The sequence below is a fragment of the Campylobacter sp. W0014 genome, from assembly GCF_020135975.1.
Taxonomy (GTDB): domain Bacteria; phylum Campylobacterota; class Campylobacteria; order Campylobacterales; family Campylobacteraceae; genus Campylobacter_D.
Genome location: NZ_JACHTR010000013.1, coordinates 1 through 43563, shown reverse-complemented (window position 1 = coordinate 43563; position 43563 = coordinate 1). Strand labels below are relative to the sequence as shown.

General features: G+C 28.5%; 40 protein-coding genes and 3 pseudogenes. 17 read left to right on the top strand and 26 right to left on the bottom strand.

The features are described from left to right. Nucleotides 1-78: 78 nt before the first annotated feature. Entirely contained in the window at nucleotides 79-1278 is a 1200-nt protein-coding gene (gene metK / locus H2277_RS05595) for a methionine adenosyltransferase (RefSeq protein ID WP_337201371.1), read from the bottom strand. Nucleotides 1279-1449: 171 nt separating this feature from the next. Between metK and H2277_RS05590 the strand changes: the two genes are divergently transcribed. The 12 genes from H2277_RS05590 to aat are packed head-to-tail and all read left to right on the top strand — an operon-like array spanning nucleotide 1450 to nucleotide 12433. Beyond that, the gene (locus H2277_RS05590; RefSeq protein ID WP_337201369.1) at nucleotides 1450-2331 is read left to right on the top strand and encodes an aspartate carbamoyltransferase catalytic subunit; all 882 of its coding nucleotides are present in this window, start codon (nucleotides 1450-1452) and stop codon (nucleotides 2329-2331) included. Nucleotides 2332-2340: 9 nt separating this feature from the next. Then, entirely contained in the window at nucleotides 2341-4053 is a 1713-nt protein-coding gene (locus H2277_RS05585; protein WP_337201368.1) for a M3 family oligoendopeptidase, read from the top strand. Continuing rightward, a complete protein-coding gene (locus tag H2277_RS05580) occupies nucleotides 4053-4490 on the top strand; it encodes a hypothetical protein (RefSeq protein ID WP_337201367.1) in 438 nt (145 codons plus the stop codon). The genes H2277_RS05585 and H2277_RS05580 overlap by 1 nt, the downstream gene beginning before the upstream one ends. Next, the gene (locus H2277_RS05575; protein WP_337201366.1) at nucleotides 4487-6529 is read left to right on the top strand and encodes a UvrD-helicase domain-containing protein; all 2043 of its coding nucleotides are present in this window, start codon (nucleotides 4487-4489) and stop codon (nucleotides 6527-6529) included. The genes H2277_RS05580 and H2277_RS05575 overlap by 4 nt, the downstream gene beginning before the upstream one ends. After that, on the top strand, nucleotides 6526-7344 hold the full coding sequence (truB, locus tag H2277_RS05570) for a tRNA pseudouridine(55) synthase TruB (RefSeq protein ID WP_337201364.1): 819 nt from the start codon (nucleotides 6526-6528) through the stop codon (nucleotides 7342-7344). The genes H2277_RS05575 and truB overlap by 4 nt, the downstream gene beginning before the upstream one ends. Then, a complete protein-coding gene (gene csrA, locus H2277_RS05565; protein WP_337201363.1) occupies nucleotides 7338-7565 on the top strand; it encodes a carbon storage regulator CsrA in 228 nt (75 codons plus the stop codon). Before truB ends, csrA begins: the two co-directional genes overlap by 7 nt. Next, nucleotides 7562-8326 carry a 4-(cytidine 5'-diphospho)-2-C-methyl-D-erythritol kinase gene (locus tag H2277_RS05560; protein WP_337201362.1) on the top strand — a complete coding sequence of 255 codons (765 nt, stop codon included), beginning with the start codon at nucleotides 7562-7564 and terminating at the stop codon, nucleotides 8324-8326. The genes csrA and H2277_RS05560 overlap by 4 nt, the downstream gene beginning before the upstream one ends. Next, a complete protein-coding gene (gene smpB, locus H2277_RS05555) occupies nucleotides 8323-8790 on the top strand; it encodes an SsrA-binding protein SmpB (RefSeq protein ID WP_337201361.1) in 468 nt (155 codons plus the stop codon). The genes H2277_RS05560 and smpB overlap by 4 nt, the downstream gene beginning before the upstream one ends. Next, on the top strand, nucleotides 8787-9392 hold the full coding sequence (locus H2277_RS05550; RefSeq protein WP_337201360.1) for a TlpA family protein disulfide reductase: 606 nt from the start codon (nucleotides 8787-8789) through the stop codon (nucleotides 9390-9392). Before smpB ends, H2277_RS05550 begins: the two co-directional genes overlap by 4 nt. Further along, a complete protein-coding gene (locus tag H2277_RS05545; protein WP_337201359.1) occupies nucleotides 9392-9682 on the top strand; it encodes an ATP-dependent Clp protease adaptor ClpS in 291 nt (96 codons plus the stop codon). Before H2277_RS05550 ends, H2277_RS05545 begins: the two co-directional genes overlap by 1 nt. Next, nucleotides 9679-11799: an AAA family ATPase gene (locus tag H2277_RS05540; protein ID WP_337201358.1), complete on the top strand. Its 2121-nt coding sequence runs from the start codon at nucleotides 9679-9681 to the stop codon at nucleotides 11797-11799. Before H2277_RS05545 ends, H2277_RS05540 begins: the two co-directional genes overlap by 4 nt. Further along, nucleotides 11774-12433: a leucyl/phenylalanyl-tRNA--protein transferase gene (gene aat / locus H2277_RS05535; protein ID WP_337201357.1), complete on the top strand. Its 660-nt coding sequence runs from the start codon at nucleotides 11774-11776 to the stop codon at nucleotides 12431-12433. The genes H2277_RS05540 and aat overlap by 26 nt, the downstream gene beginning before the upstream one ends. Here aat and H2277_RS05530 read toward each other — a convergent pair. Both H2277_RS05530 and H2277_RS05525 read right to left on the bottom strand, forming a co-directional pair. Then, nucleotides 12424-13062, bottom strand: coding sequence for a MarC family protein (locus tag H2277_RS05530; RefSeq protein ID WP_337201356.1), 639 nt, complete (start codon nucleotides 13060-13062; stop codon nucleotides 12424-12426). The two genes, aat and H2277_RS05530, sit on opposite strands and share 10 nt — an antisense overlap. A 2-nt stretch (nucleotides 13063-13064) precedes the next feature. Continuing rightward, nucleotides 13065-13418 (bottom strand): methionine-R-sulfoxide reductase, encoded by a 354-nt coding sequence (locus tag H2277_RS05525; protein ID WP_337201355.1) that lies wholly within the window; start codon nucleotides 13416-13418, stop codon nucleotides 13065-13067. Between the two features lie 83 nt (nucleotides 13419-13501). Between H2277_RS05525 and H2277_RS05520 the strand changes: the two genes are divergently transcribed. Beyond that, nucleotides 13502-14299 carry a ferritin-like domain-containing protein gene (locus H2277_RS05520; protein ID WP_337201354.1) on the top strand — a complete coding sequence of 266 codons (798 nt, stop codon included), beginning with the start codon at nucleotides 13502-13504 and terminating at the stop codon, nucleotides 14297-14299. Here the strand turns inward: H2277_RS05520 and pssA are convergent. The 19 genes and pseudogenes from pssA to H2277_RS05430 form a co-directional block, all read right to left on the bottom strand. After that, on the bottom strand, nucleotides 14296-15018 hold the full coding sequence (gene pssA, locus H2277_RS05515; protein ID WP_337201353.1) for a CDP-diacylglycerol--serine O-phosphatidyltransferase: 723 nt from the start codon (nucleotides 15016-15018) through the stop codon (nucleotides 14296-14298). The genes H2277_RS05520 and pssA overlap by 4 nt on opposite strands. A gap of 10 nt (nucleotides 15019-15028) precedes the next feature. Further along, nucleotides 15029-15643 (bottom strand): phosphatidylserine decarboxylase, encoded by a 615-nt coding sequence (locus tag H2277_RS05510; protein ID WP_407928560.1) that lies wholly within the window; start codon nucleotides 15641-15643, stop codon nucleotides 15029-15031. Next, on the bottom strand, nucleotides 15640-17568 hold the full coding sequence (gene ftsH, locus H2277_RS05505) for an ATP-dependent zinc metalloprotease FtsH (protein WP_337201351.1): 1929 nt from the start codon (nucleotides 17566-17568) through the stop codon (nucleotides 15640-15642). The genes H2277_RS05510 and ftsH overlap by 4 nt, the downstream gene beginning before the upstream one ends. Nucleotides 17569-17577: 9 nt before the next feature. Then, nucleotides 17578-18411, bottom strand: a complete 834-nt coding sequence (locus tag H2277_RS05500) for a 50S ribosomal protein L11 methyltransferase (RefSeq protein ID WP_337201350.1) — start codon at nucleotides 18409-18411, stop codon at nucleotides 17578-17580. A 26-nt stretch (nucleotides 18412-18437) separates the two neighbouring features. Continuing rightward, entirely contained in the window at nucleotides 18438-18830 is a 393-nt protein-coding gene (locus H2277_RS05495; protein WP_337201349.1) for a chemotaxis response regulator CheY, read from the bottom strand. A gap of 86 nt (nucleotides 18831-18916) precedes the next feature. Continuing rightward, nucleotides 18917-19807 (bottom strand): PDC sensor domain-containing protein, encoded by an 891-nt coding sequence (locus tag H2277_RS05490; RefSeq protein WP_337201348.1) that lies wholly within the window; start codon nucleotides 19805-19807, stop codon nucleotides 18917-18919. A 2-nt stretch (nucleotides 19808-19809) separates the two neighbouring features. After that, nucleotides 19810-21579, bottom strand: coding sequence for a UDP-N-acetylglucosamine 4,6-dehydratase (configuration-retaining) (gene pglF, locus H2277_RS05485; protein WP_337201347.1), 1770 nt, complete (start codon nucleotides 21577-21579; stop codon nucleotides 19810-19812). Nucleotide 21580: 1 nt separating this feature from the next. Further along, a complete protein-coding gene (gene pglE / locus H2277_RS05480; RefSeq protein WP_337201346.1) occupies nucleotides 21581-22741 on the bottom strand; it encodes a UDP-N-acetylbacillosamine transaminase in 1161 nt (386 codons plus the stop codon). Between the two features lie 591 nt (nucleotides 22742-23332). After that, complete coding sequence (locus H2277_RS05475; RefSeq protein ID WP_337201344.1) at nucleotides 23333-23920, bottom strand: acetyltransferase; 588 nt, start codon at nucleotides 23918-23920, stop codon at nucleotides 23333-23335. Next, entirely contained in the window at nucleotides 23907-24509 is a 603-nt protein-coding gene (gene pglC, locus H2277_RS05470) for an undecaprenyl phosphate N,N'-diacetylbacillosamine 1-phosphate transferase (RefSeq protein ID WP_337201343.1), read from the bottom strand. The genes H2277_RS05475 and pglC overlap by 14 nt, the downstream gene beginning before the upstream one ends. Next, nucleotides 24502-25632, bottom strand: a complete 1131-nt coding sequence (locus H2277_RS05465; protein WP_337201342.1) for a glycosyltransferase family 4 protein — start codon at nucleotides 25630-25632, stop codon at nucleotides 24502-24504. The genes pglC and H2277_RS05465 overlap by 8 nt, the downstream gene beginning before the upstream one ends. 11 nt (nucleotides 25633-25643) lie before the next feature. Beyond that, a pseudogene (locus H2277_RS09305) lies at nucleotides 25644-26531 on the bottom strand (peptide-binding protein); the annotation flags it as partial. Nucleotides 26532-26573: 42 nt separating this feature from the next. Further along, a pseudogene (locus tag H2277_RS09300) lies at nucleotides 26574-27785 on the bottom strand (STT3 domain-containing protein); the annotation flags it as partial. 3 nt (nucleotides 27786-27788) lie between these two features. Continuing rightward, nucleotides 27789-28886 carry a glycosyltransferase gene (locus H2277_RS05455; protein ID WP_337201340.1) on the bottom strand — a complete coding sequence of 366 codons (1098 nt, stop codon included), beginning with the start codon at nucleotides 28884-28886 and terminating at the stop codon, nucleotides 27789-27791. After that, nucleotides 28874-29803: a glycosyltransferase family 2 protein gene (locus H2277_RS05450; RefSeq protein ID WP_337201339.1), complete on the bottom strand. Its 930-nt coding sequence runs from the start codon at nucleotides 29801-29803 to the stop codon at nucleotides 28874-28876. The genes H2277_RS05455 and H2277_RS05450 overlap by 13 nt, the downstream gene beginning before the upstream one ends. Next, complete coding sequence (locus tag H2277_RS05445; protein WP_337201338.1) at nucleotides 29796-30872, bottom strand: glycosyltransferase; 1077 nt, start codon at nucleotides 30870-30872, stop codon at nucleotides 29796-29798. Before H2277_RS05445 ends, H2277_RS05450 begins: the two co-directional genes overlap by 8 nt. Next, complete coding sequence (locus H2277_RS05440; protein WP_337201337.1) at nucleotides 30873-32567, bottom strand: ABC transporter ATP-binding protein; 1695 nt, start codon at nucleotides 32565-32567, stop codon at nucleotides 30873-30875. Then, nucleotides 32561-33547 carry a UDP-glucose 4-epimerase GalE gene (gene galE / locus H2277_RS05435; RefSeq protein WP_337201336.1) on the bottom strand — a complete coding sequence of 329 codons (987 nt, stop codon included), beginning with the start codon at nucleotides 33545-33547 and terminating at the stop codon, nucleotides 32561-32563. The genes H2277_RS05440 and galE overlap by 7 nt, the downstream gene beginning before the upstream one ends. Nucleotides 33548-33608: 61 nt before the next feature. After that, nucleotides 33609-34400: a 3'-5' exonuclease gene (locus tag H2277_RS05430; protein WP_337201335.1), complete on the bottom strand. Its 792-nt coding sequence runs from the start codon at nucleotides 34398-34400 to the stop codon at nucleotides 33609-33611. Between the two features lie 65 nt (nucleotides 34401-34465). Here H2277_RS05430 and waaC point away from each other — a divergent pair, with 65 nt between their 5' ends. The 4 genes from waaC to H2277_RS05410 are packed head-to-tail and all read left to right on the top strand — an operon-like array spanning nucleotide 34466 to nucleotide 38974. Continuing rightward, nucleotides 34466-35494 (top strand): lipopolysaccharide heptosyltransferase I, encoded by a 1029-nt coding sequence (waaC, locus tag H2277_RS05425; protein ID WP_337201334.1) that lies wholly within the window; start codon nucleotides 34466-34468, stop codon nucleotides 35492-35494. Beyond that, a complete protein-coding gene (locus tag H2277_RS05420; protein ID WP_337201333.1) occupies nucleotides 35484-36371 on the top strand; it encodes a lipid A biosynthesis lauroyl acyltransferase in 888 nt (295 codons plus the stop codon). Before waaC ends, H2277_RS05420 begins: the two co-directional genes overlap by 11 nt. Then, the gene (locus H2277_RS05415; protein WP_337201332.1) at nucleotides 36371-37921 is read left to right on the top strand and encodes a glycosyltransferase; all 1551 of its coding nucleotides are present in this window, start codon (nucleotides 36371-36373) and stop codon (nucleotides 37919-37921) included. Before H2277_RS05420 ends, H2277_RS05415 begins: the two co-directional genes overlap by 1 nt. Next, a complete protein-coding gene (locus H2277_RS05410) occupies nucleotides 37922-38974 on the top strand; it encodes a glycosyltransferase family 4 protein (RefSeq protein WP_337201331.1) in 1053 nt (350 codons plus the stop codon). Here H2277_RS05410 and H2277_RS05405 read toward each other — a convergent pair. The 4 genes and pseudogenes from H2277_RS05405 to H2277_RS05390 all read right to left on the bottom strand — a co-directional run. Further along, a complete protein-coding gene (locus H2277_RS05405; protein WP_337201330.1) occupies nucleotides 38963-40192 on the bottom strand; it encodes a glycosyltransferase family 8 protein in 1230 nt (409 codons plus the stop codon). The two genes, H2277_RS05410 and H2277_RS05405, sit on opposite strands and share 12 nt — an antisense overlap. Continuing rightward, the gene (locus H2277_RS05400; RefSeq protein ID WP_337201329.1) at nucleotides 40180-41133 is read right to left on the bottom strand and encodes a glycosyltransferase family 2 protein; all 954 of its coding nucleotides are present in this window, start codon (nucleotides 41131-41133) and stop codon (nucleotides 40180-40182) included. Before H2277_RS05400 ends, H2277_RS05405 begins: the two co-directional genes overlap by 13 nt. Nucleotides 41134-41360: 227 nt before the next feature. Then, nucleotides 41361-42395: a glycosyltransferase family 2 protein gene (locus H2277_RS05395; RefSeq protein ID WP_337201328.1), complete on the bottom strand. Its 1035-nt coding sequence runs from the start codon at nucleotides 42393-42395 to the stop codon at nucleotides 41361-41363. Between the two features lie 19 nt (nucleotides 42396-42414). Further along, nucleotides 42415-43563: pseudogene (locus H2277_RS05390) on the bottom strand (hypothetical protein); the annotation flags it as partial.

The window sequence follows — 43563 nt, the reverse complement described above, 5'->3', positions numbered from 1 at the left end:
GTAATGTGTAAATTTTATAAAAGAAATATTGTAAAAATTTGGTTAAAAATAGGCCAATAAAAGCCCTTTTTAGGACTTTTATTTTTTTAGTTTTTTAAATTGCTCCAATGCATCTAGTTTTTCCCAAGGATAATCCTTTTGACCAACTTGTCCTCTAGCTGCAACATCAGCATATAAAAAAGTTTCTTTACTTGGCTTATCTAAACCAAATTTATCGCGTATCCAATTAGGAGTCAAAGAGAAATTTTCCATTACAAAATCACTTAAAACCTCATCACTCACACTTGTATTAGTCCCCATGCAATCCACGCTTACAGAAGTTGGTCTTGCAACACCTATAGCATAACTTAATTGAACGATGCATTTTTTCGCAAGTTTAGCTGCTACAATATTTTTAGCAAGCCATCTACCTGCATAAAGTCCGCTACGATCAACCTTAGTATAATCTTTACTTGATTGCGCACCTCCACCGATTGGAGAATACCCACCAAAACTATCCACAATAAGCTTTCTTCCCGTTAAGCCACTATCATGCAATGAAGAGTGATTAACATATTTTCCAGTAGGATTGATTAAAATTCTTGTTTTTTCTGGATTAAAAAGTTCTTTTGGCAAATTCGTATCTAAAATAAGTTTCATCACCAAAGATCTTAAATCTTCAATCTTCATGCTTTCCACGCAAGGAGCTGAAACAACTATGGTATGAATACTTTTAGGCATGCAATTTTCAAAATTCTCTTTTGTATCATAATCAATAGTCACTTGAGTTTTAATATCCACTCCTAGTTCATGTGGATGTGCTTTTGCATAAGCATAAACCTTATCACAAAGCATTCTTGCGTAAGAAATGGCTGCAGGCATATATTCATCGGCTTCACAACTTGCAAAACCAAACATTATACCCTGATCTCCAGCTCCAGTTTCCCCATCTTCTTGATCAACGCCTTGATTGATATCGGGGCTTTGTTCATTTAAAAATACCATAACATCAATTTCATCAGGATGTAAGCATTGTTCTTTACTAAAATGCCCTGCTCCATCATAACCAATATTTTTCAAAACATCTTTAACTAAATTATCGTAATCAGATTTACTGAGTTTGTGATTTGATTTGACCTCTCCTCCAATCACAATCTTATTCCCTGCGACAAAAACCTCACTCGCCACCCTTGAATTTTTGTCATTTTTCAAGAGTATATCCACTATTGTATCAGCGATTATATCAGCGCATTTATCAGGATGACCCGCGCTTACAACTTCAGAAGTGAATAGATACATAAAAAAATCCTTTAATTTAAAATAAAACGAATTATAATTATAACCAAAAATGAATTTACACTGTATTAATTAATAAAAATTTACAAATATTAAGAAAAATTTCGATAAAATCAAAAATATTTTTTAGCTTTAAAAATTTTAAAATTTTTGTTGATTTTTAGCGAGGCAAACATGAGACATCTTATCACAACAAAAGATTTTAGCAACAGTGAAATTATGGAGCTTTTTAAAGAAGCTAAAGAATTTTTAGATGAAAAACCTAGAGATTTTCTTAAAGAAAAAAGCATTACGACTATTTTTTTTGAAAACTCTACTAGAACCCTTTCATCTTTCGAAAGTGCAGCTAGAAGATTAGGAGCAAGGGTTTTACGCTTGGATGTTTCAAGATCGAGTTCAAGTAAAGGTGAAACACTTTATGATACTGCTGCAAATTTAGACGCTATGAGTCCAAATGCTATTATTGTAAGACATGCAAATTCTGGAGTACCTCATATTTTATCTTCATGTGTCCATTGTCCCGTTGTTAATGGTGGAGATGGAAAACATGCTCATCCTACTCAAGCTTTGCTTGATTTATTTACCATTTATGAACATTTTCAAGGAGATATTGAAAATAAAAGAATTTTAATAGTGGGAGATATAAAAAATTCTCGCGTTGCCTCTTCAAATATTGAACTTTTAAGTCGCTTTGGTATAAAAATTACCCTAGTAGCTCCGCCACATTTTATGCCAAATACATCCTTGCCAAAATCTTATCATTTAAACGAAGAATTAATCGAAAACGCAGACATTATCATGAGTTTAAGAACTCAAGTTGAAAGACATGAAAAGATAGTTTATGCATCTCTAAAAGATTATGCTAATGATTTTTGCATCAACCCTAAGCTTATAAAAGATAAAAAACTCATTTTACTTCACCCAGGTCCTGTAAATAGAAATATTGATATCAGCGATGAAGTTATGAAAGATCAAAGAGCTTTGATTTTAAAGCAAGTAAAAAATGGTGTTGCAATTAGAATGGCTATTTTAAAAAAACTAATTTTAGAAAACTAAGGAAAAATAATGACTCAATGGGATCTTAGTATACTTTTTCAAAATGAAAAAGAATTAGAAAATTACACATCTTGCTGCATTAATGAAACAGAATTATTTAAAAAAAACTATGAAAACAAGTTAGAATCACTCACAGCACAACATTTTTTAAACGCTCTTAAAGAATATGAAAATTTAAATTTAAAACTTTCCAAAATAATGACCTATGCTTATTTATGTTTTGCAAAAGACACTTCTAGGGGTTCTTTTTATGCTAAATACGAGCAAGAATGTCAAAGAGCAGAGGAAAATTTATTATTTTTCGAACTTGAATTTTGCACAATTAGCGAAAATAAAACTCAAGAATTTATAACATTTTGCCAAGATTATCATTTTTATCTTACAAATTTAATCAAAAATAAAAAATATAATTTAAGTCAAGAAGAAGAACGGGTGATGCTTTATATGTCTAATACTGGAGCAAGTGCCTTTGGTCGTCTTTTTGATGAGAGCATGAGTTCTTTAAAAATATCTTTTGAGGAACAAGAATTAAGCGAAGAAGAAATTTTAAGCAAACTCTATGATCATGATAGAAAAACCAGAAAAAAAGCAGCAAAAAAATTTACAAAAGCTTTAAATAAAAACATAAATTTGCTTACTTTTATTCTTAATATGGTAAAAACTGAACTGAGAAATATTTGCACTTTACGTGGTTATGAAGATTCAGAAACACCAAGACATCTAAAAAATCAAATTTCTAAACAAAGTGTCGATTCTCTTATAAAAATAACTCAAAAAAATTTCTCACTTGTAGAACGTTTTTATAAAAAGAAAAAACAAATCTTAGGGTATGATACTTTAAAAGATTATGATCGTTATGCTCCAATCGGAAAAGAGACCAATTTTAGCTTTGAAGAAAGTAAAAAAATCATCTTAGAAGCTTTTTATGATTTCTCACCTATTTTTGGAGATATAGCAAAAGAAGCCTTTAAAAAAGGGTGGATTGATGTTTTTCCTCAAGATAAAAAACAAGGAGGAGCTTTTTCTCACTCCGCTACTCCAGATTCTCATCCTTTTATTTTGTTAAATTATACCAACAAAAGAAGGGATCTTTTTACACTTGCTCACGAGCTAGGACATACTATTCATCAAAAATTATCCTATAATGTATCTTTTTTAAATCAAGATACCCCACTAACAACAGCCGAAACGGCTTCAGTATTTGCAGAAATGCTGGTTTTTGATTATGTTAAAAATAAATTAAAAAAAGAAGAACTCATCGCTCTTTATGCTGCAAAAATCGAAGATATTTTTGCCACACTTTATAGGCAAATTAATTTCACTTGCTTTGAAAGACGCATCCATAATCACAAGCACGAATTAAGCAATGAAGAAATTTCTAAAATTTGGATGGAAGAATCCCAAAAAATGTTTAAAGAAAGCGTTGATTTAACCAAAAATTATGCACTTTGGTGGAGCTATATCCCACATTTTATCCACACTCCATTTTATTGTTATGCTTATGCATACGCACAACTTTTAGTGCTTGCATTTTATGGACTTTACAAAAGAAAAGAAAAACAAAATTTTAAAGAGCTTTATATCAAAATGCTTTCCTTAGGAGGAAGCGTTAGCCCTAAAGAACTTGTATCAATGTTTGGTTTTGATATAGAAAATGAAAATTTTTGGGAAATTGGTATGGCTGAAATTAAACAAATGATCGATGAATTTATGGAGTTGTGATGCTAGAAACTATTTTAAAAAATGAAAATTTTATCAATTTAATGCAAGATAATTGTTTTCGCATTATACAAAATTTAATCCAAAATAACATAGAATTTTCAATAGTTGCCAATACTCAATTTATAGATTTTAATCCTGTTTTACCGCCTGAATTAGATGTTAAAAAAAATCCTTATGCACTTTTTGTTTTGGGTGGTTATACTTTTAGCTCTATAGAATTAGAAAAAGAATACATGCAATTTCACGCTGGATTTGGCCCTAATGATTTTGACAGCTATGTTAAAGTTGATCTTGGAGCCATCACTCAAATTCAAGTTGAAAATAGCGTTATCTTTGTTAATTTTAGCCTTTATAAGCGTAAAAATAAGCAGAATTTGCAAAATTCTAAAAACATTTTTCTACAAAACCCAAATAATTTAGATCTTTTAAAAAAATGAACTTATTTGAAGGTTTAAATTCTAGCCAGATAGAAGCAGCTTCACATATTGATGGAGCTATGCTTATTTTAGCAGGTGCTGGTAGCGGCAAAACAAAAACCATTACAACTCGCCTAGCCTACCTTATAAAAGAAGTAGGAATTCCAGCCTCAAATACCCTCACTCTAACCTTTACCAACAAAGCAGCAAGCGTGATGAGAACAAGAGCTTTGGCTTTAATCAATAATCATGCCAATCCACTCCTATGCACTTTTCATAAATTTGGACTTATGTTTTTAAGAATGCATATTGAAAAACTTAACCGAAAAAATGATTTTATTGTTATAGATAACGATGATGCAAAAAAAATTTTAAAAGAAATGGTTGATGATTCCAAAGAAAATATCTCTACTGTTTTACATTTTATCTCCACTTGTAAAAATATCGCTAAAAATCCTGACGAAATTTTAAAAGATTTAAAAACAATAGAAAATTCAGATAAAACTTATGTGAAATATTATCAAAAATATCAAAATTATCTTTTAAAATACAATTTTGTTGATTTTGATGATTTATTACTTTTACCCTATCAAATTTTGGAAAATGATTTAGAATTTGCCAAAACTCAAAGCAATATTTATCAATACATCACCGTTGATGAATATCAAGACACCAATACTTTACAGTATAACATTTTAAAAAAACTTTGCAGCTCTCATGAAAATATTTGTGTTGTGGGTGATGATGATCAAAGTATTTATGGATGGAGGGGTGCTAAAATAGAAAATATTCTAAATTTTCAAAGCCAATTTAATAATGTCAAATTAGTAAAATTAGAACAAAATTATCGCTCTGTAGGATCGATTTTAAATGCTGCAAATATCTTAATTGAACACAATAAAAAAAGATTGGGCAAAACTTTAGTTTGCACTAAAGATCACGGAGAAGAAATAAAACTTCTTTATAGTAATGATGAAAAAAAAGAAAGCAATAGTATCTGTGAAAAAATCAAAGAATTGCTTAGCAACAATACCCCTGCAAATGAAATCGCTGTTTTGTTTCGAGTTAATGCGCTCTCACGTGCTATCGAAGAAGCTTTTATGCGTGAAAAAATCGCCTATAAATTACTTAGCGGTATGCGTTTTTACGAAAGATTGGAAATTAAAGATTTAATCGCTTATTTACGCTTTCTTGCTAATACTAATGATGATTTTTCATTAAAACGCATTATCAATCGTCCAAAAAGAGGTATAGGAGAAAGCAGTGTTAAAAAATTTGAAGAATATGCTAAAAAAGAAAAAATTTCTCTTTTTGAAGCACTATGTAATCCCAATATTATCAGCTCAAAAAAAACAAATCGTGAAATACAAAAATTTATCCACATTATCCATGAATTATTAGAATGTAAAAATTTAAAACAACTCATTGATCAATTTGAAGAAAAAATTAAATTGAAAGATTTTTATAAAGAGCAAATCGATGCAGAAGATAGAGTTGCTAATATTTGCGAATTTTATGCCAATCTTCATGATAAAATCAAACAAGATGGAGATCTTAAATTAAATGATTTTTTAAATGAAATTTCACTTTTAAGCGATCAAGACAATTTGGATGGTAATTGTGTTTATATTATGAGCATCCATGCAAGCAAAGGCTTAGAATTTGACCATGTTTTTATCATAGGCCTTGAAGAAGGTTTTTTTCCGGTAGATAATTCAGACATAGAAGAAGAAAGACGGCTTGCTTATGTTGCCATAACAAGAGCAAAAAAACAACTTCATTTAAGCGTTTCAAACTCAAGATTTTATCGTGGATCAAGAACTAAGCTTTTTCCTAGTAGATTTTTAGAAGAAAGCAAACTTAGCCAAAATAAATCTTCTTATTTTATTCCTCAAAAAAATACATCAAATTATCAAAAAGGAGATTTGGTAAAACATAAAATTTTTGGCATAGGAAGAATTACAAGTGTTATTAAAAACGGTAAAGAAGAAAGGTTAAAAATCAATTTTGGTGGCATAGAACGCACCATTTTATCAAGTTTTGTAGAAGGTGTAGTGTGAATAGAATTTTTGCTGCATTTAAACCCGCAGAAATAAGCTCTAATCATTTTTTAAACCAACTCAAGAAAAAATACAATAATAAAAAAGCGGGATATTCTGGAACTTTAGATCCTTTTGCTAAAGGTGTTTTAATTGTCGCTTTTGGGCAATACACTAAACTTTTTCAATTTTTAAAAAAAACTCCAAAAATTTATCGGGCAACCCTATGGTTTGGTGTAAAATCTTTAAGTCTTGATAATAAAAACATACAAGAAATAAAGACTTCAAAACCTTTTAATTTATCAACTCTTGAAAAAATCAGCAAAGAGCTTTTAGGCTTGATTGATTACTTCCCGCCTCAATTTAGCGCTAAAAAAATTGAAGGAAAAAGGGCCTATGAATTTGCAAAAAAAGGAGAAAATGTCGCGTTAAAATCTTGCATAATGGAGATTTTTTCTTGCAAAATTTTACATTATAATCATCCTTTTTTGAGCATAGAAATCAGTGTTAGCGAAGGATCTTATATTAGATCTTATTGTGAAATTTTTGCTAAAAAATTAGGCATCAATGCCACTTTAAGTTCATTAGAACGCATAAAAGAAGGAAAATTTGTCTATAATAACGAAAAAAAAGTTAATGTGTTGGAATATCTTGATTTAAAACCTAATTTCATTTGTGATCTAAGCAAACTTGAAAACGGCTCTAAGCTAAGTTTGAGTGATCTTAAATATCAAGATAGCGGAAATTACTATATAGAAAGTGAAAAATATTTTAGCATTATTAATATTAATGAAAATAAGGTAAAATATCTTTTAAATAAGGTTGAAAAATGTTAATATTATCAAGAAAAGAAAATGAAAGTATTATTATCGGTGAAGGCATAGAAATTAAAGTAGTTCAAACCGGAAAAGGCTATGCAAAAATAGGTATCGATGCTCCAAAATCATTAATGATTTTAAGAAAAGAATTGATGACCCAAATTAAAGATGAAAACTTACATTCTGTAGTGCAAAATGATATCAGCTTAGATGATCTAAGTAAAAAACTAATCAAATGAAAGCATACGCCAAAGCAAATATTTTCTTAAAACTTACAGGATTAGATACTAGAGGATACCATCTTTTAAGCTCTCGCTTTATCTTACTTAAAGATCTTTATGATGAGCTTTATTTAAGTGATGAAAAGACTCAAGAAGATTTTGAAATCATCAGTGATTTTCACTGTGAAAACAATATCATCAAAAAAGCTTATCATTTATTATGCGACTATGGCTATAAAAAACAGCTTGAAGAATTATTTAAAAATAAAAGCTTAAAACTTATAAAAAATATACCAACAGGTGCGGGACTTGGTGGCGGAAGTAGCGATTGCGCGAGTTTTTTAATTTTAATGAATGAAACTTTAAATTTAAAGCTATCCACTCAAGAATTGATCAATCTAAGCACAAAACTAGGGAGCGATATTGCCTTTTTTCTAAGCGGATTTTACTCTGCAAATGTTAGCGGATGCGGAGAAATTATCAACTTTTTTGAAGATGAAATTCCAAATCTCAATTGGACTTTTCCACAAATTTTTTGTGATACGAGCAAGGTTTATACAGAATTTGATAAAAAAAGACACGATTTTAATCTCAATTTACAACAAGCTAAAATATATGAAAATTTAAGCACTAAAGAACTTCTTCAAAGCTATAAAAACTTGGAACTTAATGATTTATTTACCCCTTGTGTATCTTTATATCCTAAAATGTTGGACTATTTAGAAAATCAATATTTTTTAAGTGGAAGCGGAAGTAGTGTTTTTAAGGTTGATAAGTGAAAATTATCGCTAGAAATAAAAAAGCTTTATTTAACTATAGCATTATAGAACGTTTTGAGGTTGGTATTGTCCTTAAAGGTAGCGAAGTGGTGGCTTTGCGTGCTGGAAGGGCTAATCTAAAAGATTCTTTCGTTCGTATTATCAAAGGAGAGCTTTTTCTTTTAAATGCTCACATTGCTTTATTAAATACGACTCATGCTTTTTACAAACATGAAGAAAGAGGAGCTAGAAAGCTATTGATGCACAGAAAACAAATCGATAAGCTTTTTGGCAAAGTTAGCATTGAAGGATATACGCTCGTCGCACTAAATCTTTATTTTAACAATAAAAATAAAATCAAAGCAACCCTAGCCTTAGTTAAGGGTAAAAATTTGCACGATAAGCGTGAAACCTTAAAAAAGAAACAAGCTGATTTAGATGCTAGAATGGCTTTAAAAAATATCAACAAAGGGATGATTAAATGAAAAAAATTTTAACTCTGGTTTGCGCAAGTGTTATTTTTTTTCTCAGCGCTTGCTCTCACGAAGAAGATGTGAAAAATGATTATATGTTTGAAGAATATAAAAAGGGCAATGGAATCGTTTTAAAAAACATCAATGGTGGTGCCAATAAAACCCTTGTTCGAACCGATAAAGGATTTGTTGTTAAAGGAGAAGAAGATAAAGTTTTAATGATTGATTTTTTTGGCACTTTCTGCACTCCTTGCAAGGAAGAAGCTTTAAATCTTAGCAATCTTTGGAGAAATAATTCAGATAAACTTATTATCATCGGCTTAACACACTTTGAAGATGTTAGTGATGATGCTGTAAGAAAATTTGCTAATGACTATGGAGCTTATTATTTTTTAAGTAATAGCTCTCAAAATGATCGCATTATTGCTCAAATTTTAAAAGATATTAATTACCAAAGTATGGAGCAACTACCTTTTAAAGTTGTTATGAAAAATGGAATTTATCAAAATCTTAGCGATTATTGGAATAATAATACTCCTGTAAATTTTTATCTTGGAAAGATTCCAACTCAAATAATCCAAGATGATTTAAATAGAATTTATAAAGAAAAATAATGCCAAAAGTTAAAACTCTAGAACAAAGCAAACTCCAAGAACCTAAAATGTTTAAGGTTATATTGCTAAATGACGATATAACCACCATGGATTTTGTTATAGAAATTTTAATGAATATTTTTCATCATAATTTTGAAAATGCAAGCAAAATTATGTTAGAAGTTCATTTAAATGGTAGCGGAGTGTGCGGAATTTATACACAAGAAATAGCGCTTTCAAAACAAAAAAAAGTTTTTGAAGCCGCACAAATGGCAAATTTTCCTTTAAAAGTAAAAGTGGAAGAAGAATGAAATATCAAGAAAATTTACAAAAATATCTCGAACATGCTAGACATTTAAGCTTTATCAATAAGCACGAATTTACAACTTGTGAGCATTTGCTTTTTGCTCTAGTTAAATTAAGTGTGGATTTTAAAACTATTTTTAAAGAATGCACCGATAAAGACTTAGAAATTTTTGAAGAAGAACTTAAAAATTATATAGCAAAAAATAATGAAATATTAAATCAAGAAGTTGCACCTACTAATTCTATTATTTTGGATGAAATTTTAGCGGATAATTTTGCCGAAATGAAAATCGTTGATTTTTTGGAGAAAATCTTACACGATGAAAGAACAATATCAAATTATTTATTAAAAAAATACGATATCAATTTAGAAAAAATACAAGAATTAAGACAACACACACAAATAGAAATTTTAAATTCTTATACAAATAATCTAACACTTTTGGCAAAACAAGGGAAAATAGATCCTCTAATAGGTAGAAAATTTGAACTTGAAAGAATATTACAAATTTTATCTCGTCGCAAAAAAAATAATCCTATTTTGGTTGGCGAAGCTGGAGTTGGCAAAACAGCTATTATCGAAGGGCTTGCTCTTGCTATTGTTGAAAAAAAAGTTCCTAAAAAATTACAAAATGCTCAAATTTTTAGCTTAGATATGGCTGGATTGCTTTCTGGAACAAAATATCGCGGAGATTTTGAAAAGCGTATTAAAGAAATTCTAAATGAACTCGATAAAATACCTAACGCCATCTTATTCATTGATGAAATTCACACTATAGTTGGAACTGGAGCAACGGGAGAATCGCACGCTGATTTTTCAAATCTTTTAAAACCATCACTCAGCAACGGTGGTCTAAAATGTATAGGAGCCACTACCTATATGGAATATAAAAACACTTTTGATAAAAACAAGCCTTTAAGTCGTCGTTTTGCTAAAATCAATGTAGATGAACCAAGCCAAGAAGAAGCCTTTCAAATTTTACAAGGATTAAAAACAAAGTATGAAAAATTTCATCAAATAAAATTAAATGATGAAATTCTTAGACAAGCGGTTGCATGGGGTAAAAAATTTTTTAACGACAAATATTTACCAGATAGTGCTATAGATCTTATTGATGAACTTGGAGCCTCTTTTGCTTTAAATCCAAAAAATAAAAAAAATATCACGCTTAAAGATTTGGAGCTTGTCTTAGCTAAAATGACTCGACATCATAAAATGTTTGAATTTGATCATAATAAAGCTTTGGCTAACTTAAAGACAAATTTAAAAACAAAAATTTTTGGACAAGATGAGGTTATTGATAAGTTAGTATCTACATTAAAACAAAGTTTTGCTGGATTTAAAAACTCCAATTCTCCAAGAGGAATTTTTTTATTTACAGGATCTAGTGGAGTTGGGAAAACAGAGCTTTGCAAAACATTAGCAGAATTTTTAGGGCTTAATTTAGAACGCTTTGATATGAGTGAATACGCAGAAAAACACTCTCTTAGCAAACTTATAGGTTCACCTGCTGGTTATGTTGGTTATGAAGATGGTGGGCTTTTAAGCAATGCTATACGAAAAAATCCTTTTAGCTTAGTACTTTTTGATGAAATAGAAAAAGCTCATCCTGATTTAAGCAATACCTTTTTACAAATATTTGATAATGCCGAACTTACAGATAATAGCGGACTTAAAATAGATTTTAAAAATACCATTATCATAATGACATCAAATCTAGGCTTAAAAGAAAGTAATGAATTGGGATTTTTAAGTAAAAATGAATCAAAAAGTGATCGTGCTATAAAAGATTTTTTTGCTCCTGAATTTATTAATAGAATTGATAAAATATTACATTTTAATGATTTAAATGATGAGATATTATCAAAAATTGTACAAAAAGAATTAGATGAAATTTCTGTAAATTTAAAAAATATCAAAATTACTGCCGATGAAAAAACTAAAATTTATTTAGCTAAAAAAGCTTATAATAAAGAATTTGGCGTAAGATTACTTAAGCGCATTATCTGTGAAGAAATTGGAGAAAAAGTCAGCGATGAAATTCTTTTTGGCAAACTCAAACAAGGCGGAATAGTTAAAATCAGACTCAAAAAAAATGGACAACTTGAATTTATATTCTAAATTATTAAAAGCCCCTAAAGATGCACCTGTATTTTTAAGCACAAAATTAGAAGCAGATTTTATCCTAAAAGCTTATCATTTTGGGCTTTTTCCATGGACTAGCAATCCAGTTACTTGGTGGTGTCCTGACCCTAGATGTATACTAGAACCTAAAGAAATTCATGTACAAAAAAATATGAAAAAAATTTTAAATCTTTATGAAGTAAAACTCGATCACGATTTTTTAAAACTCATCACTTCTTGTAAAAACGCACGTTCTCAAAGCTGGATTGATGATGATTTTATCCAAACATACAATACTCTTTTTCAGTTAGGACACGTCCATACTTTAGAACTCTATGACCATGATGAATTTGTAGGAGGAATTTATGGATTAATTATAGGAAAAGTTTTTTTTGGGGAAAGCATGGTTAGCTTAAGAAAAAATGTTTCAAAAATCGCAATGATAAAACTTTGTGATCTATTATCACCTTATAATTTCATAATAGATTGTCAAATTTATAACAAACATTTAGAATTTATGGGTGCAAAAAATATTCCTAGAGAAAAATTTCTGAAAATTATCGAAAAAAAATGCCATCAAGAAAGTGGATTTGAAAATTTTAAAGATTTAAAAATTAAAATTTATAAATGAAAAATATCCTTTAGTCCTATTACGATCATTTTAAATCCCATAGCCGCAATAAACACTTGAGCAATACGAGAAAAAATATGTAAAATAAGTTTTCCAACTATTTTTTCTATGGTTGCCGCAAAATAAAATAAAATAAACATAAAAGCAAAAGCTATAATAATACCTCCAAGGGCTATATCAATCCCATAATCTCCAGAAATCACAACCACACTCGCCAAAGTACCAGGCCCAACAAGCATAGGAAAAGCCATAGGAATTAAACTTTGACGCAAAATTTCTTTATCATTCATTTCTTGATAAAAACTAAAATCTTTCATAATTATTTTCGTAGAAAAAAGCAAATTTTTAATCGCCATAATCATTAAAACCAATCCTCCAGAAACTCTTAATTCATCCATTGAAATGCGAAAAATATATTGCATAAGTAGAGGACCTAAAAACAAAAATACAAGCATGATGACAAGTGCCGTGTAAAGTATATATCTAAATAATTTTTTTCTAAGATTTATAGGCAATCCATCGCTCATAGATAAAAATTGCGTTAAATTTCCAAATGGATTTAAAATAGCAAGTAAAGTTATACTAGAAAAAAATATTAAATAAATTTCAGAACCTAAATTCAATAACACAATTAACCTTTCACAAATTCTAATGAAATTGAATTTACACAATGTCTAACATTTTTCTTGGTAAAACCTTCGCCTTCAAAAACATGTCCAAGATGAGCATTGCAATTTGAACATACTATTTCTGTACGCACCCCATCTTTATCTGGGATTCTTTTTATAGCTCCTAAGATTTCATCATCGAAGCTTGGCCAACCACATCCTGATTTAAATTTATCTTCTGATTTATAAAGCTTAGTTCCACATTGCTTGCAAAGATAAATCCCTTTCTCATAAAAATCATTATATTTTCCGCTAAAAGGAGCTTCAGTCCCTTTTAACAAAATAACTCTTTTTTCTTCTTTACTTAATGTTTTCATTATCATTTTTCCAATCTAAAAATTAAAATTATAACAAAATTTATTTTTTTAAAATATAATTAAAATAAAAATTTAGGATAAATATGCGTCAAGAATTCTTTTCTAATTTGGAAAAAATTTTATACGAACAAGATATTGAAGAAAAATTTAAACAATTTTCTAATTTTTATGATAATTTTAAAAGTCAAAAAATTATCTTTAATCACAATCAAAATAGTATTTTTAAAGAAAATATAAATTCTAATTTAAAGCTCATTCATCCAACAAGAATCAAACGCCCAAAATTTGTCAATTCTACCCATTCTTTGGCTAAAATGATCCACTCTATAGCACATATTGAATTTAGTGCTATCAATCTAGCTTTAGATGCAAGCTATCGTTTTAAAAATTTACCAGAACAATTTTATAAAGATTGGCTAGAGGTTGCTGAAGAAGAAATTAAACATTTTAATTTTTTAAATTCAGCATTAAAAGAACTTGGTTTTAAATATGGAGATTTTAGTGTACATGATAATTTAGAGGCTGCACTAAAAGCAACTCAAAATTCCTTAAATTTTAGAATGGGCGTAGTTCATCGAGGCTTAGAAGCAAAAGGGCTTGATGCAAATCCTTTTGTGGTTGCAAAACTTGAAAGTTCAAATCATCCTATAAAAAATTTATTAAAAGAAATTTTAGCCATCATTTTAAATGATGAAATTAATCACGTAAAAAAAGGGGATTATTGGTGGAAATTCTCAAACAAAGATCAATGCAATTTTTTAGATATTTGTAATTTATTTCATCAATTCTCCCTTGCTGGAAAAAAACTTAATATAGATGCAAGATTAAAAGCCGGATTTAGCAATAAAGAATGCGAAAACATTGCTAAATTTTATGCTTAACTTCTTTTAAATTTAGAATAAATAATCGTATAAAAAGCCCGTATAATCCCATAAAGAACATATAAACTCGCTAAAGTGATTAAACTCCTAAGAGGATAAAGATATAAAAATGAAAATATAATAATGAGTATAACTAATACTTTTAAGACACTCGACCGATTAAAATCCAATTTTTTAAAACTTGGATAACGTATATTGCTTACCATCAATAAACCTAAAATTGCTTGTAAAATCAAAAAAGCAATACCATAAGTTTTTAAAAAATCATAATGATAATAGCTATAGGTCCAAATAGAGCTAACAACAGCTGCTGTCGGTATAGGAAGGCCTATAAAAACAGAGGGTTCATAAGTTCCGGTTGTTACATTAAATCTTGCCAAACGTATCGCACCAAAAACCACAAAAAAGGCGGCGATCAAAGAACCGTATCTTCCATACTCAGAACCTATCACCATATAAAAAAGCATAGCAGGAGCAACGCCAAAAGCTACCAAATCCGCCAAAGAATCAAATTCGATTCCAAATTTTGAAGTGGTTTTTGTGAGCCTAGCCACTCTTCCATCAAGTCCATCACAAATTAAAGAAAAAATGATATAAATTAAAGCTTTATAGTAATTTCCTTGTATGGAGCTAATAATAGAAATAACACCTAAAAATATAGAGGCAGCGGTAAAAAGATTTGGCAAAATATAAACAAATTGCGGTTTATTGCTGTTCATAACAATCTCCTTAAATTAGATAACCCAATAAAGATCCAGATTTTATTTCATCTCCAAGTCCTACTTGCATACGCACATTTTTAGGAAGAATAAGTTTTATTTTTCCATTAATTAAAAAACCCAATCTATCTCCAACTTTTAAATTATTGGAAATATGATCGAGTTTTAATTTTCTTCCTAAATTTCCAGCATAAATTTCCAAAAATATTTTAGATGAATTGGTTATAGCGTTAATAGAAATTTTTTCTTTTAAAAAATTTAAATTTTGACATTTTTTATCTAAAAAAAGCCCGTATCTATATTTAATTTCATCAATATTCATTTCAAAAGGAGTATAAAAAGAACCTGCATTGCAAAAGGAATTAATAATGCTTACTTCTATACATTCTCCAAAATCTTTTCTAAAGGTATTTTCTATTTGGATGATTTTCCCATCTATAGGAGACAAAACTGCTTTTTTATCGTGACAAATTAAGATACGATTTGGATTTCTAAAAATAAATAAAAGTATTAATAAAATAAAAAAAAGCACAAAAGAAAAACTATTTAAGATCCAAAAAAATAAGATTAAAAATACAACTAAACCTATACTAAAATAGCCCTCTTTTGCGATATATTTCATTATTTTTCTTCTTTAATATTCTCTTCAGTCTCTTGCAAACGACTTGAAAGATTATTTTCATTTTCATAATTTTTAATAATCTCCCTCACCTTTGCACCTTCTATTGTTTCTTCTTCATAAAGCGCTGCAACCATAGTTTCAATAGCACCTTTATACACATTTAGCGTATCTTTAACATCTTTATAGCGTTCATCTAAGGTTTTTTTAACATATTCATCTAAAGATTCTGCCGTTTTTTCAGAATAATCTTTAATGGTTTGCCCACCACTTAAAAAAGTATTTCTTTGTTTTTCAAGCACCATCAAACCTGCAATTTCACTCATGCCATACATTGAAATCATCGCCTTTATGATATCCGTAGCTCTTTCTAAATCGTTACTTGCCCCTGTTGAAATTTCCCCTATAAATACTTCTTCAGCTGCTCTACCGCCTAAAAGCACATCAACTTCTGCAATGAGCTCATGTTTTTGCATCAAAAACTTATTTTCTTCTGGGGTATTGAGTGTATAACCTAAGGCTGCTAAACCTCTTGGAATAACAGATACTTTACTTACTTTTTTTGCACCTTTCGTAGTTTCAGCAATTAAAGCATGGCCACATTCATGATAAGTTACAATTTTTTTCTCTTTATCGCTAATACGACGCGATTTCTTTTCAAGTCCAGCTATAGCTCTTTCAACTGCTTCCACAAGATCATTTTGCTCTACATGTTTTTTAGAATCTCTTCCTGCTAATAGCGCAGCTTCATTGATAATATTAGCCAAATCAGCACCTGCAAGCCCCGCAGTTAATCTTGCTATATCTTCAACTTTTACTTCAGGAGAAATTTTAACATCTTTCATGTGAACCTTCAAAATATCACATCTGCCTTTAAAATCTGGCTTATCTACTAAAACTTGTCTATCAAATCTACCTGGTCTTAAAAGTGCAGCATCTAAAACCTCAGGGCGATTTGTAGCTGCTAGGACGATAACAGGAGAACTTTCCGTTCCAAAACCATCCATCTCTGCTAAAAGCTGATTCAAGGTTTGTTCTCTTTCATCATTTCCGCCCATCATACCGCTAGCTGCACGACTTTTTCCTATAGCGTCAATCTCATCGATAAATACAATAGCAGGAGCTTCTTTTTTTGCATTTTCAAACAAATCTCTTACACGAGATGCGCCAACACCTACAAACATTTCAATAAAAGAAGAACCCGAAACACTAAAAAATGGAACATCCGCTTCACCAGCAACTGCTTTTGCAAGTAAAGTTTTACCGGTTCCTGGAGGTCCAACAAGCAATAATCCTTTCGGAATTTTAGCTCCGAGTTTAATATACCTTTCAGGATATTTTAGAAAATCAACTATTTCCTTAACCTCCTCTTTAGCTTCTTCAACGCCTGCAACATCATTAAACTTTACTTTTGGTTTCTCAGAATTAACTAATTTTTTAGAACTTCCTATACCTAAAATAGATCCTCCCATGTTTTTTTGCATACGACTGGCTAAAAACATCCAAATTCCAAAAAATATAAATACAGGCAACACCCATGAAAACAATATATCTGTAAACCAATTTGTTTCAGAATAAGCTCCATAAGCGATATTTTTACTGTCAAGCAAACTCACAAGTTCTGGATCATTAACTTTTTTAGCACTATAAACTGTATTTTGCACACTTGATATAGCTTTTATCGTGGTTTGCCCTATGCTAACTTGATTAATCTGACCACCTTCTATTAACTTTTTAAGTTCAGAATAGGGAATATTTTTATGAGTTTCCCCACCATTTAACATTGCGCCAAACGAAGAATTTCCGTCAAACAATCCTTTAAAAATGACTATTATTACAATAGCAAAAACCGCGAAAATAAAAATAGGATTTTTATTAAAAAAACCGTTATTTTGCGGATTGCCTTTATTATTTGAAGAATTATTCATCATATTTCCTTTTTATTTTTTATATACAAAAGAGCACCATTCGTTGATTTTAATTTCATCAATAAGCTCTAAATCTTGAAATTTTTCTTTAATTCTTGTCTGATATTTGTCTAAAATTCCAGATAATATAAGTATAGCATTATCTTTTAAATGTTTTTTAATATCTTTTTCTAAAATCAAAATAACATCTGCAATAATATTAGCTACAATTAAATCATATTTATGCTTTGCCTGTTCAATAGAACCTTTCCATGAATTTTCAAAACAAACTTGATTGAGTTTTGCATTCTCTAAAGAACTATGGATAGCCAACTCATCAGTATCACAAATTTCAACCTTGCACCCTAATTTTGACATTATAATACCTAAAATTCCACTACCGCAACCTAAATCTAAAGATAAACCGTCCTTTTTTATAAATTTTTGCAAAAATTTTATACAAGCGTAAGTACTCTCATGGTGACCAGAACCAAAAGCTAAAGCAGGATTTATTTTGATGTTGATACAATCTTCTTTTTCTTTTTGCCAAGTGGTATGAATATAGATTTGATCAATTAAAATAGGTTTAATGTTTTTTTTATATTCCTCTATCCAATTTTTATTTTCTTTTTCTTTGATAATTTTATTGCAGAGAATCTCTTCTTTTGTATTAAATTTTTCTTTTAGTTTTTGAGCAAAAACCTCAAGAGCCCATGAGAGTTCTTCTAAACTCTCACTTGAGCGTATATAAATACCTTCATTTTTTTCTTCTATCGCTTCAATACCTAAATCAAAAACAAAATCAAAAAATAAATTTTTATATTGTTTATTTACTTTAAAAAACAATTCATAATAGATTTTTTGCATCATAGTGCCGTAAAAAAGGCTTTATTTTATTCAGCTGAAGCTCCATCAGAACCTGTTCCCAAAACGTCTTCTAGTTTTTCTTTTAATACCTGAGGTGTAAAAGGCTTGACAATATAATTGTTAACGCCAGCTTTTAAAGCGGTAATTACCTCTGCTTTGCCACCTTCTGTGGTTACCATAATAATTGGCATATCTTCATATTTTTTCTCAGCACGGACTTTTTTTACGAGCTCCAAACCATTCATTTCTGGCATATTCCAATCAGTTATTAAAACTTGAACATCTTCATTTTTAACAAGTAAATCCCAAGCTTCGGCTCCATGTTCAGCCTCAAGAACATCATTATGTCCAAGTCTTGTTAGGGTATTTTTAATAATCCTTCTCATAGTAGAACTGTCATCAACAACTAACAATTTCACAATTTGTCCTTTCAAAAATTTATTTTGCTTATTGATTTTTTTAATTTCATTAAACCTAGTAAAAGATAATTATAACATTTTTTTCCTTAATTATTCTTATATTTTACTGCAAATAAATATATACTGAGTCCTATTAAGAGAAGATTAATTCCTCCGATAAGATAAAATACATAAAGCATTTGCGATAAATCACTTGAAACAAGTTTAAAGACAAGCATTAAAGCTTCTATAGCTAAAGCTATAATAATAGATCCTAAAAATCTTACCATGGTCTTTTGAATTCCATTAACCTCTTTTTTTGTTTTTCCAAAAACTTCTTCTTCTATAATTGTTTTCGTTAAATCAAAAATAGCCAAAGCTAAAGTTATAGCAATAGTACTTTGAAAAATAATCTGTATTCCAACTTTTTCTTGAGGATGAAATAGACTAAACAAGCCTTTTTGAAACAAAAAACAAGTGATAATAAATAAAACCACAGCAAAACAAAAATAAATCACTCGACTAAAATAAGTAAAAATAGTTTCAAAATAGCCAGACTCTATCATTTTTAAAATATTTGCCAAGCTAATATCAATACAAACAACAAATAATAAATTACTGTTATTATCATAGATGGGCATTGAAGCAGTGACACATAACTCATTATTTAAAATTGAAGGATAAGGATCACTAAGAGTGCATCGTTTAAGATTAACAGCTCTATAAAAATAAGCCTTGGAACTCTTATCTTCTCCATCGCCTATTTCATATTCTTTTTTTAATGCAATGGCATTTCCAATTTGTCTTCCAGAAGTGTCAAGTATATATAAAGCATCAAAAACTGAAACATCGTGCTCAATTTTATCTAAAGCAGCACGTATACTTTCAAGACGAATATTAGGAAGTTTATTGGGTAAATTTCTTGTTAAAATATAAGTCATGTAGGCTCTAGCTTTATAACGATTATCCTCAAATCTTTGCATGTCTTTAATAAACATGTTTAATTACCTCCAGCATTATGCCTAAATTCAGGCACTATTTCTTTTAAAAGATTAATTATATTTTGATTTTGTTTAAGTCTCTCAATTTGTAAATTTAAAATATGTAAATTAATTTTTTCATTTTTTACCACAAAAATACTTTCATACTTTGTTTTAGCATCATTTTCATCGATTAAAAGTTCTTCAAAAAGCTTCTCCCCTTTTCTAAGTCCTACAATTTTAATTTCCAAATCAGGACGATTTGAAAGCAAAAGCATTTTTTTAGCTAAATCCATAATCTTAACAGGTTTTCCCATATCAAGCACAAAAAGTTCCCCACCTTTTGCAATAGCTCCAGCCTGCAAAACAAGTTGCACCGCTTCATTTACAAGCATAAAATAACGCACGATATCAGGATGAGTTAAAGTTAATGCTTCTCCATTTTCAATTTGAGCTTTAAATTTAGGAATCACACTTCCGCTTGATCCCAATACATTACCAAAACGCACACAAGCAACTTCAAAATCAGAACTCGAAGAGCTTAATGTATAAAGTTCGCAAACTCTTTTAGTACATCCCATGACACTTGTTGGACGTACAGCTTTATCTGTGCTAATCATTACAAATTTCTTAACACCATTAGCTTTAGCACAATCAGTTAAAATTTTTGTTCCTACTATATTATTAATTACAGCAGCATAAGGATTTTGCTCACAAAGTGGGACATGCTTATAAGCAGCGGCATGTAAAATCAATTCGGGTTGATATGTTTTTAATGCTTTATCAAGGGAATCTTGATCTAAAATGCTCATCATTAAAGGAGTGATTTTTTCTTTAAAATTTTGCAACTCCTCATTGATTTTATAAAGATTAAATTCACTATGATCAAGCATTATAAGATGTTTTGCGCCAAATTTAATACATTGTTTGCAAAGCTCACTTCCTATGGTACCGCCTGCCCCGCTTACCAAAACAACCTTATCTTTTAAAAATGCTGCTACAGCTCCATCATCTAAATCTTTTGGTTTTCTAGCTAAAAGATCTTCTATGCTGATATCCCTAGTTTTATTTTGAGTAAAAGAAAATATCTTAACATCTATAATTCCATAATTTATTAACTCTTCAAAAAGTTTTTTTAAAGATTCTTGCTCTAGTTTTAATGCAATAATAGCTGTTTTAACTCCATCGCGAACATATTCTTTGATTTTGCTTTTATCTTGAACAATAAATTTATCGCAATAAGTTCCTATAAGCTCTTTTCTCTCATCAATCACTCCAACAGGATAAAATCCTAAACTCCCCTCTCTTGCACCTTTTAACAAATGCAAAGCCTTAGAAGTTGCCCCTATAACAATACAAGGATTTTCTTGCTCGGCTTTGGAAGATTTAAAATCTACGAGCATTCTTTTACTGATCCTTAAAGTTCCTATAAACATATAAGATATAACAAAATCAATCCCTATAACACTTCTTGGAAAAGGATTAAAAAAATCACTAAAAAAATAAAAAATAATCAAAAAACAAAACTCAGCTAAAGCTAAAGCAAAAAAAATTTTTCTTGCCTCACTTAAAGAAAAAAATCTCCAAGCAACTTTATAAATTCTAAAAATAAATAAAAAAGCTATTTTTAAAAAAAGTAAAATAATTCCTGCTTTAAACATTCCTTGATAAAAAATATTTGCAATATCCCCACTAAAACGCAAAGAAAAAGCTAAGTATATAGAAAGAGAAAATAAAACAATATCAAAACATAAAAAAAAGATTAATCTTTTGCTTTTGTAAAAATCCATATCATTCCTTTATACTTTTAAGGATTAATTCTGAAATTTCTTTTACATCATTTTTTTTCATAGCTGTTCCACTTGGTAAGCAAATTCCTTTTTGAAAAAACAGCTCACTATTTCCATTGATATAAGCCTTACAATCTTTAAAAACTGCTTGAGTGTGCATAGCTTTCCAAAGAGGACGTGTTTCAATCTGCTCTTTTTTTAAATCATTTATTAGTTTAGAAATTTTTGGATGCAAAGGTATGTTTTTTTGAGAAATATTGATATTTTTTTCACAAGAATTAAGTTCTTTTGCATCAAAATCAATCAAAGCAGTACTTAGCCAACGATTACTTCTTGAATCTTTTAATTCATCTAAAAAAGTTAATTTATCTCCTAAAAATTCTTTATACCAATTATAAACTTCTCTTTTTTTAAGGACTCTTTGTTCTAAAACTTCCATTTGCGCTAAACCGATAGCACCTAAAACATTGCTCAATCTATAATTATACCCATAATCTAAATGTTCATAATGCAAACAATCTTCTCTTGCTTGAGTACTATAAAATCTTGCTTTTTCAACTTTTTCTTTATCTTTGCCAATAAGCATACCGCCACCTGAAGTTGTGATGATTTTATTACCATTATAAGAATAAGCTCCAAATTCCCCAAACGTTCCCAAAGCTTTTTCCTTATAAAAACTTCCCAAAGCTTCAGCGGCATCTTCGATTAAAATAATATTATTTTCACTACAAATTTGCATAATCTCATCCATCTTCGCAGAATTTCCATAAAGATGAGTTAAAATCAAAGCTTTTGGTTTCTTTTCGCATTCTTTAATAGCACGTTTTAAAAGATTTATATCAAGATTATAAGTTTCATCACAATCTATAAAAATAGGCTTTGCCTTAAGATAGCAAATAGGTGCCACCGAAGCTATAAAAGTAAAAGATGAGGCTAAAACTATATCATTTTGCTCTACTCCTGCAACTCTTAAAGCTAAATGTAAAGCCGCGGTAGCAGAATTAAGTGCCAATGCATTTTCACTCTTACTATATTCTTTAACGCTTTTTTCAAAACGATTTACAAATTCACCTAAAGGAGCAATATAATTACTCTTAAAAACTTCTTCAATATATTTTAATTCATTACCACTCATATGAGGAGGAGAAAGAAAAAATCTCATTTTTATCCTTTTTATAAAAGAGCTTTGTGTTATTACACATTGTATCTAAAATAATTTACCAAAAACCAAACATTAAAAATTCTTTTTGCAACTAAAATTTATTTTTACACTACTTTTAAAGTTTTTTAATCTTCTTTTTATATATACCTTTAAAATACATATTTTTTATATTTAGTTTTTATAATAAAGAGTTGGCGCTTCTTTTTTTGCAAAATAATCAAAATTTCACCGTTTCATAAATTTCTACATCTTCTCGTTTTACAAAATATATTAAAGAAAGATTAAATTTGATAATTATATAAATTCACCTTTGCAATTTGCACAGTATTTCTAAAATTTTTATTTTCCAATTCAAAGAAAAAATGAAGTTGATAAAAATCTCCAAAATTATACGAAATTGCTAAAAATATAACAATAGTAATATATTTTTTTACAAGTTTACTGGTATTAAAATTTAAATTCACTTTAAGACTAAAAGATTTTTATGTTTTAGAAAATTTTTCAAAGGGAAAATATAGCATTATAAGATAAATTTATAAGGATACATCCTAAAGATGAAAGATGTGCTAAATCATATTCTACAAATCTCATCTATATCCTTCTTGCAGGTACTCCTACAAAAACACCTTTTTCATTTTGACTTTTAATCAAAGCTGATCCTCCACCTAAAATACTATCATCAGCTAAGCTTAAATTTGGCAAAACACAAGAATTAATCCCTAAAAGACAATTTTTTCCTATTTTTACATTACCCGCACACTTAGCCCCAACACTAATGTGTGAGAATTCTCCAATTTCGCACTCATGTTCGATTACACTTGAGGTATTTAAAATAACTCCTTTTGAAATTTTTGCTTTTGCATTTACCACAACATAAGGCATGATTAAAATTCCAGCATCTTCTTGTATAGAAGCACTAGAACTAATGATCGCATTTGGATGAATAAGATTGACTATTTTAAAACCACTTTGGGAAACTTTTTCAAAGAATTCTTTTCTTAATTGATTATTTCCTATAGAGATAAAAAAATCATATTTTTCTAAATTTGGATCAAAAGGCTTTGCCTTAAAATCATCTAAAAAAATACATTCTTTATAACCTAAGCTCAAAGCGACATCTTTGCAGACCAATCCATGCCCACCTGCACCATAAATGTAAATTTTTTCAGTTCTTACCATTGAATTTCTCTGTAGTAACATGACCTTCTTTACTCACTCCGCTTCTTTTCAAAACTTTTAAAGCAGTTAAAAACATAATCTTTAAATCAAATAAAAAACAAAGATTTTCTACATAATAAACATCAAGCTCGAATTTTTTCTCCCAAGAAATAGCGTTTCTACCATTTACTTGCGCCCATCCTGTAATACCTGGACGCACATTATGGCGCAATTTTTGTTTTTCATTATAAAGAGGCAAATACTCTACCAATAAAGGGCGAGGTCCAACAAAACTCATATCGCCTTTTAAAACATTAAAAAGCTGCAAAAGCTCATCCAAACTTAAAGATCTTACAAGTTTTCCAAAAGCCTTTAAACGCTTTTCATCTGGCAAAAGCTCTCCTTTCTCATCTCTTTCATCACTCATCGTTTTAAATTTATAAATTTTAAAAATTTTTTCATTTAAACCTGGTCTATCTTGAGTAAAAATAACACTTCCTTGAGTTAGTTTTAAAAGCAAAGCCGTTATAAAAATAATTGGAGAAAACAATACAAGTAGAAATAAAGCTAAACAAAAATCAAAAATTCTCTTAAAAAAATGATTATACATTGCTAATTGCCCTTTTATAAATTGCCAAATAATGCTGCGCTATGGTATTTTCATCATATTTTAAAGCATCCTTAGCTGCATTTGCGCCTAAATTATCTCTTAATTTTTCATCGCTCAATAAAAGTTCAATCTTATCGCTTAAATCTTTAGCATTTCCTGTTTGAAACCAAAGTCCATCATAGGCATTTGAAATCGCCTCCACACATCCTTCACAATCACTTACCACAATAGCTTTTCCACAAGCCTTAGCCTCTAAAACACTCACAGGAAATCCTTCTTTATAGCTTGGCAAAACAAAAATATCACAATTTTGTAATAATTCTACTATATCATTTCTAGAACCCAAATAATGCACACAACCCGAATTTAAAAAATCCAAACTCGCACAAGAAGGATTATCATCCCTTCCACCTACTAAAATAAAATTAGCTTGTTCTTTTAGCAATCTTGCACTCTCATAAAATTCTTTAATTCCTTTATGCCATAAAGCTCTTGCTATCATTAAAATAATGGGTTTTTCACCGATACCAAAATTCTTCCAAAAAAATCTTTTTGACTCATGATTTATTTTTATAGGGAAAAATTTTTTAAGATTAATACCGACTGATTTAATGATGAAAATTTTTTCTTGCTTAAGTCCTAAATTTCTCATAAATAAAGCATTGCTTTCATTCACAAAGATAAAGCCATTAGCAAGCTTAAAAGAAATTTTATATAATAAATTAATATTCCATCTTATCATCTTACTTTTAAAATTATCATCGATGTAAAAAGAACCAAGACCTTCTACTAAGCCAAAAATATATTTAATTTTGGCTAATTTAGCAGCCATAATTCCAAAAGTATTGCTTTTATGTGCAGCACACTGAATAAGATCTAAATTTAAATTTTTTAATACCTTTTTCAAATGAAAGAAATTTTTAAAAACCACGAAAGGATTTAAACTAGACCTTGAAAAATCATAAATAACAAGATTTAAATCCAATTTTTGAAGTTTTTCTGTATATTCATCCTTTGGAACTATGATAAAAATTTCATGACCTTGTTTTTTTAAAGCTTTAATAATTGGCATTCTAAAATGATAAATACTTGCCCCTGCATGAGATAAAAAACCTATTTTCATATCAATAAAACCTAAATTTTTAATTTAAAAACTTTAACATCTTGTGTGTTAATTACCAAATCAAACAAGCTCTTATCATAATTTCCTAAAAAAAACATTTGTACAAAAGCACTATTAAACATAGTCTTATCCATTAATATAAATTGTATGTATGGAATTGGACTATTTTTAATATAAAAAAGATAATATTGTCCATTCGGATCAATTGGAATTTCTTTATAATCATTTTGCTGCACTGAATTTAACTCTATGAAGCTATGAATCATTGAAACATCATTATTGATTTTTAAACTTCTAAAATCATCGCTCAAAGCAATACCATTGCTTAAAATGATTTCTCCATTTTCCCTACCTAAAGGGTAAGCTGTACTGAAAACAAAAGGCTGATCTAATTTTCCGTTATTAAAATCAATTAAAGAAAAACTAGCAATTGTTGAAAAAATAGACGCCATCCTAAAAGGCATATATATATAAACATCCCTTGTTTTTGGAGTATCGATTTTAAAATCTGGCTTAGATAAAGAATATAAAAACAAATCAACATTGCTCTCATTATAATCTTTCATCATTGCCTGTAAAATATCTTTTCTCAAAAGACTATCATTAGGAGCATAAAAACTTTTTTCCGTATATTCAACGCTCAATCTTGCCATATTAGCCGCAGATCTTTGATCCTTGGTTAAAGCAAATGAAGGAAAGAAATTATCTTTTCCTAAATGTTTACCACCATCAACCAAGGTTTTAACATCACTATAATAACGAATAGGATAGCCATAATCCCACCAAGCCACAACGTAATCTTCCCTATTTGCAATCTTTTTTAATTGATCTAATTGTGTTGCTTCATTTTTAGAAAAAACTGTTGGTGCCCTATAAATATAAATATGAGACAAAGCTGGAGTTAAAGATAAAAAAACAAATAAAATGGCAATGAAATTCACTAGCTTTGCTTTATATTTTTTTAAATTCATCTCTCTTAAAAAATAAATCAAATAACCAAAACCAAAAGCTAAAATAGGAACAGCATAAATTGTAAAACGAAGTCCGCTTTTTAAAGCCAAAAAACCTAAAAGAAGTATAGGTAAACTTAAAATCATACTTCTATGCGAAATAATAAAAAGAATAAAACCGATTATAGAAAATAAAAATACAAATTCGCTGCCGCTGATTCTTTGCATAAAAATATTAAAATCAATACTTTCAACCTCTTGTATAGTTTGATTAACGTTAAAATACATAAAACCATGCGTTAAATTAACGCTTTCATCCGATCTAAAAATATAAAATTTAAGTTGATAGAGTATAGGATCTATTCCCCCGCTGATAATTAAAAAAATAAAAGTGAAAATTCCTAGTAAAATTAAAAATTTTATTTTAAAGTATTCGCTTTTAAGTGCATAAAAGCTAAACAATAAAACAATAATAGAACTTTGATAATACCAGGCAATATTAGGCAAAGTCATCAGCATCAAAATAATACTCATATAAAAAATAGTTTCTTTTCTATGAAAAATTAAAGAATATAACAAGAAAAATCCTATCAAACTAACATTTAAAGTATAGCTTGAAGGGTACCACCAAAGATAAACCCTAACAAAAAATGGCAAACATATCAAAGAAAATAGATCTTTTCTTAAAACTAGTCGTATCATCAAAAATAAAATAAAAAGCGGTAAAACAATGACAAGCATATCTGTGTCATAATATCCGGCCATAGTTCTATTATAATAACTATTAGCTATACTTGCTAATAATGCAGCTATAAAACCAGCAAGAGAACATTTGTATTCATTTGCAATCAAAATAATAGGCACAACAATCAATGAAGATAAAAAAACACTCAAGTATAAAATAATTGTTTCAAAACTAAAAGGAGTGATTTTATAAACCCAATAAGTAAGTGCTGACAAAGAAGCATCATAATATGATAAATCATTAGGCTGATGAAATCCTGCTATCATATCTCTTGCACCTTCTGCAAAAGCATAGCCATCGTTTGAAGTTATCATAAGTTGATTATTAAAAAAATACTCATTAAACTGACTCGCCCAAAAAACCCAATAAAATCTACAAGCTATACTAAAAATATAAGCACTTAAAATCATTAAAAATAAAATTATATAAGGGTTTTTAAAATATTCTTTTTTAAACATACACTATCCTGCTAAATATTCTAGAGCATTTCGCGCAATTTTAATTTTATCAAAATCAAGAGCTCTATTTTTGGCTTTATTTTTATAAGCCTGTCTTAAATTTTCATCCTCAATCATAGTTTTTAAACCTTGAAACATAGAATTTTCATTATCCACTTCCACTAACAATCCAAACTCATCATTTCCAAAAAGCTCTTTAGCTCCGCTTTTATGATCGGTACATACCACAGCACACCCACAGGCCAAACTTTCAATTAAAACATTAGAAAATCCTTCAAATACCGAAGCAAATGCAAAAAATTCGCATTTACTCATATATTTATAAGGATTATTATCAAAGCCTAAAAGCAAGACTTGATTTTTCAAGCCAAGCTCCTGTATCAAATTTTCTAATTCATTTTTTAAAATTCCCTCACCTAAAATAACAAGTTTTAAATTTGTTTTAAGTCTAGCATAAGCACGGATAAGCAAAGCGTGATTTTTTCCCGCATCCAATCTTCCAACGCTTAAAATAAATTTATCTTTTAAAGTAATTGCTTCTTGAGATTTTTTTTCTATATTTTCTAAATCTATAGCATTATATAAAATTTTACATTGTTCCTTTTGGATTTTAAAATTTTGAACTAGATCTTCTAAATTTCCTTTAGAATTTGGTAAAATCAAATCCGCCTTAGGATACAAACAAGAAATCAAAAATTTATTTGCCCAAGAATTAAAATTCTTTTTTTTATACATCACACTTGGAGTGGTACATTCATTGATAACAAGGCGAGTTTTATTACCAAAAATTCTTGCCATTAAAGCTATGTAATTTGGACGATTTAAGAATACAAATTCGGTATTTATATTTAGTTTTTTACATATTTTTTTATATTTTAAAGCCAAAAATGGAAGTTTGATAAATTTTAAAATCGCATTTTCGCTAGGCTTAGAATGTTCTAAAAAATGGATATTACATTTTGGTATCTCATAAGAAATTTTCTCATTCATTAAAATCAAATGCACTTCAAATTTAAGATTTAACATGGGAAGTAAAGTTGCTACAACCCTTTCAGCGCCACCACTTCCTAAGGAATAAATAAAAATTGCTAATTTTTGCATAAACTCGTCCGTATTTTAGATAATTTTTTAATCATATTACTTGGAATTATACTTAAAATGAGTAATATTAGAGCAGGTGTATTTATCTTCATACTTAAACTTTTAAATAAGCAATAATAAAGCTCTTTAAATTTACCTCCAAGTTTTGCATAATATGCCGCCATCTTATAATAACTTGCACACATATTTTTATAATCTTTATCGCCGGTTTGTTCTAACTCATTTTCTAAAATTCTAGCAAGTTCTAAATAACCAAGATAAACTCTAATAGCGTTTTTACTTGCCGCTAAAGTTACACTATCGCTTCTATTTAAGCGATAAATTCGAAAAGCTTGATGAATATAAAAAGTTTTTTCCTTGTATAGATGTATCCAAAGTGTTGCTTCATTTCCATAAAATTCTTCATTAAAATGCTGATTTTTTAATAAAGATTTTTTAAAAATAGAAAAAAACTCTCCGTGAAATTTTCCCATTAAAAAATCTTTCTTATAAAGTTCTTGATCTTTATTTAAACCCTTTCCGCTAAATTCTTGAGTGAGTTTGCCTTCTTTTTCTATAAAACAATTTCCAATAACATGAGAATAACCCTCATCAATTTTTTGCATTAAAATTTCTAAAGCATGAGGTAAAAGCTCGTCATCATCATCTAAAAAGCTTATAAATTCCCCATGAGCATGATCTAAACCATTATTTTTGTTTCCATTAGGTCCTGCTTTGTATTTATCGTTTAAAACATATTTTATGCGATTATCTTGCTTTTGCATTTCTTGCACTATATCTTTTGTTTTATCATCTGAATGATCATCACTAATGATAATTTCTAAATCTTTATAACTTTGCATCTGTATGCTTTTAATGGCTTTTTTGAGTAAATTTGGACGCTTAAAAGTAGGGACGATGATTGAAATTTTAGCCATGAGAAACTTCTTTAATCAATTTTAGCCATTGTTTTTTTATCTCATTAATATCAAAATTGATACATCTTTTTTTGGCATTTTGTATTAAATTTAATCTAAAATCTTCATTTTGCAAAATCCATTCAATTTTTTTTGCCAACATTTCTTCATTATCACATTCTACTAAAATACCATCTTTATTATCTTCGATCAAATCTTTAGAGCCATCATGATACAAAGTTGAAATTCGGCACACATTAAAATACAAACTTTCTATAAGCACAGTTGGCAAACCCTCAACAAAAGAGCAAAGACAAAGTATTTTAGCCCTTTTATAAAGCTCTTTAACATTTTCCACTCTGCCTAAAAATTCAACCCCAATATGTATTTCTTTGGATTTTTTTTCAAGTATAGATCTTAATTCTCCATCACCCGCCACTACAAAACGGTAGTTTTTTTGTATATTTTGATCTAATTTAGCGATTGCTTTTAAAAACATCATAGGATTTTTATTTGCATCCAAACGACCAACAAAAAGAACTAAATTTTCTTTTTCAAAAGAAGAATCAAGTGGAATTTCAGTGCTAAAATGACAAGGGTTTAATAAAAGTTCAACCCTTTTGACAAATTTTTGATAATAAAATTTATCACTACTGCCTAAAACACTTAAAGCATCACAATAAGGATAAGTCAAACGCCTTAAAAATCTCCAAATTTTAGATTTTAAATAAGCTTGATTGCTATGTTCGCTAATAATAAGTGGAGTATTAAGTCCGATTTTAGCAATAATACAAGCGATATTTGTAGTATCCAAGAAAGAAATAAACACATCGCTTGGAGTTTGTTTTAAAAATTTTCTCAATGTAAAAAATTTCTTAAAACGACTTGCAATTTTATGATAAATCGTATCAAATCTAAACTCAGGTAAGGTTTTAAGATTGATTTTATTTTCCAATGGATAAAAAGAGTTTCCTTGGTGAAATTTTATAATATTAACCTCATGTTCCTTACAAAGTGCATTTGCTAAGGTTACTAAAACACGCTCTGCGCCACCTGAGTTTAAAGTCGCTATAATAAAAGTAATTCTCACTTAATCTTCCTTAATTAACTCACCATGCTCTAAACGATAAATACTATTGCAATTTGTTATAGTAGAAAGACGGTGTGCAATGATAATCATCGTTTTATCTTTTGAAATTTTATAAATTTCATCCATGATCTTAGCTTCGCTTTTAGTATCAAGTGCCGATGTCGCCTCATCAAGAACTAAAATTTCAGGCTCTAAATACAAAGCTCTAGCAATAGCTATACGTTGTTTTTGCCCTCCGCTTAAATTACTTCCACCATCTCCAACTTTTGTCCAAATTCCATCAGGAAGATGCTTGGTAAAATGCTCTAAATTTGCTTGTTTAATCACTCTAAAAAGCCTTTCTTCATCAATCTCATCTCCAAAGCTAATATTTTTAGCAATGCTGTCATTAAAAAGATAGATATTTTGAGGGATATAACCTATTTTTTGGCGATATTTTTTAGCGTTTTTAGAATTTAATTCCACTCCATCAACCAAAACCTTTCCTTCTTTTGGACTTAAAAGCCCTAAAATAATATCCACTAAAGTGCTTTTGCCACAACCGCTCTCTCCTATAAAAGCGATTTTTTCACCTTTTTTTATCTCTAAATTTAAACCATTAAAAAGATTTTTTTTACCCTTATAGCCAAAACTTAAATTTTCAAGTCTAAGTTCTTTTTTAAAAGAAATTTCTTCATCGCCTAAATTTTCTTCTTCTTGTTTAAAAATTTGATAAATAATATCCAAAGAAGAACGATAATAAATCAAATCATGATAACTTGTAATGATACGATTTGCACTTGGTATTAAACGATAAAGCGCTAAAACAAAAATAGAAATTGTAGCTAAAATACTAGAAATATCACTTTCATTTTTTAAAACCAAAAAAATCACGATAAAAATAAGGATGCAAAAACCCACACCCTCTAAATAAATTCTAGGAATGGCACTCATGCTTTCATTAGTAATATTTGCTTTAGCAAAAGCTTCGCTTTGAGCTTTAAAAAGATTTAAAATTCCATCTTCTTTAGTTTTAAGTTTAATGAGTTTAAAATTATTTAGATTAGTGTTTAAAATTTCAAAAAAATTTTTCATTGCTTCTTCGCGTCTAAGCCCTGCTTTTTTGATAATAGGGCTTAAAATTTTAATTAAAATCAATGCATTAAAAACCATAAAAATACTTAAAAATAAAGTGATTTTATAATTAATTAAAAGCATTAAAACATAAAGCAATATCACAACAAAAATTTCACTCATCATCAATAAAAATGAAGAAATCATTGTGCTTAGATTATAAACTTCTCCTGTGATGGATTTTAAAATTTCAGATTGATTTTTTTGGGTAAAATTTTCATAATTAATATTTAAAAATTTTGCAAAAACTTTATAGGCGATATTATGATATCTTCCTTTGGAAAATTTAGCCAATAAATGAAAATAATAACTATTTAAAAGAGCCCTTAAAACATAAAAAATAATCAAAACAAAGCCGAAATAAACAATGATTTTAAATGTTGGCAAAGCTAAATAATTTTTAATTTCTATCAAATAGTGATTACGATCAAAATAAGAAAAATCACTCGCTAAAGTGATAAAAGGCATCACTAAAGAAATTGCAAAACTTTCTATAAAAGAAATTAAAACCGAAAAAAAAAGCAAAGAAAATAAAAATTTTTTATCCTCTTTGCTTAAAATGAAAAATAGTCTTTTTAGCACTGTTTTTCCCAATCATAAGCTGATTTGCAGATTAAATCCAAATCATCAAATTTTGGTTGCCAAGAAGTTAAAGTTCTTATTTTTTGTGCATCAGAGATTAAAACACTTGGATCTCCTTCTCTACGAGAAGCAAGCTCTACCTTAAAATCAACCCCAGTTACTCTTTTCATAGACTCAATCACTTCTTTTACACTAAAACCATGTCCATAACCCACATTAAAAATATCACTTTCATGATTTTGCAAATACTCTAAAGCAGCCAAATGCGCACTTGAAATATCATCAACATGGATATAATCTCTTATACAAGTTCCATCTTTCGTATCATAATCATCACCAAAAATAAACATTTTTTCGCGTTTTTTTGCCGCACATTCTGCTGCTACTTTTATAAGTAAAGTTGCCTTTGGATAGCGCTGACCTATATTAAAATCCATACAAGCGCCCGCAACATTAAAATATCTTAAGATACAATACTTAAATTCAGGATGAGCTTTGCTGGCGTCTTTTAAAACCTCCTCGCTCATTAATTTACTTCTGCCATAAGGATTAATAGGTGCTAATGGACTATTTTCACTCACAACTGGAGTTTGAGGTTCTCCATAAGTTGCGGCCGTAGAAGAAAAGATAAATTTATTTACACCTGTTTCTATGCAAGTTTTAATCAAATTGGTCGTGTTTATGGTATTGTTCATGTAGTATTTTAAAGGATTTTGAGTGCTCTCAAAAACCTCTATACTTGCCGCAAAATGAACAATTGCATCAAATTTTTCCCTTTCAAATAAAGATTTTACCTCTTTAAAATCACTCAAATCTAATTCAAAAAATTTAAAATCTCTTATGCTTTGCAAATCGTTGATTGCGATTTTTGATCCCTTGGAAAGATTATCTAAAACACAAATTTCATGATCCGTTTTTAAAAACTGCCTTAAGGTATGAGAACCGATATATCCTGCACCGCCGCTGATAAGAATTTTCATCATTTTTCCTTTCTCTTGATTGCTAATAACTTTTTAAATTTTAATATATTTATTTTAACGATTAAATTTGTATTTTAGAAATTTCATTTTCACACGCTTTGCAAAAGACTTCAACATAAGAACGATCAGCCTTTTTTGTTTTTAAAAATTCACTCATAATATCTAAAAAGCCAACATAATCCTCATCGTTAATATTTGCTTTAATTAGCTCGTATTTTAAAAAAAGCATATAGGTATTTAAAACATCGCTTTCACAATACTCATGAATTTTTTCAAGCTTATCTTCATAGTATAAACTCATCACCTCATCACCATGTACATCATATTTTCCTGGCAAATCAGCCATAGCACAAAGCACATCAAGCTTCATCCCTCTAAACCCTCCAAAGCTTTCAAATAAATCACAATGCTTAAGCTCTGAAAAACGCGTTTTATAATTATTCCATTTATCACTTTGCGTATCAAGGTAATTTGCTGCTTTAATATTGTATTTTAAAGCCCTTAAAACTAACAAAGGCATATCAAAATTTTTTCCATTATAACTGACTAATTTTGGTTCGTGTTTTTCAATAAAAGAAAAAAAATTATAGATCATTTCTTTTTCATTATCACCATCTATTTTATTCACTTTGATAAATTTACCAAAACTATCAGTAATCACTGCGCAAATACTCACAATCTTATGATAAGGCAAAGGCAAAAACTCATTTCCACTTTGTTCTTTTTGCCATTCTAAGGCTTTTAAGCTCACCTCCAAATCATTTCCCTTAAAAGCCAAAGTTTTGCGGATCAAATCGACATCAGGTATGCTCTCACAATCAAAAATACAAATATAACCCTCATTTTTAATCATAGTTTAACCTTCTTTTGTAAAATTATTTGTTAAAATCATAGCAAAAAATTACAATATAGGTTTGAATGAAAATAGCAATCGTTCGTTTATCCGCTTTAGGCGATATTATACAAAGTGCTGTAGTGCTGCAATTTATAAAAAATTTCAAAAAAGATATAGAAATTCATTGGTTTGTAGATGAAAAATTTAAAGGCATACTCAAAAATCATCCGCTCATTGATAAACTCTATGCCCTACCCTTAAAAGATAAGCATTTTTTTAAAAGCTTGAAAATTTTGCTTAAGGCTAGAAAAAACAATTATAATGCAGTTATTGATCTACAAGGACTTATAAAATCGGCTCTAGTGAGTCGAATTTTGAGTCGCAATAATTTTGGCTTTGATCAAAACAGCTTAAAAGAAAGTTTTGCTCACAATTTTTACAATCAAAAACTAAATATAGATTATAATGAAAATGTTTTTGTTCGGTATCTAAGCCTTAGTTCTTTTACCCTTAATGAAGATTTTAATCCAAAAGATTTAGCCTTTAAAAAAGATGTTTTTTGTGTGGATGAAAATTTAAAACAGCTTTTGCATAAAAAATTAAAACTTGATCAAAAAACAAAAAATATACTCATACATGTTGGATCAAGCGTAGAAAATAAAATTTATCCTAAAACAAAAGTTACCCTTCTTTGTAAACTCATCATTCAAGAATTTCCTGAAGCTAAAATTTTCTTATCTTGGGGAAATGTTAAAGAATTTGAATTTGCTAAGGATGTGATCAATTTAAGCGCCATTGATGAAAAAAATATAGAACTTGCCCCAAAATTCAACCTAGAAGAACTTATGGCCTTTACAAAAATGATGGATTTAGTTATTGGCAATGATAGCGGCCCTACTCATCTTGCTTTTGCCTTAAATAGGCCTTCTATTACCATATTTGGAGCCACTCCAAGTTATAGAAATGCCTATAAAACAAACATCAATAAAATCATAGACGCAGGCAAAAAGATCACAAATTCCAAACATATCGATAAAAGTGATTTTTGCATTATGCGTATAGAAGAAGAGGATATTTTAAAACTGATCAAGGAAATTTTTGATGAAAAGTAAAGACTGGCTTTATCTTTTTGCTTATTATATACTTAAATTTTTAGTGATTATCATGCCTGATTTTATTCTTAATTTTTTAGCTTTTGTCGTTGCAAAAATCGTTTTTAAGATCAACCATAAACATCGAAAAATTATAAATACTAATCTTCAAATTTGCTTTCCTGAAAAAAATCAACTCCAAAGAGATGAGCTCTCTTTTCAAATTTATCATAATTTTGCTAATTTTGGATTAGATTGTATTAAAAATCAAAACACAAGCAAAGAAAAAATTTTAAATAAAATTGTGATCGACAATGAAGAAATAATAAATGAAACCTTAAAAAGTCAAAGAGGTATCATATTTACAACCGCACATTATGGAAATTGGGAACTTTTAAGCCTTGCTTATGCTGCTAAATTCGGAGCTATTTCCATAGTAGGAAGAAAGCTAGAAAGTCAAAAAATGGATTCTATTTTGGCTAAAAATCGCACCCAATTTGATATAGAGCTTATCGATAAACAAGGCGGTTTAAGAAAAATGCTAAATGCGATTAAAAATAAACGAGCATTAGGCATACTCACTGATCAAGATTGCGCCGATAATGAAAGCATCCGACTTGATTTTTTTGGTAAAAAAGTCAATTATCAAATGGGAGCTAGTGTTTTAGCCCAAAGAACAAAGGCTTTAATTTTGCCTACTTTTGTATATCAAGCCAAAGATAAAAAATTTCATATCCGATTTTTTAAACCTATAGATCCTTTAGAAAAAAGCGTTGAAGAACTCACGCTTTATCAAGCAAATTGTTGCGAAGAAATGATTAGATTTAAGCCTGATGAGTATTTTTTCTTTCATCGTCGTTTTTCAAGCCATGATGAAACAATTTATAAGGATATTTAATGAATTTAAAACAAATCAGTGTTTTTATCATCGTTAAAAACGCACAAAACACTATACTAAAATGTTTAAATTCCCTAAAAGAATTTGATGAAATCATCCTGCTTGATAATGAAAGTACTGATGATACTATAAAAATAGCCCAAGATTTTCAGCTAAAATACAATAATTTAAAAATTTACAAAAGCGAATTTATAGGTTTTGGGCCTTTAAAAAATCTTGCCTTAAGTTATACTAAAAATGATTGGGTTTTAAGTATAGATGCAGATGAAATTTTAGAAAAAGAATGCATAGAAGAATTAAAAAAGCTTGATTTAAAACCAAACAATATCCTTGCGCTACCGAGAAAAAATCTTTATCAAGGAGAGTGGGTTAAAACTTGTGGGTGGTGGCCTGACTTTGTTTGGAGAATTTTTAATAAAACACATACTCATTTTAATAAAAATTTAGTCCATGAAAGTCTAGAAATCTTTGAAAATACAGAAAAAATTTATCTCAAGCATGGACTTAAACATTATGCTTTTAACAATATAGCTCATTTAATTGAAAAAATGCAATATTACTCCACCTTATGGGCTAACCAAAACTTACACAAAAAAAGCAGCATTTGCAAAGCCAATCTAAGGGTAATTTGGACTTTTATAAAAAATTATTTTTTTAAAAAAGGCTTTGTTTATGGCTATAAAGGCTTTATAATTAGCATTTGCAATGCCTTAGGAGCTTTTTTCAAATATATGAAATTATATGAACTACAAAACAAAAAACCAAAAAATTGTGCACTAATCATCACTACCTATAATCAAAAAGAAAGACTAGCTCTAGTTTTAGATAGCGTCAAACACCTTAGCTTAATGCCTGATGAAGTTATTATAGCTGATGATGGAAGCAAAAATGATACAGCAGATTTAATCAAAAAATATCAAGAAAACTTTCCTTGCGAGTTAAAACACATTTGGCAAGAAGATTTGGGATTTCGCGCATCAAAAAGTCGCAACAATGCCATAAAAGCGTCTTATTGTGAATATATCATTTTAATTGATGGAGATATGATTTTAGAAAAAGATTTCATAAAGGATCATTTAAAATTTTCTCAAAAAGGTTTGATTTTACAAGGTTCTAGAACCATTTTAAATGAAAATGAAAGCGATAAAATTTTAGAAAATCAAAATTTTAAACTAGCTTTTAATAAAAAAGGATTTAAAAATCAAAAAAATAATTTCTTGGCTAAAGTAATTTATAAATTTTCAAAAATTGATAAAAAAATCTTTAAAAAAACAACGCTAGTTAAGGGTAGTAAAACATGCAATATGAGTTTTTATAAACAAGATTTTGAAGTTATAGAGGGCTTTAATGAAAATTTTATTGGATGGGGTAGAGAAGATAGTGAATTTGTTGCGAGATTTTTATTTAGTAATGGAATTTTTAGAAGAATCAAATTTAGCGCCCTAGCCTATCATATCTATCATCAAGAAAATGATAAAAATATGCTACAAGGCAATCATGAAATTTATCTTGATACTATAAAAAATCAAAAAACCACTTGGAGAAACTAAATGAATATTTTATTGCTCATTGGAGATATCACTATAGGCGGAGGAGCAGAACGTGTTGTAGTTAATCTTGCTAACGCTTTTTTAGAGTATGGCTACAAAGTAAAAATACTTAGTTTCTATAAAGAAAATGAAAATATAGCTTATGAAATAGACAAAAATATAGAAATTGATTTTTTAAATTTAAAATCACAAAAACAAATGAAAAAAAATCTTTTTTATAAAGCATTTTACAAATACTATGAAAGTTATCTTTTAAAGAAAAAGTATAAAGACATAGACATTATGATTTATAATAATTGTCCGCAATTTCCTCTTTTTAAAAATAAAAATACAAAATACATTCATTTTGTACATTCACATTTTAAAAAATACAGAAAGAAAAATAACTATTTTGATACCTTAATTGTGCTTTCAAATAAACAAATCCATCTTTGGAGACAACATCATAAAAATGTTTTCACCATTCCTAATTTTTTACCTTTTATCTCATCAAAAAATAGCGATCTTTCTCAAAAAAATGTTCTTAGCGTGGGTAGATTTACCCCTAATGATGAGAAAGGATTTTTAAGACTTATAGAAATTTGGGAAATCGTCCAAAAAAATGATACTTATAAAGATTGGACTTTAACTTTAGTTGGAGATGGAGATTTAAAAGAAAACATTAAAACCTTAATAAAAGAAAAAAATCTTGAAAATTCCATCCTCTTAAAACCATTTACCAAAGAGATTGAAAAAGAATATTTAAAAGCAAGTATTTACGTAATGACTAGTCATTGGGAAGGTTTTGGTATGGTTTTAATAGAAAGTGCAAGTTATCAAATTCCTAGCATAGCTTTTGATATCAATACAGGGCCCAGCGATATCATAGATAATGAAAAAAGTGGATTTTTGATTAAAGATGGAGATTTAAACGAATTTGCTAATAAACTTTGTCTTTTGATGGATGATGAAAATTTAAGAAAAGAATTTGGAAAAAATGCCAAAGCTAAAGTTGAAGAAAATTTCAGCAAAGAAAAAGTAATGGAACAATGGAATGAAATTTTAAATTCTTGATTTAAAATGATATTTTTTAAAATTATAAATCATCTTTAAGGCTTTTAAATAGACCCCAAAAAAATCTTTCTTATGTTTTCTAGCGTGTAAAATACTTTCACCAAGCATACAACAAAGCCCAAAAATATCATCATTTATTTTAGATGTTTGATCCATATAAAATAAATCTTTTTTTGTGCTTTTTACAAGGCAATAAATCTTAAAAAGATTGACTTTTTGTACACTTCTTAAAACCTCGTATCCTAAACCGGCATAAAGCAAATAATCCTTAATATCTTGCTTTTCTCTAAGCAATTCTTCGCCAAAAACAGGTGTTTTATTTGCCATATTCCACCAATATTCATTGATATTATTACTCTTGTAATCAAAATAAGATTTTAAGAATTTCCAAGGTTTTTCGCCATAATGAAGAATTTTTGGATTTTTAAGCGCCTCATTAAATTCTGCCCTTGTATAATTGAGACGATTTTTTTTCTCATCTTTGCAAATGGTATAAAAAAAAGTGATAATATTAAAATTATAAGCAAAATCAAGTTTATGTCTTAATCTTGTTTCTATTGTAGCATTCAAAAGATCTTGATCGGCTGCTTTTATATAATAGCACTTGCTTGCTAGTTCTTCACATTTTTGCTCGATACTGTGCTTTTTGTATTCTTCTAAATTGATCAACAATAATCCCGAATTAAAATAATTTTCATCAAAATAAAAAATTTTCTTTTTATCGTTTTCTTTAAATTTTATTTTTGATTTTTTAGAGCCAGGATCCCCCACAACCCCTACTATTTTATCTTTTAAATTTATAGAAAAAAGCTCCCTTATGTCGCACATGCAAAGCATGTCAGAGTCTAGATAAAGGCATTTTTTTATACTTTCATCAAAAATAGAACTTAATCTTAAGCGATAATAAGGCAATTTTAAACTATATGCAGCACCACTCGTAGGAAAATTTTCAAAATCTTCATCATTTTTTATATGTATGATAATTTCACATGGAAAAATTTCATTTAAAGCATTTTGTAAATTTAAAAGTTTTTCTCTAGTTTTATCGCTTACAAAATTACTCAATATATGAAAAAAATACTTTTCATTTTTTATATTTGAATTTTTATCAAAATCTTGATTTTTTTTATTTTTGTCTGTATTTAAGATAATACTTGTTATCAAAACTGATGTGTATTTTATATAATTTTCATCTGCGCTAAAGACTAGATGATACATTTTTTTTCCTTTAAAATATCTTTGGCTAATTTAATATATTTTTTCATTTTAATCTTAACTATTTTTCTTTTGATTTTTAATGCAAACTTTTTAAGAAAATTTTTTGCCAAGTACTTATAGGTTAAATCAATTTTATGAATATTTAAATTGCAAATAACAAGCTGAAAAAAATAAAAATAGTCTTTGTTTAATCCTTGAGAAAAAGTAGTGATTTCTTTTTCTACATATATTAAATCGTCTACGCTATTTTTTATTCTTTGAGTATCTTTTTTTTCTCTCGTAATCGAACAAGGATTAAAAGCATAGCAATATAAAGCTTGATTGGTTAAACAAATATTTTTAGTATTGGCTAAATACAAACAATTAGCCAATACATCTTCTGCCATAGAGATTTTTTTATAATTTTTAAAATACATTTTTAAAGAATTTAGATAAAGATCTTTTTTATAAATTTTATTAAATATGGGATTAAAAATTATAAAATTTAAATGTGTAACAATAAAAAATAAAAACTGTTTTAAATCCAAATTTAAATTTTTGTCCCTGAAAGAGTAATCAACCAAACCCCAATTTTCCATTTCTGTCTTGTAATTAAAAACTATTAAATCTTTATCTTCTTTCAATAAATCAAATCCAGCTTCGCAAGCATTTAATTCCAAATAATCATCCGGATCTAAAAACATAATATAAAGTGAATTTGAATTTAAAACTCCATTATTTCTACTTGTAAAGGTTCCTAAATTTTTTTCATTATGGATAATCTTTATTCTCTCATCTTTTTTAGCGTATTCTTTAGCTATATCTATGCTTTTGTCATTGCCACAATCGTCCACAACTATGATTTCTATATCTTTAAAAGTTTGATTAATACAACTTTGTAAAGCTCTTTCTATATATGGTTCTACATTATAAGTTGGCAGAATGATTGAGATTTTAGGCATTATTTTTCCTAATCTTTTTAAAAAGAGCAATTTTAATCCAAAAAGCTATGAAATAGCTAATAAAAAGGAATTTAATTGATTTAAAGTTCAGTAAAAATTTCATTTTATTCTCTAGTTTAATCTGATACACTTGACTTACTAAATCATTTTTTATATTAAAAATTAAGTTTAAAATATTAGTTAATTTATAAAACATCTTGCTTCTTAAAATATAAACCAACAATAAATTAATTACCAATTTTTTTATAAATCTTATATTTAAATCTAATAATCTTTTTTTTAATCTTATGAAAAAAACTATTATTATAGCTTTTTTCAGGATTTTTAACAATACACCAAAGCTCTGATAATTCGCCATAGGTAAAATATTTTTTATTTAACTTATCATAAATTGACAAAAAATCTTGTGAAAATTTATACAAAAAATCTAATTTATACTTATCATCGATACGCCCTAAATTCCATAAGTATACTTTAAATTTAAAATAATAAAAAACATCTTGCAATCTTCTTTTAAGCTCTAAGTTTTTATCAAGAAACCTATCCAAAAACTCAAATTCATCACAAACATAATACACTTTATCTTTATTTTTAATCGAGGCATTTTCGTTATCTTGTCTATAAAAATAAAATCCTTCCTGATGAAAATAAACACTTGAAGCCAAACTTAGAATTTGAAACCACAATCCTATATCCTGATAAGAAGCCCCCTCTGTTTCATTTGCTCTTATATTATATTTTTTAATAAAATCCATTTTATAAAGACTGGATTGATTCATATTCCAAGAATTTGCAATTATGCTTGGATTTAAATACGCATTAGTTTTTTTATTGTATAAATCTTGATCATAGCACACAGGAAGATTGTTAAAAACTCTTTGTTTTTCTCTATCTTCAAAACCAACAAAGTCAGATTTAACCACTTGACAATCATGATTGCAAGCTAATGTATAAAGTTTTTCACACATATCTAATTTTATATAATCATCGCTTTCAACTATTGTGCAATATTCTCCCTTAGCTATATCCAATCCACTATTAAAAGCTGCTCCCAAGCCAGCATTTTTTTTATGGATGACTTTTATTCTTTTATCTTTTAAAGCATACTCATCACATATTTTTCCACAACTGTCAGTCGAACCATCATTGATTAGTATAATTTCTATTTCTTTTAATGTTTGATTTACAACACTATCAAGACATTCTCTAAGGTATTTCTCTACATTATAAATAGGAATGATAATTGATACCAAAGGCTCCATTAGAAATTATCTCTTTCAACTATTGGCTTTGTTCTTGATATTTAAATTTTTTATAAAGCTTTAACGCCTTAAAAGGAAAAGCTAAAAATCTTCCTTTGTACCACTCTTTAAAACCCTTTATTAAAGCCTCTCCTAGCTTATAAGCGTAACTCTCTCTCAGCTTTAAACCCTCTTTATAATCTGGATACTTTGTTAATTCTGGCAATATAGTTTTTACTCCAAAAGCCTTTTTTTCCTGCGTATATGATATCACAGTCGCTAGTAAAAACATAGGCATAAATAAAATACCAAAAAAAGATTTAGAATTAATAACCATAATTTGTCCAAGCCTGTATGCAAGATCATTTTGAATTCTTGCTTTAGCCGTGCCATACTCATCATTAAAATATGCTATATCAGCAATTAAACCTGATATAAATTTTAAATTAACATCAGAATTATCCGAAAACTGAAATATTTTTTTCAAAGATAAATACAAACCAGGCTCATAATAGCTATTGCCAAAATTTAGCATCCCTCTCCTCCAAACTTTCATCTCGTTTGAAAAAATTTGCATAAGCAAATCTTTATTTTTTAAATTAGAGTGCATAAAAAAATCAAAAACAACAAAAGCTACCAATAAAAAATTACTTAAACTATAATATTCATTGTATACGGAATATTTTTGATCAAATAGATTAAAAGCTTTTGTATAATCTTCTAATCTACAATGTGGGATGTGTGGTTTTTCATTGCAATGATTCATATTACTACCTTTTCTTATGCGATAGTAATATAATTTTTCTGTAAGTATATAGATATTATTGCATTGGGCAAATAACATTATTCCAAAAGTAACATCATCATGTCGCATAATTTGATTAACATATTTTAAATGAATTGATTTTAGAAAATTAAAATCAACCATACCTTGCCAACCAAACCATAAACCCTTAAAACCTATTTTGAGAATATTTTTAAAAAAATCTTCCACACTTATTTTTTGATTTTCTTTATATTGATACTCTTCAATTAAAGATGCAATAGGTTTAATAGGAATATTTAACTTCTTCATATTTTTTTTATAACGTCGTTTATTAATGTAAGATGCAATAGGTTTAATAGGAATATTTGATTTTTTAAAATCATTAAGTTCAAAATCAAAGCCATCATAAAAATCATAAAAATC

Excerpts from the sequence above, each read along its gene's own strand:
- metK (WP_337201371.1), bottom strand. The coding sequence starts at position 1,278 with ATGTATCTATTCACTTCTGAAGTTGTAAGCGCGGGTCATCCTGATAAA.
- H2277_RS05590 (WP_337201369.1), top strand. The coding sequence starts at position 1,450 with ATGAGACATCTTATCACAACAAAAGATTTTAGCAACAGTGAAATTATG.
- H2277_RS05585 (WP_337201368.1), top strand. The coding sequence starts at position 2,341 with ATGACTCAATGGGATCTTAGTATACTTTTTCAAAATGAAAAAGAATTA.
- H2277_RS05580 (WP_337201367.1), top strand. The coding sequence starts at position 4,053 with ATGCTAGAAACTATTTTAAAAAATGAAAATTTTATCAATTTAATGCAA.
- H2277_RS05575 (WP_337201366.1), top strand. The coding sequence starts at position 4,487 with ATGAACTTATTTGAAGGTTTAAATTCTAGCCAGATAGAAGCAGCTTCA.
- csrA (WP_337201363.1), top strand. The coding sequence starts at position 7,338 with ATGTTAATATTATCAAGAAAAGAAAATGAAAGTATTATTATCGGTGAA.
- H2277_RS05560 (WP_337201362.1), top strand. The coding sequence starts at position 7,562 with ATGAAAGCATACGCCAAAGCAAATATTTTCTTAAAACTTACAGGATTA.
- H2277_RS05550 (WP_337201360.1), top strand. The coding sequence starts at position 8,787 with ATGAAAAAAATTTTAACTCTGGTTTGCGCAAGTGTTATTTTTTTTCTC.
- H2277_RS05545 (WP_337201359.1), top strand. The coding sequence starts at position 9,392 with ATGCCAAAAGTTAAAACTCTAGAACAAAGCAAACTCCAAGAACCTAAA.
- H2277_RS05540 (WP_337201358.1), top strand. The coding sequence starts at position 9,679 with ATGAAATATCAAGAAAATTTACAAAAATATCTCGAACATGCTAGACAT.
- aat (WP_337201357.1), top strand. The coding sequence starts at position 11,774 with ATGGACAACTTGAATTTATATTCTAAATTATTAAAAGCCCCTAAAGAT.
- H2277_RS05525 (WP_337201355.1), bottom strand. The coding sequence starts at position 13,418 with ATGAAAACATTAAGTAAAGAAGAAAAAAGAGTTATTTTGTTAAAAGGG.
- H2277_RS05520 (WP_337201354.1), top strand. The coding sequence starts at position 13,502 with ATGCGTCAAGAATTCTTTTCTAATTTGGAAAAAATTTTATACGAACAA.
- pssA (WP_337201353.1), bottom strand. The coding sequence starts at position 15,018 with ATGAACAGCAATAAACCGCAATTTGTTTATATTTTGCCAAATCTTTTT.
- ftsH (WP_337201351.1), bottom strand. The coding sequence starts at position 17,568 with ATGATGAATAATTCTTCAAATAATAAAGGCAATCCGCAAAATAACGGT.
- H2277_RS05500 (WP_337201350.1), bottom strand. The coding sequence starts at position 18,411 with ATGCAAAAAATCTATTATGAATTGTTTTTTAAAGTAAATAAACAATAT.
- H2277_RS05490 (WP_337201348.1), bottom strand. The coding sequence starts at position 19,807 with ATGTTTATTAAAGACATGCAAAGATTTGAGGATAATCGTTATAAAGCT.
- pglF (WP_337201347.1), bottom strand. The coding sequence starts at position 21,579 with ATGGATTTTTACAAAAGCAAAAGATTAATCTTTTTTTTATGTTTTGAT.
- pglE (WP_337201346.1), bottom strand. The coding sequence starts at position 22,741 with ATGAGATTTTTTCTTTCTCCTCCTCATATGAGTGGTAATGAATTAAAA.
- H2277_RS05475 (WP_337201344.1), bottom strand. The coding sequence starts at position 23,920 with ATGGTAAGAACTGAAAAAATTTACATTTATGGTGCAGGTGGGCATGGA.
- pglC (WP_337201343.1), bottom strand. The coding sequence starts at position 24,509 with ATGTATAATCATTTTTTTAAGAGAATTTTTGATTTTTGTTTAGCTTTA.
- H2277_RS05465 (WP_337201342.1), bottom strand. The coding sequence starts at position 25,632 with ATGAAAATAGGTTTTTTATCTCATGCAGGGGCAAGTATTTATCATTTT.
- H2277_RS05455 (WP_337201340.1), bottom strand. The coding sequence starts at position 28,886 with ATGCAAAAATTAGCAATTTTTATTTATTCCTTAGGAAGTGGTGGCGCT.
- H2277_RS05450 (WP_337201339.1), bottom strand. The coding sequence starts at position 29,803 with ATGGCTAAAATTTCAATCATCGTCCCTACTTTTAAGCGTCCAAATTTA.
- galE (WP_337201336.1), bottom strand. The coding sequence starts at position 33,547 with ATGAAAATTCTTATCAGCGGCGGTGCAGGATATATCGGTTCTCATACC.
- H2277_RS05430 (WP_337201335.1), bottom strand. The coding sequence starts at position 34,400 with ATGATTAAAAATGAGGGTTATATTTGTATTTTTGATTGTGAGAGCATA.
- waaC (WP_337201334.1), top strand. The coding sequence starts at position 34,466 with ATGAAAATAGCAATCGTTCGTTTATCCGCTTTAGGCGATATTATACAA.
- H2277_RS05420 (WP_337201333.1), top strand. The coding sequence starts at position 35,484 with ATGAAAAGTAAAGACTGGCTTTATCTTTTTGCTTATTATATACTTAAA.
- H2277_RS05415 (WP_337201332.1), top strand. The coding sequence starts at position 36,371 with ATGAATTTAAAACAAATCAGTGTTTTTATCATCGTTAAAAACGCACAA.
- H2277_RS05410 (WP_337201331.1), top strand. The coding sequence starts at position 37,922 with ATGAATATTTTATTGCTCATTGGAGATATCACTATAGGCGGAGGAGCA.
- H2277_RS05405 (WP_337201330.1), bottom strand. The coding sequence starts at position 40,192 with ATGTATCATCTAGTCTTTAGCGCAGATGAAAATTATATAAAATACACA.
- H2277_RS05400 (WP_337201329.1), bottom strand. The coding sequence starts at position 41,133 with ATGCCTAAAATCTCAATCATTCTGCCAACTTATAATGTAGAACCATAT.
- H2277_RS05395 (WP_337201328.1), bottom strand. The coding sequence starts at position 42,395 with ATGGAGCCTTTGGTATCAATTATCATTCCTATTTATAATGTAGAGAAA.